Source organism: Variovorax paradoxus EPS (genome assembly GCF_000184745.1).
GTDB classification, from domain to species: Bacteria; Pseudomonadota; Gammaproteobacteria; order Burkholderiales; family Burkholderiaceae_C; genus Variovorax; species Variovorax paradoxus_C.
Map to the genome: position 1 here is coordinate 4,166,664 of NC_014931.1, position 55,963 is coordinate 4,222,626.

Annotated in this window: 50 protein-coding genes, 1 tRNA gene, 5 pseudogenes and 1 other annotated feature (2 of these 57 only partly in view); of the genes and pseudogenes, 29 read left to right on the plus strand and 27 right to left on the minus strand. The window is 66.0% G+C overall.

The genetic code is table 11. The features are described from left to right. Positions 1-685, minus strand: the 5' portion of a protein-coding gene (gene phaC / locus VARPA_RS19300; RefSeq protein WP_013542272.1) for a class I poly(R)-hydroxyalkanoic acid synthase. Its footprint begins 1,085 nt before the window's first position; the window shows 685 of its 1,770 coding nt (coding positions 1-685); the start codon lies at positions 683-685; the stop codon falls past the left edge of the window. Positions 686-798: 113 nt separating this feature from the next. Between phaC and VARPA_RS19305 the strand changes: the two genes are divergently transcribed. Further along, a complete protein-coding gene (locus tag VARPA_RS19305; RefSeq protein ID WP_041942961.1) occupies positions 799-1,116 on the plus strand; it encodes a hypothetical protein in 318 nt (105 codons plus the stop codon). On the opposite strand, the gene pgeF is transcribed toward VARPA_RS19305, so the two are convergent. From pgeF to VARPA_RS19320, 3 genes are read right to left on the minus strand one after another with little or no spacing between them, the layout of a single operon-like run. Continuing rightward, positions 1,048-1,845 carry a peptidoglycan editing factor PgeF gene (gene pgeF, locus VARPA_RS19310; RefSeq protein WP_013542274.1) on the minus strand — a complete coding sequence of 266 codons (798 nt, stop codon included), beginning with the start codon at positions 1,843-1,845 and terminating at the stop codon, positions 1,048-1,050. The two genes, VARPA_RS19305 and pgeF, sit on opposite strands and share 69 nt — an antisense overlap. Before the next feature lie 2 nt (positions 1,846-1,847). Beyond that, entirely contained in the window at positions 1,848-2,486 is a 639-nt protein-coding gene (maiA, locus tag VARPA_RS19315) for a maleylacetoacetate isomerase (RefSeq protein WP_013542275.1), read from the minus strand. Positions 2,487-2,508: 22 nt separating this feature from the next. Then, positions 2,509-3,426: a tetratricopeptide repeat protein gene (locus VARPA_RS19320; RefSeq protein WP_013542276.1), complete on the minus strand. Its 918-nt coding sequence runs from the start codon at positions 3,424-3,426 to the stop codon at positions 2,509-2,511. A gap of 159 nt (positions 3,427-3,585) precedes the next feature. Between VARPA_RS19320 and VARPA_RS19325 the strand changes: the two genes are divergently transcribed. The 4 genes from VARPA_RS19325 (at position 3,586) to VARPA_RS19340 (ending at position 5,988) form a co-directional block, all read left to right on the plus strand. Beyond that, a complete protein-coding gene (locus VARPA_RS19325; protein WP_013542277.1) occupies positions 3,586-4,287 on the plus strand; it encodes a fumarylacetoacetate hydrolase family protein in 702 nt (233 codons plus the stop codon). 17 nt (positions 4,288-4,304) lie between these two features. Next, positions 4,305-4,856, plus strand: coding sequence for an NUDIX hydrolase (locus VARPA_RS19330; RefSeq protein WP_013542278.1), 552 nt, complete (start codon positions 4,305-4,307; stop codon positions 4,854-4,856). 10 nt (positions 4,857-4,866) lie between these two features. Further along, positions 4,867-5,355 (plus strand): CreA family protein, encoded by a 489-nt coding sequence (locus tag VARPA_RS19335; RefSeq protein ID WP_013542279.1) that lies wholly within the window; start codon positions 4,867-4,869, stop codon positions 5,353-5,355. 132 nt (positions 5,356-5,487) lie between these two features. Further along, a complete protein-coding gene (locus VARPA_RS19340) occupies positions 5,488-5,988 on the plus strand; it encodes a murein hydrolase activator EnvC family protein (protein WP_013542280.1) in 501 nt (166 codons plus the stop codon). A 17-nt stretch (positions 5,989-6,005) separates the two neighbouring features. Here the strand turns inward: VARPA_RS19340 and VARPA_RS19345 are convergent, their stop codons facing one another. Next, positions 6,006-7,550: a phospholipase D family protein gene (locus tag VARPA_RS19345; protein WP_234974786.1), complete on the minus strand. Its 1,545-nt coding sequence runs from the start codon at positions 7,548-7,550 to the stop codon at positions 6,006-6,008. Between the two features lie 185 nt (positions 7,551-7,735). Continuing rightward, positions 7,736-8,008, minus strand: a complete 273-nt coding sequence (locus VARPA_RS19350) for a hypothetical protein (RefSeq protein ID WP_234974791.1) — start codon at positions 8,006-8,008, stop codon at positions 7,736-7,738. 299 nt (positions 8,009-8,307) lie between these two features. Here VARPA_RS19350 and VARPA_RS19355 point away from each other — a divergent pair, with 299 nt between their 5' ends. From VARPA_RS19355 to VARPA_RS19365, 3 genes are read left to right on the plus strand one after another with little or no spacing between them, the layout of a single operon-like run. Further along, positions 8,308-8,709, plus strand: a complete 402-nt coding sequence (locus tag VARPA_RS19355; RefSeq protein ID WP_013542283.1) for a hypothetical protein — start codon at positions 8,308-8,310, stop codon at positions 8,707-8,709. 37 nt (positions 8,710-8,746) lie between these two features. Further along, positions 8,747-9,394 (plus strand): DNA oxidative demethylase AlkB, encoded by a 648-nt coding sequence (gene alkB, locus VARPA_RS19360; RefSeq protein ID WP_013542284.1) that lies wholly within the window; start codon positions 8,747-8,749, stop codon positions 9,392-9,394. Between the two features lie 6 nt (positions 9,395-9,400). Continuing rightward, positions 9,401-11,206 carry an ABC transporter ATP-binding protein gene (locus VARPA_RS19365; RefSeq protein ID WP_013542285.1) on the plus strand — a complete coding sequence of 602 codons (1,806 nt, stop codon included), beginning with the start codon at positions 9,401-9,403 and terminating at the stop codon, positions 11,204-11,206. Positions 11,207-11,210: 4 nt separating this feature from the next. Here the strand turns inward: VARPA_RS19365 and VARPA_RS19370 are convergent, their stop codons facing one another. After that, positions 11,211-12,269 carry a LacI family DNA-binding transcriptional regulator gene (locus tag VARPA_RS19370; protein ID WP_013542286.1) on the minus strand — a complete coding sequence of 353 codons (1,059 nt, stop codon included), beginning with the start codon at positions 12,267-12,269 and terminating at the stop codon, positions 11,211-11,213. A 125-nt stretch (positions 12,270-12,394) separates the two neighbouring features. On the opposite strand from VARPA_RS19370, the gene VARPA_RS19375 reads away from it, so the two are divergent. The 5 genes from VARPA_RS19375 to VARPA_RS19395 are packed head-to-tail and all read left to right on the plus strand — an operon-like array spanning position 12,395 to position 18,497. After that, entirely contained in the window at positions 12,395-13,423 is a 1,029-nt protein-coding gene (locus VARPA_RS19375; protein WP_013542287.1) for a TRAP transporter substrate-binding protein, read from the plus strand. Between the two features lie 8 nt (positions 13,424-13,431). After that, positions 13,432-15,327, plus strand: coding sequence for a TRAP transporter large permease subunit (locus VARPA_RS19380; RefSeq protein WP_013542288.1), 1,896 nt, complete (start codon positions 13,432-13,434; stop codon positions 15,325-15,327). 37 nt (positions 15,328-15,364) lie between these two features. Further along, on the plus strand, positions 15,365-15,904 hold the full coding sequence (locus VARPA_RS19385; protein WP_013542289.1) for a VOC family protein: 540 nt from the start codon (positions 15,365-15,367) through the stop codon (positions 15,902-15,904). Between the two features lie 2 nt (positions 15,905-15,906). Next, a complete protein-coding gene (locus tag VARPA_RS19390; protein WP_013542290.1) occupies positions 15,907-17,175 on the plus strand; it encodes a ribulose-bisphosphate carboxylase large subunit family protein in 1,269 nt (422 codons plus the stop codon). After that, positions 17,172-18,497 carry a four-carbon acid sugar kinase family protein gene (locus tag VARPA_RS19395; protein WP_013542291.1) on the plus strand — a complete coding sequence of 442 codons (1,326 nt, stop codon included), beginning with the start codon at positions 17,172-17,174 and terminating at the stop codon, positions 18,495-18,497. Before VARPA_RS19390 ends, VARPA_RS19395 begins: the two co-directional genes overlap by 4 nt. A gap of 40 nt (positions 18,498-18,537) precedes the next feature. Here the strand turns inward: VARPA_RS19395 and VARPA_RS19400 are convergent, their stop codons facing one another. Then, positions 18,538-18,816: a hypothetical protein gene (locus VARPA_RS19400; protein WP_013542292.1), complete on the minus strand. Its 279-nt coding sequence runs from the start codon at positions 18,814-18,816 to the stop codon at positions 18,538-18,540. Positions 18,817-18,995: 179 nt separating this feature from the next. Between VARPA_RS19400 and VARPA_RS19405 the strand changes: the two genes are divergently transcribed. From VARPA_RS19405 to VARPA_RS19420, 4 genes are all read left to right on the plus strand, one after another. Next, a complete protein-coding gene (locus tag VARPA_RS19405; RefSeq protein WP_013542293.1) occupies positions 18,996-19,241 on the plus strand; it encodes a hypothetical protein in 246 nt (81 codons plus the stop codon). 132 nt (positions 19,242-19,373) lie between these two features. Further along, positions 19,374-19,868, plus strand: a complete 495-nt coding sequence (locus tag VARPA_RS19410) for a hemerythrin domain-containing protein (protein WP_013542294.1) — start codon at positions 19,374-19,376, stop codon at positions 19,866-19,868. A gap of 95 nt (positions 19,869-19,963) precedes the next feature. After that, the gene (locus VARPA_RS19415; protein WP_013542295.1) at positions 19,964-20,467 is read left to right on the plus strand and encodes a pyridoxamine 5'-phosphate oxidase family protein; all 504 of its coding nucleotides are present in this window, start codon (positions 19,964-19,966) and stop codon (positions 20,465-20,467) included. After that, positions 20,467-22,719: a hypothetical protein gene (locus VARPA_RS19420; protein ID WP_013542296.1), complete on the plus strand. Its 2,253-nt coding sequence runs from the start codon at positions 20,467-20,469 to the stop codon at positions 22,717-22,719. Before VARPA_RS19415 ends, VARPA_RS19420 begins: the two co-directional genes overlap by 1 nt. An 80-nt stretch (positions 22,720-22,799) precedes the next feature. On the opposite strand, the gene VARPA_RS19425 is transcribed toward VARPA_RS19420, so the two are convergent. Next, on the minus strand, positions 22,800-23,030 hold the full coding sequence (locus tag VARPA_RS19425; RefSeq protein WP_013542297.1) for a hypothetical protein: 231 nt from the start codon (positions 23,028-23,030) through the stop codon (positions 22,800-22,802). A gap of 233 nt (positions 23,031-23,263) precedes the next feature. Between VARPA_RS19425 and VARPA_RS19430 the strand changes: the two genes are divergently transcribed. Further along, entirely contained in the window at positions 23,264-24,952 is a 1,689-nt protein-coding gene (locus VARPA_RS19430) for a hypothetical protein (RefSeq protein WP_013542298.1), read from the plus strand. Further along, entirely contained in the window at positions 24,949-25,194 is a 246-nt protein-coding gene (locus tag VARPA_RS19435; RefSeq protein WP_013542299.1) for a DUF333 domain-containing protein, read from the plus strand. Before VARPA_RS19430 ends, VARPA_RS19435 begins: the two co-directional genes overlap by 4 nt. A gap of 12 nt (positions 25,195-25,206) precedes the next feature. Here VARPA_RS19435 and VARPA_RS19440 read toward each other — a convergent pair whose 3' ends face one another. Further along, a complete protein-coding gene (locus tag VARPA_RS19440; RefSeq protein ID WP_013542300.1) occupies positions 25,207-26,910 on the minus strand; it encodes a M14 family zinc carboxypeptidase in 1,704 nt (567 codons plus the stop codon). A gap of 79 nt (positions 26,911-26,989) precedes the next feature. Here VARPA_RS19440 and VARPA_RS19445 point away from each other — a divergent pair, with 79 nt between their 5' ends. Together VARPA_RS19445 and VARPA_RS19450 are read left to right on the plus strand one after the other, a co-directional pair. Continuing rightward, positions 26,990-27,886 carry an amidohydrolase family protein gene (locus VARPA_RS19445; protein WP_013542301.1) on the plus strand — a complete coding sequence of 299 codons (897 nt, stop codon included), beginning with the start codon at positions 26,990-26,992 and terminating at the stop codon, positions 27,884-27,886. Between the two features lie 130 nt (positions 27,887-28,016). After that, positions 28,017-29,162 (plus strand): ABC transporter substrate-binding protein, encoded by a 1,146-nt coding sequence (locus tag VARPA_RS19450; RefSeq protein ID WP_013542302.1) that lies wholly within the window; start codon positions 28,017-28,019, stop codon positions 29,160-29,162. A 287-nt stretch (positions 29,163-29,449) separates the two neighbouring features. On the opposite strand, the gene VARPA_RS30265 is transcribed toward VARPA_RS19450, so the two are convergent. Then, on the minus strand, positions 29,450-29,926 hold the full coding sequence (locus tag VARPA_RS30265) for a hypothetical protein (protein WP_144299015.1): 477 nt from the start codon (positions 29,924-29,926) through the stop codon (positions 29,450-29,452). Between VARPA_RS30265 and VARPA_RS19455 the strand changes: the two genes are divergently transcribed. Continuing rightward, positions 29,905-31,440 carry a histidine acid phosphatase gene (locus tag VARPA_RS19455; protein WP_013542303.1) on the plus strand — a complete coding sequence of 512 codons (1,536 nt, stop codon included), beginning with the start codon at positions 29,905-29,907 and terminating at the stop codon, positions 31,438-31,440. The two genes, VARPA_RS30265 and VARPA_RS19455, sit on opposite strands and share 22 nt — an antisense overlap. 28 nt (positions 31,441-31,468) lie before the next feature. On the opposite strand, the gene VARPA_RS19460 is transcribed toward VARPA_RS19455, so the two are convergent. Then, on the minus strand, positions 31,469-32,239 hold the full coding sequence (locus VARPA_RS19460) for an IclR family transcriptional regulator (protein WP_013542304.1): 771 nt from the start codon (positions 32,237-32,239) through the stop codon (positions 31,469-31,471). A 141-nt stretch (positions 32,240-32,380) separates the two neighbouring features. Between VARPA_RS19460 and VARPA_RS19465 the strand changes: the two genes are divergently transcribed. The 3 genes from VARPA_RS19465 to VARPA_RS19475 are packed head-to-tail and all read left to right on the plus strand — an operon-like array spanning position 32,381 to position 36,297. Next, on the plus strand, positions 32,381-33,349 hold the full coding sequence (locus tag VARPA_RS19465; protein ID WP_013542305.1) for a tripartite tricarboxylate transporter substrate binding protein: 969 nt from the start codon (positions 32,381-32,383) through the stop codon (positions 33,347-33,349). A 12-nt stretch (positions 33,350-33,361) separates the two neighbouring features. Further along, positions 33,362-34,180: an enoyl-CoA hydratase/isomerase family protein gene (locus VARPA_RS19470; protein ID WP_013542306.1), complete on the plus strand. Its 819-nt coding sequence runs from the start codon at positions 33,362-33,364 to the stop codon at positions 34,178-34,180. Then, on the plus strand, positions 34,177-36,297 hold the full coding sequence (locus tag VARPA_RS19475; protein ID WP_013542307.1) for an acetate--CoA ligase family protein: 2,121 nt from the start codon (positions 34,177-34,179) through the stop codon (positions 36,295-36,297). The genes VARPA_RS19470 and VARPA_RS19475 overlap by 4 nt, the downstream gene beginning before the upstream one ends. Before the next feature lie 21 nt (positions 36,298-36,318). Here VARPA_RS19475 and VARPA_RS19480 read toward each other — a convergent pair whose 3' ends face one another. Then, complete coding sequence (locus VARPA_RS19480) at positions 36,319-37,302, minus strand: D-2-hydroxyacid dehydrogenase family protein (protein WP_013542308.1); 984 nt, start codon at positions 37,300-37,302, stop codon at positions 36,319-36,321. Between the two features lie 20 nt (positions 37,303-37,322). Next, positions 37,323-38,318, minus strand: coding sequence for a Bug family tripartite tricarboxylate transporter substrate binding protein (locus VARPA_RS19485; RefSeq protein ID WP_013542309.1), 996 nt, complete (start codon positions 38,316-38,318; stop codon positions 37,323-37,325). A gap of 527 nt (positions 38,319-38,845) precedes the next feature. On the opposite strand from VARPA_RS19485, the pseudogene VARPA_RS31685 reads away from it, so the two are divergent. Beyond that, a pseudogene (locus tag VARPA_RS31685) lies at positions 38,846-38,917 on the plus strand (hypothetical protein); the annotation flags it as partial. A 126-nt stretch (positions 38,918-39,043) separates the two neighbouring features. Here VARPA_RS31685 and VARPA_RS19490 read toward each other — a convergent pair. From VARPA_RS19490 to VARPA_RS19525, 7 genes and pseudogenes are all read right to left on the minus strand, one after another. After that, a pseudogene (locus VARPA_RS19490) lies at positions 39,044-39,553 on the minus strand (glutathione S-transferase family protein); the annotation flags it as partial. A 20-nt stretch (positions 39,554-39,573) separates the two neighbouring features. Further along, positions 39,574-40,817 (minus strand): IS3 family transposase gene (locus VARPA_RS19495; RefSeq protein WP_086011091.1). Its coding sequence is split into 2 segments (ribosomal slippage): positions 39,574-40,520 and positions 40,520-40,817, totalling 1,245 coding nucleotides; the frame shifts between segments, so codons are not numbered across the junction. A gap of 102 nt (positions 40,818-40,919) precedes the next feature. After that, positions 40,920-41,102 (minus strand): annotated as a pseudogene (locus tag VARPA_RS19505) (glutathione S-transferase); the annotation flags it as partial. A 31-nt stretch (positions 41,103-41,133) separates the two neighbouring features. Further along, entirely contained in the window at positions 41,134-41,643 is a 510-nt protein-coding gene (locus VARPA_RS19510; protein ID WP_013542311.1) for a DUF1579 domain-containing protein, read from the minus strand. Positions 41,644-42,110: 467 nt separating this feature from the next. Next, positions 42,111-42,764 carry an SMI1/KNR4 family protein gene (locus VARPA_RS19515; RefSeq protein WP_234975104.1) on the minus strand — a complete coding sequence of 218 codons (654 nt, stop codon included), beginning with the start codon at positions 42,762-42,764 and terminating at the stop codon, positions 42,111-42,113. Positions 42,765-42,835: 71 nt separating this feature from the next. After that, positions 42,836-43,309, minus strand: a complete 474-nt coding sequence (locus VARPA_RS19520) for a hypothetical protein (protein WP_013542313.1) — start codon at positions 43,307-43,309, stop codon at positions 42,836-42,838. Between the two features lie 56 nt (positions 43,310-43,365). Then, on the minus strand, positions 43,366-44,085 hold the full coding sequence (locus VARPA_RS19525) for a hypothetical protein (protein WP_013542314.1): 720 nt from the start codon (positions 44,083-44,085) through the stop codon (positions 43,366-43,368). Positions 44,086-44,371: 286 nt separating this feature from the next. On the opposite strand from VARPA_RS19525, the pseudogene VARPA_RS31690 reads away from it, so the two are divergent. Together VARPA_RS31690 and VARPA_RS19535 are read left to right on the plus strand one after the other, a co-directional pair. Then, positions 44,372-44,761: pseudogene (locus VARPA_RS31690) on the plus strand (phosphohydrolase); the annotation flags it as partial. Positions 44,762-44,942: 181 nt separating this feature from the next. Beyond that, positions 44,943-45,161: a hypothetical protein gene (locus tag VARPA_RS19535; RefSeq protein ID WP_013542315.1), complete on the plus strand. Its 219-nt coding sequence runs from the start codon at positions 44,943-44,945 to the stop codon at positions 45,159-45,161. Between the two features lie 457 nt (positions 45,162-45,618). Here VARPA_RS19535 and VARPA_RS19540 read toward each other — a convergent pair. After that, a pseudogene (locus VARPA_RS19540) lies at positions 45,619-46,754 on the minus strand (IS3 family transposase); the annotation flags it as partial. A gap of 49 nt (positions 46,755-46,803) precedes the next feature. Between VARPA_RS19540 and VARPA_RS19555 the strand changes: the two are divergent. Beyond that, positions 46,804-48,035 (plus strand): IS3 family transposase gene (locus VARPA_RS19555; protein WP_416367497.1). Its coding sequence is split into 2 segments (ribosomal slippage): positions 46,804-47,095 and positions 47,095-48,035, totalling 1,233 coding nucleotides; the frame shifts between segments, so codons are not numbered across the junction. Next, positions 47,082-47,198, plus strand: a sequence feature (AL1L pseudoknot). It overlaps the preceding gene by 117 nt. Here the strand turns inward: VARPA_RS19555 and VARPA_RS19560 are convergent. From VARPA_RS19560 to VARPA_RS19580, 5 genes are all read right to left on the minus strand, one after another. After that, positions 48,011-50,125, minus strand: a complete 2,115-nt coding sequence (locus VARPA_RS19560; RefSeq protein ID WP_049794440.1) for a hypothetical protein — start codon at positions 50,123-50,125, stop codon at positions 48,011-48,013. The genes VARPA_RS19555 and VARPA_RS19560 overlap by 25 nt on opposite strands. 169 nt (positions 50,126-50,294) lie before the next feature. After that, positions 50,295-51,537, minus strand: a protein-coding gene (locus VARPA_RS19565; protein WP_086011063.1) for an IS3 family transposase whose coding sequence is annotated in 2 segments (ribosomal slippage) — positions 50,295-51,237 and positions 51,236-51,537 — 1,245 coding nt in all. Because the reading frame shifts where the segments join, the coding sequence is not laid out codon by codon here. 221 nt (positions 51,538-51,758) lie between these two features. Continuing rightward, positions 51,759-51,844, minus strand: a tRNA-Leu gene (locus VARPA_RS19570). Positions 51,845-52,286: 442 nt separating this feature from the next. Beyond that, entirely contained in the window at positions 52,287-54,971 is a 2,685-nt protein-coding gene (locus VARPA_RS19575; protein ID WP_013542318.1) for an ATP-binding domain-containing protein, read from the minus strand. 574 nt (positions 54,972-55,545) lie between these two features. Then, positions 55,546-55,963, minus strand: partial view of a helicase-related protein gene (locus VARPA_RS19580; protein WP_013542319.1) — the end only. 3,839 nt of this gene lie beyond the right edge of the window; 418 of the gene's 4,257 nt are visible here — the last part of the coding sequence; the start codon falls outside the window, past its right edge; its stop codon occupies positions 55,546-55,548.

The following is a 55,963-nucleotide window of genomic DNA, read 5'->3' on the forward strand; positions in this document are numbered from 1 at the left end:
CGAGCAACTGGAAGAACTCGTTCTCGAAGACCACCGCGCCCTCGGTGGTGGCGACGTTGCGCCCCACTTCGAAGGCGCTCTCGTCGGTCATGCTCATGTGCCCCTGCTTCACGTCGTTGAGCAGGTTCTGGATGCCCTTGGCGATGCTCTCGCCCTGCGAGTCGATGGCCTTCTTCTGGGCCTCGGCGTTGAAGGCGAGCGAGTTGCTGGGCGACGAAGCCGCCATCCATTGCTCGACTGCGAAGCGCAGGCGCGCCTTGGTCTTTTCGTCGGCGTCGATGGCCTCGGCCATGTTCAGCATGGTGCGGCCATTGAGCAGGTACACGGCGGCAGAGAAGGCGGCGAGCGGGTTGCTGCCCCAGGCATCGGAGGCGAAGCGCTTGTCGCCCTCGGGCTTGGCCTGGAAGCCCTGGCTCCAGAGCGCCGTGGCTTCCGCCACGTACTGCTGCTGGATGGACTGGAGCTTCTGGGGGTCGATGGCGATCTTCGGGAGATCGGGCATCTTTGCGCCCCCCGGCATCTGCGGCATCTGCGGCATTTGCCAAAGGGGACTGCCGCCGACATCGAAGGCCGAGGCCCCCTTCGCGGCGGACTGCTGGAACGATGCCAGTGCCTGGGTCCAGCCCTCGGAAAGTGCCTTCTGGAAGGGCGCGAATGCATCCGCCCCCGTCGCTTGTTGCTTCATCATGTCTCCTGGTCCTCGCCTGAGTCGAATCCGGATGGGTGCGTGTTTTGAGTATCCTGCATTCGCACGGCACGGACAACGCCGCTCTTTTCTCTTACCGACTGAAACTTCTCGTGTTCATTCATCTGATCGTGATCGGCTGGCTTTACGTCGTCGTGATGATGTCGGTGGCCGAAGCCACCAACACCACAGGCACCGTGCTGGGCGCCATCTTCACATTTCTTTTGTACGGATTGGCGCCGGTGGCACTGGTGGTTTACCTGATGGGGGCGCCGGGGCGGCGGCGCGCGATCAAGCAGCGCGAGGCCGAAGCACAGGAAGAAGCACGCCGCGCCGCAGCAGAGGCCGCAACGAAGGAAGACTCAAGCCTTCCAGACCAGCGCGGCAAAGCGCCCGCTGACGCCGTCCCGCCGGTGCGAAAAGAACCGTGACGGGTTGCTGACGGTGCACCAAGCATCGCCGCCGTCATTGCCGTACACCGCATCGACACCGGCCGCGCGCAACCGCTGACGCGCCAAGGCCGGCAGGTCCGCCAGCCATTTGCCGGGCGCGCCCGCAGGCTTGAAGCAGCTCGCCGCTTCCGGCGCATGGGCCTCGAACGCAGCCTTGACTTCCTCGCCGACCTCGAAGGCTTTCGGGCCGATGCACGGGCCGAGCCATGCGATGACCCTGCTGTCGCCGCGCGCCGGACCCGCCTGCGGCTCGGGCGCAAAGCATCGGGCCGCCTCCTCGAGCACGCCGCCGGCAAGGCCACGCCAACCTGCGTGCGCAGCGGCAACCCGCTGGCCCGACTCGTCGGTGAAAAGCACGGGCAAACAGTCCGCCACGATGATGGTGCAGGCCAGCCCGACCTCCGTGGCCGTACAGGCATCGGCCACCGTGGCGTCGCCGCGCACGGGTTCCGATTCGGCATCGAGCGTCACGACGCCGGTGCCGTGCACCTGCTGCAGAAAAACCGGCCGCGCGGCGATGGCTTGCCCGAGCCGGTGGCGGTTCTCGGCCACATCGGCGATCAGGTCGCCCACGTGATCGCCGAGGTTCAGGCTCTCGTAGCGGCCGTGCGAAACGCCACCCTCGCGCGTGGTGCACACGGCCCGCACGTTCGACGGTGCGGGCCAGTCCGGCACGAGCCAGCGCGGATCGATGACGGCGGCGTTCAACCTCAGGCTTCCGCGTCGGGTGCTTGCGAAGGCTGCGCGCGCTGGAAGGCTTCCAGTTGCATGCAGGCGTCGAAGGCGGCCATGCTGCGCGGCAGGCCGCTGAAGTCGCAGTCGAAACGACGGCCGTTGAAGATCTGCGGCACGAGGCAGCAATCGGCCAGCGTCGGCGTGTTGCCATAGCAGAAGGTGCCGCCCGGATGCAGCGCGAGCTGGCGCTCGAAAGCCTCCATCCCGTCGCGCACCCAGTGGCGGTACCAGGCGTTCTTGGCCTCGTCGTCGAGCTTCAGGTCTTTCACGAGGTACTTGAGTACGCGCAGGTTGTTGAGCGGATGGATCTCGCAGGCGATGGACTGCGCCAGCGCCCGCACATGGGCGCGGCCCACCGGGTCGCTCGGCAGCAGCGGCGGCTCGGGGTGCGTCTCGTCCAGGTATTCGATGATGGCCATCGATTGCGAAAAGCGCTCGCCCTCGTCTTCGAGCAGCGGCACAAGCTTGTCGGCCGAGAGGGCGGCGTAGGGGCCGGTGCGGTGTTCGCCGCGCGCGATGTGCACGGGAACGTACTCATAGTCGAGGCCCTTCAGGCTGAGGGCGATGCGCACGCGGAACGAGGAGGAGGAGCGGAAATAGTTATGCAGCTTCATGATTTTCCAAGGATAGCGCCCGCTAGGAGCGCGGGGTAGCCGGCAGCACGCAGCGGAAATCGTGCAGCACGGCCTCCGGCGATGTCGCGGCCTTCCATTCGTCGAGGATGCGGCGGGCGCCGGCCTCCTCGCGCGAGGCGATGCCAAGGCGCCACGGCCCGAGCGTGCCGGGCGCCTCGTCGGCGCCGTGGTTGTGCCGGCCCTCGCCGAAGGGCCGGCCTTCGGAGCAGGCGCGGCAGAGCATCTCCATGCTGTCGGTCCAGTTCTCGGCGAAGCCGTCCGCGGCCTTGAAGCGCTGCACCAGCGCCTCGATGTCCTCCGCGGCCGCGCCCTCCACCGAGACCTCGTAGGTCGAATGCGCCGACGGCGCGATCACTTCGAGCGCATCGAACACCGCCACCTCGCGCTCGCCGCGCAGCCGGTAGCCGTTGGGCGCGCCGTCGTGCAGCACGAGGTCGCCATAGCGATGGCCGCACGCGGGCGTGGGCACGTTGCGCAGGATGGCGCGCGCCGGGTCGATGCGGTCGGCCCACACCACCTCGGTGCCCTCGTCGCCGTGCACGCGGATCGGCGTGAGCCCGACGAAATAGTCGACCGGCCCTTCGCCCTCCGGAATATCGATGCCGTACTGCCGCCACGCACGCCGCGCCGTCGTCCAGTCGCCGAGCGCGGTGGCGGCGATGCCCAGGTTCCACAGCGCGCCCTCGTCGCCCGGCTCGCACTGCACGGCGCGGGCATTGGCCTGCAGCGAAGCGGCCCATTCGCCGCGGTACTTGTGGATGAGGCCGGCGTTGTACCAGGGCACCGACCAGCCGGGATGGATGGCGCTGGCCTGGGCGTAGGCCTCGAGGGCGCCGTCCTGGTCGCCCTCGTCGTCGCGTCGGCGGCCGAGTTCGTTGAGCGCCGTGGCTTTGCCGGCTTTGCCGATTCGGATGGGCATGGTGTGGCGGGAAAAATCGAAGAAAGAGCGTGACGAAAACGCAGGGCGCCTATTGTGAAGCGCCCGAAAATCCCCGGTCCGGCGCTGCGGCAACCCTGCGCCGCCTCTGGCACACTGCCGGTCTCCCCTCTCCGTTCCGCTGAAAAAGGACACCTCGCAATGGCTTCCGAGTTTGTTTTCGCCCCGCCCGCCACCGTTTCGGTTCCCGTGGCCGGACAGCCCGCCCGCTTTCCGGTGCACCGCATCTACTGCGTGGGCCGCAACTACGAAGATCACGCCAAGGAAATGGGTTTCACCGGCCGCGAACCGCCCTTCTTCTTCATGAAGCCCACAGACGCGCTGGTGGTGGTCGACGAAGGCCAGACCGGCACCATGGCCTACCCCTCGCTCACCAAGAACCTGCACCACGAGATCGAACTCGTCGTGGCCATCGGCACGGGCGGCAAGAACATCAAGGCCGCCGATGCGCACAAGCACATCTACGGCTACGCAGTCGGCCTCGACATGACGCGCCGCGACCTGCAGGGCGAGATGAAAAAGCAGGGCCGTCCCTGGGACATCGGCAAGGGCTTCGAGCAGAGCGCGCCCATCGGCCCGATCGTGCCGGTGGCCGCCGCCGGCGATGCCGAGAACGCAGAAATCTCGCTGCAGGTGAACGGCGTGGACCGCCAACGCAGCACCGTGAGCAAGCTGATCTGGAACGTGGCAGAAACCATCGAGCACCTCTCGGCAGCCTGGGAGCTGCAGCCCGGCGACCTGATCTACAGCGGCACGCCCGAAGGCGTCGCGGCCGTGGTCTCGGGCGACACGCTCGTGGGCAAGGTCGCCGGCCTGCCGACGCTCACCGTCAAGATCGCCTGAAGACGGCAGCACCGCCCATGCTCCTGCGCGTCCCCATCAAGCACTGCAAGAACTGCGGTACCGCGGTGGTCTACCGCATCCCGGACGACGGCGACACCAAGCCGCGCGCCGTCTGCCCGGCCTGCCACACGATCCACTACGAGAACCCGCTGAACGTGGTGGGCACCATCCCGGTCCTGGGCGACAAGGTGCTGCTGTGCAAGCGCAACATCGAGCCGCGCTGGGGCAAGTGGACGCTGCCGGCGGGCTTCATGGAACTCGAGGAATCGACCGCTCAGGGCGCCGCCCGCGAAACCGACGAAGAGGCCGGTGCGAACTTCGAGATGCAGGGCCTGTTCGCGGTGATCAGCGTCGTGCGCGTGGGCCAGGTGCACCTGTTCTACCGCGCCCGGCTGCTGGACGACAAGTTCGATCCGGGCCACGAAACCATCGAGGCGAAGCTCTTCACCGAGGAAGAGATTCCCTGGGACGAGATCGCCTTTCGCACCGTGCGCGAGGCGCTGGAACATTTCTTCGAAGACCGCCGCCGCGGCAGCTTCGACCGCGTGCACGAACTCAGCATCGTTTGACCCGAACCTCATGAACAAGCAACTTCGCGCCGTCCTCTTCTGCGGCGCCAGCCTCGGCTTTGCACTGGCGGCCTCGGCGGCCAAGGCGGAAACGGTGGGCGAAGTCGACACCGCCTTCAAGCTCATCGGCCCCGACCACAAGATCGTGATCGAGGCCTACGACGACCCGAAGGTGAACGGCGTGACCTGTTATGTCTCGCGCTCGAAGACCGGCGGCATTGCCGGCGCGTTCGGCGTGGCCGAGGACAAGGCCGAGGCCTCCATCGCCTGCCGCCAGGTCGGGCCGGTGAACATCACGCAGCCGCTGCCCAAGCGCGAAGAGGTGTACAGCGAGCGGCTTTCGGTGCTCTTCAAGCGCCTGCGCGTGGTGCGCATGGTCGATGCCAAGCGCAACACGCTGGTCTACCTCACCTACTCCGACTTGCTGATCGACGGCTCGCCGAAGAACAGCGTGACCGCGGTGCCCATCGACCGCGGCACGCCGATTCCGCTGAAGTAACGACAGCCATAGCCCTTCGTGCGTTCCGCCCTTCCGGGCGGTGCGTACGAGTTTGCTAGCATCGCCCGCGTGGCGCGCCCCGGCGTGCCAGAACGCAGGAACCCTCCGCAACGAACCCGTTCCAACAGCGCCATGCAAATCCAGACTCTTCTTTTCCGCACCGGTGTCGCAACACTGATGGCCGCAGCCCTTGCCGCCTGCGACACCGTCCCCCTGACGCCGGCACGGCCCGCCCAGACCGTCACGCCGCCCCCGGCGAAACAGGCGCTCTTCATCCGTCCCGCGAGCGGCACGACCATCGCCCGCTTCGACGGCGTGCGCAACAAGGGGCTGGACATCGCCGGCAATCTCGGCGACCCCATCGTCGCCTCGGCCGACGGACGCGTGGTGTACGTGGGCAGCGAACTGCGCTCCTACGGCAACATGGTCATCGTCAAGCACAACGAGACCTTCCTCACCGCCTACGCCCATGCGCAGACCATCCTCGTGAAGGAAAACGCGGTCGTGCGCCAGGGCGAGAAGATCGCCGAAATGGGCCGCGACAACGATCGCGTGAAGCTGCACTTCGAGATCCGCAAGAACGGCACCGCCGTCGACCCCGAGCCGTACCTCAACGGGCGGCTGCAGCAGTAGCCGCCGGGCTTCGCTGGCTAGAGCAGGCTCTCGGGCACCAGCGGTGCCAGCAGCTCCAGTTTCCAGCGCGCCCAGAAATGCGTTTCGGGCTCCGTGTGCAGGATGGTGTCGGCCGCGTCGCCCGACGCCGGGCTCACCCATTCGATGCCGCCCCGGGGCCCGAGCTGCAACTGGTAAGCGCCATCGAGCCGGATGAACCCGATCAGGCTGGTGAGCTGCTGCGCGATCTGCGGGCTGAAGATGAAGATGCCGATCTCGGTGTTGTGCAGCTCGGAGCGCGGATCGAAATTCATCGAGCCGATGAACACCGTCTTGCGGTCGATCACCGCCGACTTGCCATGCAGCCGGCCGCTGGCCGAGCCGTACATGCCGAAGCGCCTGGTCTCCTCCACCCGCTTGGGGCTGAGCTCGTAGAGCTCCACGCCCAGCCGCAGCATCTGGGCGCGGTAGCGGCGGTAGCCGATGTGCACCAGCGATTCGTCCGTGGCGGCCAGCGAGTTGGTCACGATGCTGTAGCTCACGCCGTTGCCGCGGATGATGCGGATCGACTCCATGCCGCCGCGCCCGGGAATCAGGTAGGGCGTGGTCTGCATGATCTCGCTCTGCGCGCCGCGCAGATACCGCCGCACGTTGAAGAGCACGCTCTCGCTCGCCTCGTCGGCCGGCAGGCCGCGCCCTTCCGGCGTGGGCGCGAGGGCCTTGGCCGGCGGATCGGCATACGCCTCGGCGCGCGCCCACACCAGCTTCAGCGTGCCCGCGTCCAGGTCCTTGGCCAGCGGGTTGTTGCCCAACAGGTCGGTGGAGCCGGGCTCCTCGGGGTGCAGCGTCTCGGGTCCGCTGGTGAGCCGGTCGAAAAGCGCGCGCAGTTCCTTCGGCGATCCGCTGCCCTTGGCCACCAGCGATTCGATCGGGTACACGTAGGGGCTGTTCCAGTACATGTCGAACAGCGACGACAGCCGGTGCACCACCGCGCCGGCCACCAGCGTGTCGATGTCGATGAAGTTCGAGCCGCCGTCGCGCAGGAAATACTCGTTGGCGATGTTGCGCCCGCCCATGACCGCCATCGTGTCGTCCACCACGTACAGCTTGTTGTGCATGCGGCGGTGCACCCGGTCGAAGTCGAACAGCGATGCGGCCCAGCGCGTGCCGAGGCGGTCGCGGCCCGCGGGGAACGGATTGAAGAGGCGCACCTCGACGTTCGGGTGCGAGGCAAAGCTGGTGAAGAGCGGGTCGGCGCCCGCGGTGTAGAGGTCGTCCACCAGAAGGCGCACCCGCACGCCGCGGTCTGCAGCGTCGCGCAGGGCGCGCAGCAGGTAGCGGCCGGTCTCGTCGTTCTGCACGAGGTAGTACTGCACGTCGATGGAGCGCTGGGCGCGGCGCGCGAGCTCGATGCGCGCATGCAGCGAGAACTGCGGCATCGGCAGCAGGCGGAATCCACTCAGCGGCTCGCCGGGCGGCGCAGCCGATTTCACGAGGCGTCCGAGCAGGGTGTCCGCGCCGTCGGCGATGGCCATCGAGGGCTTGCGCTGCACGTCGGCGGGCAGGCCCGCGCAACCGGCCATGCAGAGCGCAGCGACGCAGGCGAGTAGCCAGGCGAACCACGGGGCACACGGTTTTTCAGCCCGATCAGGGCGACCAGGGTTAGGAGGCATGGAAGCGAGAGAGGAGTGGCAAGCGCACGAAGCGCAACGGCGGACATCCGCGGCTCGCGGTTTCTACCATGAGCGCGGGCCGCCGCGCTCGCCGCTCAGGCGCTGCCGGGAACGGTGGTGGAGCCCGAGATGTCGGGGCCCGGGCTGCGTTGCGGCATCCATTGCCGGACGAAGTGCTCAGCGCGGGCGGTCGCACGACGCACCGCCGCGTCCGACGACAGCTGGCGGGTGATCACCAGTGCGCACCGCGCAATGCCCTGGTGGCTCAATTCCGCAAACCCGGCATAGGTGCCGTGGGGCGTGAGCGCGAGCGCGAACCAGCAGCTCCAGCCTTCCGGCACGCGAATGTCGAGACGAACGATGTCCATGTTCATCACCATAAGCGTTTGTCCGGATGCTTCAATAAGTGAATTCCTTAGACCTACTTCACTCGTTCATGTGAGGCGGATATGCGGATTTATGAGTACATCGGTTGCGCACCGCCGCAGGGCGAACAAGCCGATCCGCCCGCGTAGACCCGCGGCGGCGGTCGAGCGTTGAGCATGCAACGGCGCGGATGCAGGCTCCTTCGACCCTACGTGCGCGCAGGACGACAGGCTACATTCACCCCGGGGCAGACCTTTCACACTGCGCAGACAGACGGCAATCACAGAACAGGCCACTCATCATGAAAAAACTCGCTCTCCTGGCCTTCCTCGGCCTCATGACCTCCGTTCCCGCCATGGCCCAGGGCGACTACGTTTATGAAAACGACCGCCGCTACTGCGCCAGCGGCCGTTCGGGCATGGACTTCAACTCCTGCATGTGGCGCCTTCGGAACGACCGCGAACGGGAAGATCGCCGCGACTACGAGCGGCGTGAATACGAACAGCGCCGCGAATACGAGCGCCGCCAGCGCTGGCAGGAACCCGCACCGGTCTACGTGCCCGAATACCAGCGCCAACCCCAGTACCAGCAGGAACGCCCGAAGCTCAGCGACATGCAGGAACGCGCGCTCAACAACTGCAACCTGCTCGCCCCGCGCGACCAGCCGCGCTGCCGTGCGACGGTGATGTCGACGGTTCGCTAGGCGTTTCGCACCGGCCCCGAGCGGGCCGGCTTTCCGCATGACGCTCGATTTGTTCGACGATCCACCCCGTGAAGCGCGCGAAGCGATCGGTCCCGGCGCCTTCGTCCTCCCTGGTTTCGCCCTGCCCTTTGCCGACGAATTGCTCTCGGCGGTCGAGGCCATCTCGCAAGACGCGCCCTTCCGCCATCTCGTCACCCCCGGCGGCTTCACCATGTCGGTCGCCCTCACCAACTGCGGCGCGCTCGGCTGGACCAGCGACCGCCGCGGCTACCGCTACAGCCCCACCGACCCCGACACCGGCAAGTCGTGGCCAGCCATGCCCGCGTCGTTCGCGCGCCTCGCCCGCGAGGCCGCATCGGTCGCCGGCTTCGACGGCTTCGCGCCCGATGCCTGCCTGGTCAACCGCTACGCACCCGGCGCGCGGCTCTCGCTGCACCAGGACAAGGACGAGCACGACTACGGCGCGCCCATCGTCTCCGTATCGCTCGGCATGCCGGCGGTGTTCCTGTTCGGCGGCCGCGCGCGCGGCGACAAGGCCGTGCGCATTCCGCTCCAGCACGGCGATGTCGTGGTCTGGGGCGGCGAAGACCGGCTGCGCTACCACGGCGTGCTGCCGCTGAAGGACCAGCCGCGTCCGGCGCTGGGCAGCGTTCGCATCAACCTCACATTCCGCAAGGCCGGCTGACCACGCATGCAGAAGACGACCGAGACGAACGACCCCGGCAACGCGATCCGCGCGCTCTATGCCGCGCTGTGGCACTTCGCGGCCGGCGCACGCGGGCAGTTGCTCGGCGCCACCGCCTTGCTGGCTTCCTCGCAACTGATCCGCCTCACGCTGCCCTACCTCGCCGGCCAGGCCATCAACGCGCTGCAGCGCAGCGACTTCAGCGGCGCAGGCCGCTGGATCGGCACGCTGGCCGCGGTGTATGTCGGCGCCTGGGCGCTGCACGGGCCGGGCCGAATCCTGGAACGCAACGTCGGACTGAAGGTGCGGGAGCGCCTCGCCGATGAGCTGTATGCGCGCATCGCCGCCGCGCCGCTCGCCTGGCACGACGGCCACCATTCGGGCGAGCTGCAGCACCGCGTGCACCAGGCCAGCCGGGCGCTCGCTGACTTCGCGCAGAACCAGTTCATCTGGCTCACCAACGCGGTCAACTTCGTCGGGCCGCTGGTGGCGCTGGCGCTGCTGTCGCGCACCAGCGGCGCGACCGCCCTTGTGGGCTATGTGCTGATCGGCCTCGTGATCGTGCGCATCGACCGCGCGCTGATGAAGCTCGCGCGCGCCGAGAACGATGCCGACCGGCGCTACGTGTCGGCGCTGCTCGACTTCCTGGGCAACGCATCGACGGTGATCGGCCTGCGGCTGCAAGGTGCGTCGCGCCTGTTGCTGCGCCGTCGCATGGCGGCGATTTCGCTGCCGCTCAAGCGCACCGTGGTACTGAACGAGGGCAAATGGTTCGCGGTCGATTTGATGGGGCTCGCGCTGACCTGGGGGCTGGTCGTCATCTACGTGTGGCAGGCGCGCACGCCGGGGCAGGCGGTGATGCTGGGCGCGGTGTTCATGATCTACCAGTACGCGCAGCAGGCAGCAGGCGTGGTGACTTCGGTGGCGGCCAACTTCAGTTTCTTCGCGCGCATGCACACCGACTACTCGAGCGCCGAGCCGATCTGGCAGGCGCCCTCGGGCGACGTGCTCGCCACCGCGCCGGAACAAGTGCCCGAGCGCGAGCGCATCGATGCCGGTGCGACATGGGCGCAACTCGGCGTCGAGGCGCTCCAATGGAAGTACGCGTCGCGCGGCGAGCCCGTCGCGGATGCGGCCGAGCCGCCACGCAGCGGCCTGCACGACGTCGCCCTCACCCTGCGCCGCGGCCAGCGCGTGGCTCTTGTCGGCCCGAGCGGCGGCGGCAAGAGCACGCTGCTGCGCGTGCTCGCCGGGCTCTATGCACCGAATGCCGGCACGCTCACTCTCGACGGTCAGCCGGTCGATTGGCCACAACTGCGCCGGCTCGCCACGCTGATCCCGCAGGAGACCGAACTCTTCGAAGCCAGCGTGCGCGAGAACCTCGCCTTCGGCCAGCCGGCGGACGATGCGCGCCTGCTCGCCGCGCTGCACACCAGCACCTTCGACGAAGTGCTCAAGGCCAACCAAGGCAACCTCGACACGGCCGTGTCCGAGCGAGGCTTCAACCTCTCGGGCGGGCAGCGCCAGCGCCTCTGCCTCGCGCGCGGCGTGCTCGCGGCCGAAGGCAGCTCGCTGTTGCTGCTCGACGAGCCGACCAGCGCGCTCGACGCCAACACCGAAGCGCGCGTGCTCGAACGCATCGCCGCTGCATTCCCCAACGCCTGCGTGATCGCGTCGATCCATCGGCTGAGCCTGCTCGAGCGCTTCGACACCGTGCTGCTGATGGAGGCCGGCCGCGTGCTCGACCACGGGCCGCGCGACGAAGTGCTGGCGCGCCAGCCGCTGCTGCAGCGCATGACGGCGCCCGCCTGAAGGCTCAGGGCAAGTTCTCTCTGAAGATCACTTGGCTGCGCGTCGTCTCCACGCCGCTCAGCGCCTCGCGCTTGTCGCGCAGGTTGGTGAAGATGCGCACGCAACTCATGAGCGTGGTGTGCGGGCTCTGCGTGATGACTGCGTCCATGCTGCCGTCGATCAGCAGCGCACGCGTGTCGGGCGTGAGGCCGTGGCCGATGAAGACCACCTTCTGCTCCCGTCCCGCTTCCTTCAGCGCCCGCGCCACGCCATCTGACGCTCCGCCGATGTTGTAGATGCCGCCCATGTCCGGGTATTGCTCCAGCAGCGCGCGGGTCTGGCGGTAGTTCTTGCCTGCGTCGTCCTGCCCTTCGCGCAGGCCCACGACTTCGAGCTTCGGGAACATCTCGTCGATGACGTGCAGGAAGCCCGCCTCGCGCTCTTCGTGCGCCTTGTAGCTGAGGCTGCCCGCGATGAGCGCGGCCTTCGCGGCGCGCGCGCCGATGAAGCGGCCGATGAGATAGCCGGCCGTGCGCCCGGCCGCGCGGTTGTCCAGCCCCACGAACGCGGCGCGCTCGGAGTTCGACAGGTCCGAGATCAGCGTGACCACCGGCAACCCGCGCGCCGCCAGCGCGGCCACCGCCTCGCGCACCGCCGGATGCTCCAGCGCCATCATCGCGATGCCATCGCAGCGCTGGCCGTGCTTGCGCAACGCGTTCGCCAGCTCATGCGGATTGAAGCTCTCGATGAACACCGTGCGGCACTGCACATTGAACGGCGCCCAGTGCTCCTGCGAGTAACCCACCATGTCGCCCAGCATGCGGATGAAGCGGTTGGTGCCCGCCGGCAGCAGGAACACGAGCCTGAGCGGCGGCGGCGTCAGCGCCGCATAGAGCTCGGGCCCCGGCAGGTAGTCGAGCTCGCCCGCGGCCTTGAGCACGCGCTGCACCGTGGCGTCGCGCACGCCGGGCCGGCGGTTGAGCACGCGATCGACGGTGGCGGTCGACACCTGCGCCGCGCGTGCGATGTCGACCACGCGCGCGCGCCGTGCATCGGAAGGAGGAGGTGAAGGGTTATCCCGCATACATCAAAAACCATCAGGATCGAGTTTGACCCGGATGATGCATCCTTTTATCTTCGCTGTGGCCCAAATCCACTGATGCATCAGATTGCATCAACCGCATTCCGAAGATCCTGGAGACAAAAGACATGACATCGCTGACCCGCCTGAACCGCAGAGGTGCGCTGCGCACCCTTTCCGCCCTCCCCGCCGCCGGCATCGTGTCGGCCGTGCCGCGCATCGCGCGCGCCGCGGAGTTCTCGTACAAGTACGGCAACAACCTGCCGCTCAGCCACCCGCTGAACATCCGTGCGCAAGAGGCGGCCGACCGCATCGCCAAGGAAACCAAGGGCCGGGTCGAGATCAAGATCTTCCCGAACAACCAGCTCGGCGGCGACACCGACATGCTCGCGCAGGTGCGCTCGGGCGGCATCGAGTTCTTCACGCCCTCGGCACTCGTCATCGCCACGCTGGTGCCGGTGGCCGCCATCAACGCGGTGGGCTTCGCATTCAACGACTACGGCCAGGTGTGGGCCGCGATGGACGGCAAGGTCGGCGCCCATGTGCGCGGCGCCATCGCCAAGTCGCGCCTCTACGCCTTCGAGAAGATGTGGGACAACGGCTTTCGCCAGACCACCAGCAGCAAGGCCGCCGTCGCGAACGCAAAGGACATGGACGGCCTGAAGATCCGCGTGCCGGTGAGCCCGCTGTCGATCTCGATGTTCAAGGGCCTGGGCGCCGCGCCCGCGAGCCTGCAGTTCAGCGAGGTGTATTCCGCGCTGCAGACGAAGATCGTCGATGCGCAAGAAAATCCGCTGCCGATCATCCAGGTCGCCAAGCTCTTCGAGGTGCAGAAGTTCTGCTCGCTCACCAACCACATCTGGGACGGCTACTGGTTCATCGCCAACGGCCGCGCATGGGACGCCCTGCCCGACGACCTGAAGACCATCGTCGCGCGCGCCATCAACGACGCCGGCATGCAGCAACGCGAAGACATCAAGAAGCTCAACGAATCGGTGGTCGGCGACCTGCAGGCCAAGGGCCTCACCATCAACCGCCCCACGGCCGACAGCTTCCGCGCGAAGCTGCGCGAATCGGGCTTCTACGGCGAGTGGAAGGGCCGCTTCGGCCCCGAGGCCTGGGCGCTGCTCGAAGGCACCGTCGGCAAGCTGGCCTGAGCGGGCTCATGGTGCATGAATCCACTTTCGAGGCGGCCCCGTTCGTGGGTGCCGGGCCTTCGGCCAATGCGCTGAGCGGCATCGCCGGGCGCGCCGACCGCGTGATCGGCGGCGCCGTCGAGGCGGTGGCCGCGCTGCTGGTGCTGGCCGAGATCTGCGTGCTGTTCGCGGGCGTGGTGTCGCGCTACGTGTTCCATGCGCCGCTGGTTTGGTCGGACGAGCTCGCGTCGATCCTCTTTCTCTGGCTCTCGATGCTGGGCGCGGTCGTGGCGCTGCGGCGCGGCGAGCACATGCGCATGACGGCGCTGCTGCAGAAGGTGACGCCTTCGACGCGCGCCATGCTCGATGCTTTCGCCATCGCGGCGTCCATCGCGTTCCTGGTGCTCATCATCTGGCCCTCGATCGACTACGCGCATGAGGAGTCGTTCATCGTCACGCCCGCGCTGGAGATCAGCAACGCCTGGCGCGCGGCCGCCATTCCGGCTGGCATCGGCATCATGCTGGTGATGGCGCTGCTGCGGCTGGTGCGCGTGTGCACCGGCCGGCAGATCGCCGTCTCGGTGCTCGGCATGGCAGCGCTGGTCGCCGCCTTCTGGCTCGCCGCGCCGCTGTTCGCGACGCTCGGCAAGTTCAACCTCGTGATCTTCTTCGTGGTCGTGGTGGCTGCCACCGTGCTCTCTGGTGTGCCCATCGCGTTCTCGTTCGCGCTGGCCACCTTCGGGTATCTGGCGCTCACCACGCGAACGCCGCTGCTGGTGATGGTGGGGCGGCTCGATGAAGGCATGTCGCACCTCATCCTGCTCGCGGTGCCGCTCTTCATCTTCCTGGGCGCGCTGATCGAGATGACGGGCATGGCGCGCGCCATGATCCAGTTCCTCGCGAGCCTCTTGGGTCATGTGCGCGGCGGTCTCTCGTATGTGCTGATCGGCGCGATGTACCTGGTGTCGGGCATTTCGGGCTCCAAGATCGCCGACATGGCGGCCATTGCGCCCGTGCTGTTCCCCGAGATGGTCAAGCGCGGCGCCAAGCCCGGCGACCTCGTGGCGCTGCTCTCGGCCACTGGGGCGCAGACCGAGACCATTCCGCCGTCGATCGTGCTCATCACCATCGGCTCGGTCACGGGCATCTCGATTGCCGCGCTGTTCACGGGCGGGCTGCTGCCGGCCGTGGTGCTCGGCGTGGCGCTGTGCGTGGTCGTGTGGTGGCGCTACCGCCGCGAAGACCTCAGCGGCGTGCAGCGCTACAGCAAGGGCGAGATCGGCAAGCTGCTGATGGTCGCGCTGCCCGCGGTGCTGCTGCCCTTCGTGATCCGCGCCGCGGTGGTCGAGGGCGTGGCCACGGCCACCGAGGTGTCGACCATCGGCATCGTGTATTCGGCGCTGGTCGGGCTCTTCGTGTACCGGCAGTTCGACTGGAAGCGCCTGAAGCCGATGCTGATCGACACCGCCTCGCTCTCCGGCGCAATCATCTTCATCGTCGGCTGCGCCACGGCCATGGCCTGGGGCCTCACGCAGTCGGGCTTCTCGCAGGACCTGGCCCGCATCATGGGCGCGCTGCCGGGCGGCGCGTACGGGTTCCTGGCCGTGTCGATCGTCGCGTTCATCGTGCTGGGCAGCGTGCTCGAAGGCATTCCGGCCATCGTGCTGTTCGGACCGCTGCTGTTCCCCATCGCCAAGGCCGCGGGCGTGCACGAGGTGCACTACGCGATGGTCGTGATCTTCTCGATGGGCATCGGCCTCTTCGCACCGCCCTTCGGCGTCGGCTACTACGGCGCCTGCGCCGTGAGCAAGGTCAACCCCGACGAGGGCATCCGCCACATCTGGGGCTACCTCGCCGCGATGCTGGTGGGCCTCATCGTCGTGGCCGCCTTCCCGTGGTTCTCGACCGGCTTCCTCAAGTTCTGATCACAACAACACACTCACATCACCGGAGCCAATTGCAATGAGTCGATTCCTCGGCGAGATCCGCCAGCTGGGCTATGTCGTGCACGACATCGAAGCCGCCATGGACTACTGGAGCACCAAGCTGGGCGTAGGCCCGTGGTTCTACAACCCCAAGGTGCCGATCAAGAACTACCGCTACAACGGCGAGGCGCACGAGCCGCACAACTCGGTGGCGCTCGCGAACTCGGGCTACGTGCAGGTCGAGCTGATCCAGACGCGCAACGACGTGCCCTCGATGTACCGCGACTTCCTGCGGGCCGGCCGCACCGGCCTGCAGCACGTCGCCTACTGGACCGCCGACTACGACGCCGACCTCGCGCGCCTCACCGCGCAGGGCTTCAAGCCTGTGATGAGCGGCGAAGTGGGCGAGCGCGGCCGCTTCATCTACTTCGATACCGAGTACCACCCGGGCACGGTGATCGAACTCTCCGAAGTGGCGGGGCCCAAGGGCAAGATGTTCGACCTGATCCGCAGCGCCTCCGAAGGCTGGGACGGCAGCGAACCCGTGCGCCCCTTTCCCGACCTGAGCAAGCTGTGACGATGGCGGCCGAACGCATCCGCGCGCGCTACCTGATCGAGACGCCGGTGGACCCGGCGGCCGTGGCCGAGGTGATGGCCGGCGAGCAGTCGTGCGGCACCTTCACGCGGGTCGAAGGCGAGACCGATGCGCTGCGCGAACGTGCGCGGGCGACGGTCGAGGCGATCACCGAGCTGGAACCTGCGCCATCGCCGAGCCTGCCGAACGCGCTGCTCGAACGCAAGGGAACGCGCGGGCCTTGGCGGCGTGCGCACGTCGACATCTCGTTTCCCGTGGCGAACATCGGCGCCAACCTGCCGACGCTTGCTGCGACGGTGTCGGGCAACCTGTACGACCTCGGCGAAGTGACGGGCCTGCGACTCGAATCGCTGCACGTGCCTGCCGCCTACCGCGCGCAATTCGAGATGCCTCGCATTGGCATCGCGGGCACGCGTCGCGCCACGGGCGTGGCGAGCGGCGCGCTGGTCGGCACGATCATCAAGCCGAACGTGGGCCTCTCGGCGGCGGAGACCGCCACGCTGGTCGCAAGGCTCTGCGCCGCGGGCGTCGATTTCATCAAGGACGACGAGGTCTGCGCTGATCCCGCGCATGCCCCGCTGGCAGAACGCGTGCCGGCCGTGATGGCGGTCGTGCGCGCCCACCAGGAGCGCACCGGCAAGCATGTGATGGTGGCCTTCAACATCACAGACGAGACGGATGCGATGAAGCGGCATGCCGATCTCGTGGAGCGCGAAGGCGGCTCCTGCGTGATGGCCAGCCTCAACTGGTGCGGCCACTCGGGCATCCAGACGCTGCGGCGCCACACGGGCTTGGCGCTGCACGGCCACCGCAACGGCTATGGCGCGCTGTCGCGGCATCCGCTGCTGGGCATCTCGTTCCAGGCGTACCAGACGCTCTGGCGCCTCGCGGGGGTGGACCACATGCACGTGCACGGCCTGCAGGGCAAGTTCTCGCAGCCCGACAGCGAAGTCATCGAGTCGGCGCGCGACTGCTTCACGCCGCTCACCGATGCGGCGGACGACCGCGTGATGCCCGCGTTCTCCTCGGGCCAGTGGGCCGGCACGGTGCCCGCCACCTGGGCCGCCATCGGCAGCGACGACCTGCTCTTCATGGCCGGCGGCGGCATCCTCGCGCACCCCGACGGCGCGGAGGCCGGCGTGACCAGCATCCGCCAGGCCTGGTCGGCCGCGCGCGCGGGCACGGCGCTGCAGGACGCCGCGAAGCACGCGTCCGAACTTGCGCGCGCCCTCGCCTTCTTCGGCAAGCCATGACGCCGGCCCCGGCCGTCGTCTACTACGGCGACGATTTCACCGGCGCGACCGACACGCTCGGAACCGCGGCCCGCGCGGGCTTGCGCGCGCTGCTGTTCCTCGAGACGCCCGATGCCGCGCGCATCGAACGCGCCGGACCGCTCGACGTGCTGGGCATCGCGGGCGCGGCGCGCGCCATGACACCGGAAGCGATGCAAGCCGAGCTGGCGCCCGTCGCCGCGCTGTTCCGCTCGCTCGGCGCGCGCGTGCTGCACTACAAGACCTGCTCGACCTTCGACAGCGCGCCGCACATCGGCTCCATTGGCGCCGCAGTGCGCGCATTGCGCGGCGCGGTCGAGCAACCCTGGACAGCCATCGTCGGCGGGCAGCCGAATCTCGGGCGCCATTGCCTCTTCGGCCATCTGTTTGCCGCAGCGGGCGCCGGTGGCGAGGTGTTTCGCATCGACCGCCATCCGACGATGAGCCGGCACCCGGTCACGCCGATGCACGAGTCGGACCTGCGGCTGCACCTCGCCGGGCAAGGCCTGGCCGACGTGCGCTCCATTCCTTTCACGGCGGCATCGAGTGGCAGCCACGCGCTCCGCGAGGCACTGCAACGAACTCTGCACCCGCCTTCACCCGCCAAGCCGCCCGAGGCCGTGCTGTTCGACGTGACCGACGCGGCGCAACTGGCAGCTATCGGCGAGGTACTGTGGGCGCAAGCCCGACGCGACACATTGCTGGCCGTGGGACCGAGCAGCGTGGTCGATGCGCTGGCCACGGCGTTCGGCCCGCGCGCCGATGCGCAAACCGCCGCCGCCGTGACACCGGCGACGGGCCCCGTGCTCGTTCTTGCAGGCAGCCTCTCTCCCGTCACCGCGCGCCAAGTCGCGGCGGCGCAGTCGTTCGACATCGTGTGGCTCGACGCGCCGCGACTCGCCCAACGCGATGCGCCGACCTTGCAGCGCCACGCCCGCGACATCGCGCAGGCGCTCGCCCGTGGCCGGCACGTGCTGGCTTGCACCCGCCCGCCCGAGCAGGCATCGCCCTCGCCGGACATCGATGCCCAAGCCCTCGCACGCGCCGGTGGAGATTTGCTGGTTCAAGTGCTGGCGCACGTACCGCTGCGGCGCGTGGGTGTGGCCGGTGGCGACACCTCGAGCCACGGCGTCCAGGCGCTCGATGCCTGGGGCCTCTCCTACGTGGCCGACATGGGTGCGGGCGCCTCGCTGTGCCGCGTGCACAGCGACGACACGCGGCTCGATGGCATGGAGATCATGCTCAAAGGTGGACAGATGGGCACCGACGACGTGTTCGAGCGGCTGGTGCACGGCGCGGGCTGAGCCACCGCGCGGCAACGCGCGCGGCGGCCATCGCCGGTGTTCAGAACTGTCCCTGCCCGTCGCCCGAGCGGTCATGGACCCAGCGCATCGCCTGCTGCTCCGCATGGCGCAGCGCTTCGGCCTCGGTGGCGTAGGCGATCTCGTCGGTGTCGTTGGGCAACTCGATCTCTTCTTCCTTGTCACCCTTTCGTATGCGGCAGCGCACGACGGGCCTGTAGGTCTGGCTCTCGTCCTGCCGCTCGGCGCGGCAGAGAAAGAACCAGCCGCGGTAGGTGAACGTGGCCACGCGTTCTTCGTAGGGTGTCGGTGTTGCTTGCATGAGGGGGCGTGCCTTTCGTTTGCGGTTGGCTTCAATCTGCGACGCATGCAGGCGGCACCGTGTGAGAACCGGCCCACGCTGCGCGTCGGCAAGATGCACCTAATCGACCCGGCGCAGCGGGTTAGGGTGGCTTAGCCCCCTTTGATCACCATCCTCCGATCACCATCGATTCCCTCACCATGGAAATGCTTTCTCTCGTTCAATGGCCTGCTTTCGCCGCATCGGTCGCAGCCGCCTGGCTGGTGGCTTCGAACTCGAAGACGCGGCGCAACGCCGGCTTCTGGGTCTTCCTGCTCAGCAATGTGCTCTGGACGGTCTGGGGCGTGCACACGAGCGCCTGGGCGCTCATTGCGCTGCAGGTGTGCCTGGCCGCGCTCAATATCCGCGGTCTCTTCAAGACCGAAGACAAGGCGGACGGCCAGTGATGCAGGGGCCGGTGCGCCCCGGCCTCCTTGTCCTCTTGCATCGCCCTGCATGCGCATGCGGAAAAATCCTACGCACCGGCGCGGGTGCGCTCTGCAACCTGAGGTTTTCCACCAACCACATGGAGCCCCACGATGCCCACCACCAAGCGCGCCGAACCCGATGCATGCAGCCTTCTGGACACGGACCACAAGAACGTCAAGAAGATGTTCACTGCCTACGAGGAACTGGCGAACTCCAAGGCCGCCAGCGCGGCCGACAAGAAGCGCGAGCTGGCCAGCCAGATCTGCGCGGAACTGACGGTCCACACGCAGATCGAGGAAGAAATCTTCTACCCCGCCGTGCGCGAAGCGATCAAGGAGACCGACCTGCTCGATGAAGCCGAGGTCGAACACGCGAGCGCCAAGGACCTGATCGCGCAGATCCAGGAAGCCACCGAGATCGACGACATGTTCGATGCCAAGGTGAAGGTCCTGGGCGAGTACATCGACCATCACGTGAAGGAAGAGCGCAACGAGATGTTCCCCAAGGCGCGCGCCGCCCGCGGCCTCGACCTCGTGGCCATGCGCGAGCAACTCATGGCGCGCAAGGAAGAGCTGATGGGCGAACTGATGGGCGAGCCGGCGTAAGACGCTCCGCCCCAATACGCCTCCCTCCAGCCCGCCCCCCGCGTCCGGCACCGGCACCCCGGTGCCGGACGCTTCAACCTACGGAAACCCCCGCCATGACCGCCACCACCGGAAACACCAGCAAGCTCTGGGAACTGATCAAGGACACGCGCTTCGGCATGCTCACGCATCGCCATGCCGATGGGCAACTGCACAGCCACCCGCTGACCACGCAGAACAAGGAAGTGGACGAAAACGCGACCCTCTACTTCTTCGTGCCCAAGGACGGAGAAATTGCACGGCACGTTGCGACCGACCCGACCGTGAACGTCTCCTACGCCAACACCGACGACGACAGCTACGTCTCCGTCTCGGGCCATGCGGCGCTGCTGGAAGACCCCGCGAAGAAGGAAGCGCTGTTCACCAAGATGGCCAAGGCCTGGTTCCCTGAGGGCCCGACCGACCCGAACCTGGGCTTGCTCGCGGTGAGCGTGCTGCGCGCGGAGTACTGGGACGTGGACGACAGCAAGATGGTGCAGCTGTTCAAGATGGCCAAGGCCGCCATGACCGGCGAGACGCCCAAGAACCTGGGGGAACACAAGAAGGTCGCCGTTTCCTGATGAGTGCGGTGCCAACGCAATCGCAATCACCATCGCCCACGACGGCGCCGCACCGCTGGCAGTTCATCCGGGTCGGGGGTGCCGACCAGGTCATCTTCCGCACGGGCGAAGACATCGCCCGCCTCGGCGAGCTGGACCAGAAGCTGTGGGTCGCCCTCGCCTGCCCGACACGCGGCATCGACTTCGATGCGCGCACGCTGGACCTCATCGATGCCGATGGCGATGGCCGCGTGCGCCCGCCCGAAGTGGTCGCGGCCTGCGAATGGGTGTGTGCGCGGCTGCGCAATCCCGACGTGTTGCTGCAAGGCAGCGACGCGCTGGCGCTGGACGACCTGGATGCCGGCAACGCCGATGGCGCGCGCCTGATCGAGGAAGCGCGCCGCCTGTTGCAGATCCAGGGCAAGCCCGATTCGGCCACGCTCACGCTGGCCGACATCGCCGACCGCGGCGAGTTGCTGGCGGCCATGCGTTTCAACGGCGACGGCGTCATCACGCCCGAGACGGCCGAAGACGACACTGTGCGCGCCACGGTTGCCGAGATCATTCGCATCCACGGCAGCGTGCCCGACCGGCACAAGGCCACGCCGGGCGTCGACCGGCCGCGCATCGAAGCCTTCTTCGCCGAGGTGCAGGCCGCGCGCGACTGGCATGCCAAGGCCGATGCGAACGACAAGGCACTGATGCCGCTGGGCGAGCCCACGCTGGCCGCCGCCGACGCCACGCGCAAGGTGCAGGCCAAGCTGGACGATTACTTCGCGCGATGCCGCGTCGCCGCGTTCGATGCGCAGGCCGTGGCGGCGCTGAACCCTTCGCCCGAGGCCTATGACGCGTTGGGCGCAAACAGGCTCGACCTGAGCGCCGACCCGATTGCCGACCTGCCGCTCGCGCCCGTCACGCCACGCTGCGTGCTGCCGCTGCATGGCAACCGCATCAACCCCGCGTGGACCGGAGACATCGCCGCGTTCGCCGAACGCGCCGTCACGCCGCTGCTGGGCGCGCGCGACGAACTCGCGGAAACGGAATGGCTGGCCATCAAGCAGCAGCTCGCGCCGCTGCAAGCGCTGATGGCCAAGCGGCCCGTCAACGCTGCCGCCGCGCTGTCGCTCGCGCAGCTCGACGCCTTCCTGCAGACGCGCGAGCCGCTGCTCGCGCTGCTTCACGACGACGAAGCCGCCGAGACGCACAACAACCTGCTGGTCGACCTGGAGAAGCTGATCCGGCTGCAGCGCGACCTCGTGGTGCTGCTCAACAACTTCGTGTCGTTCAAGGCCTTCTACCGGCGCGAGGGCGCGATCTTCCAGGCCGGCACGCTCTACCTGGACGGCCGCAGCTGCGAGCTCACGGTGCAGGTGCAGGACACGGCCAAGCACGCCGTGCTGGCGGGCCTCGCGAAGACCTGCCTCGCGTACTGCGACTGCACGCGCCAAGGGCAGAAGATGAGCATCGTCGCGGCCTTCACCGCGGGCGACATCGACTTTCTGTTCGTGGGCCGCAACGGCGTCTTCTACGACCGCCAGGGCCGCGACTGGGACGCCACCATCACCAAGCTGATCGAGAACCCGACCAGCGTGGCGCAAGCCTTCTTCGCGCCCTACAAGAAGTTCGTGCGGGTGATCGAGGAGCAAGTCGCCAAGCGCGCGGCCGCGAGCGAGGCGGCAGGCCAGGGCACGCTGACGAGCTTTGCGACCAAGCTCACGACCGCCGACCAGGCCACAGCAGCGGGCGCGGCCAAGACGCCGGCTGCACCCGCTGCTGCGCCCCGCACGGCGGGCCGCGTGGATGTCGGCACCGTGGCCGCCATCGGCGTCGCCCTCGGGAGCATCAGCGCGGTGCTGGTTGCCATCTTCGGCAAATTCGTCGATCTGGGGCAATGGATACCGGTGGCGCTCATCGGCATCGTCGCGGCGATCTCCGGGCCGAGCATGCTGATCGCCTGGCTCAAGCTGCGGCAGCGCAGCCTGGGGCCGATCCTGGACGCGAGCGGATGGGCCATCAACGGGCGCATGAAGGTCAACGTGCGGCTGGGCGGCATGCTGTCGCAGACCGCGCATGTGCCGCCGGGCGCGCGGCGGGTGGCGCGCGATCCGTACCGCGAGCGGCACGGCGCGGCCGGTGTCGCCGCCGCGGCGGTGCTGGCGCTGGCGCTCGTGGTGCTGGCTTGGCGCATGGACTGGCTGGACAACCGGCTGCCCACCGCGCTGCAGCACTCGCCGACCGCCGCGGCCACGGTGCCGCCCGCGCCGTCGTCGTAACGGCGGAGATCAGCCCAGACGGATAGATACAGGGGCTATGAAACTTCCGGGCCGCATTGCACAGGCTCGGGGATTGAACGTCAGGCGCCGGGCCTCGCGTTCCGCTCGCGGACGAAATGACCGACCCGGAGCCTGACGCGCTCCATGGCGGCGTCCAGGCTGAGTTGCGGGGTGATCACGAGCACCCATCGGGGATCGCCGCCGAAGCTCAGGCTGGCCATGCCGACATAGCTGCCGGCGGGTGTCTGCGTGAGCTTGAAGGAGCCGGTCCAGTGCTCCGGCAGGTCGATGGCAAAGGGGGTTGCTTCCATATGAGGGGGTCGAGGGTAGTGGCTCGTGCTCGCCCGGCCCAAGGAACTATTACCAGAGCGGCAATAAATTCCGCAGACCTGCTTTATTGCCGGTCCGACTGAAATCGCGTTCCACTGAATAGCCCGGCTCCCACGGTAGGAAGCCTCCCGCATCACAAAGCGCCATTGGCCCCCGCCTTCCGTCACGGACGGCGCACACAATTACCTGCCTCCCTGCACGAGCCCTCGCCCGCATGATCCTCAACGACCTGTCGCCCCGTCTCGAACGAAGTCTCTGCGCACTGGGCCTCGGTGCCCTGCTCGCGCTGTCGGCCTGCACGGGCAGCACCGAAGCCAAGCGACAGGCTGACAACAGCACGCCGCCGCCCACCGACTGCACCGCCTGGGTCGGCACCGACCGCAACGCGATGCTGCCCGGCTACCTGCTGCACCAAGGGCCCAAGGGCACGGGCAACACGGTGTGCGTGCCGCTGCTGCTCACGGCCAACCCCACACCGGCGAGCTACGCAGGCGGCGACTATCACATCAGCGAATTCACCGACGACAAGCTCAAGGCCCGCTGGCGCGCCTGCAAGGAAGATGCGGCCTGCTTCAAGCGCATCAACGCGCAGATGCAGCGCTGGCTGCCGCCGAACAAGGAGCGCGCCACGCGCTCCACCGGTGTGGTCGATCCGTCCGGAAAGATCGATCCCGACGGGCAGGTCGACCTGAAGCAGATCCGCCGGCCCGCCTTCTTCGCGAAGGCGCCCTACCGCGAAGGCATCGCCGAGGCCGAGGGCCGCACGTACACAGTCGAGTTCACCGTGCCGCCCGATGCCTTCGAGCGCATCGACCTGAAGAAGACCGCCGACATCAAACTGCGCGGCTGGTACATCGAAGGCGCCGGCGTGGACGACGGCAAGGGCCGCAAGGTGCGCGCGCTCGCGATCATGGCGCCGGGCGGCGGCGGGCAGCTCACGGCGATCCAGCATCCGGATGAAGTGTCTTACCGCACCGACGAGAAGACGGGAAAGACCACGCCCGTGCAGTTCCCCAACGCCACCACCGAGACCATGGGCCAGCGCTGGTGGCGCGAGAACCTGCATGCGCTGAACCAGGCGGGCTTCGACGTGCTGGCCTACGACCGGCGCGGCGAAGGCATCTCGGGCGGCTTCAGCGACACCAACACGCTGGAGCAAGGCGAGGACGTGTTCCGCACGCTCGGGCAGCTCGAAGACGGCCGGGGCCTGCGCATGCTCACGCCCTCGGGCGAGGTGCTCGAGGGCACCGCCGCGCGCGGCCGGCTGCTGGCGGGCATGAAGGCCAACGAGATACCGCTGGTGCTGGGCGGCTACTCGCGCGGCTCGATGTCGACCGCCTGGGCGATGACCACCAACTACGTCGCCTCCTGCAGCTTCGATCTGCCGGAAGTGAACTGCGCCAAGCCCCGGGGCCTGCGAAACATCCGCGGTGCGATCTTGCTGTCGTCGTTCGCGAGCGGCGCGGGCTATGTGGGCGACGCGCCCGATCTCGCGGACCGCAACCTGTTCCTGGGCGGCATGGCGGCGGACCACCACATCCTTTTCTATCCGAACTCCGCTCCGCTCGCGGGCATGGACCGCTGGCCCGCGGCCTTCTTCGGCAAGGGCCTGTGGGACCGCGCTGAAACGCTGGAGGGCACCGTCGCGGCCTACAACCGCATCCGCGGCGTGAAGGAGATCGTGCTCGCGCGCGGGCCCCATTCGATCGAGACTTGGCCCGAGTCCGATCGGCGCTACTTGCGCGAGCGCATGGTGGCGTATGCGAAGGTGGTGGTGATCGGCGGGCGCACCGTGCCGGGCGCGCGGCCGTGGAAGGACTTCAAGGGACTGGTCGCGACCACGCCCGATTCGTGGGAGCCGTCGTCGAAGCCGAAGACCACGACGCCTGCACTGGCCCGATGACCCACAAGTACCTGCTGCTGGCCTTCTGCGCACTCGTTCTCACGGCCTGCGCGCAACCCCAACCTCAGTCCGAACCGCCTCGGGTCGGCATGGCGAACCCGGCATCGGTCTATTGCCAGAAGCTCGGCGGCAAGACGCTCATGAAGTCGAACGACAAGGGGCAGTACGGCATCTGCCAGTTGCCCGATGGCAAAGAGATCGAGGAGTGGGCGCTCTATCGGCGGGATCACCCCGCGAAGTAGAACGGTGCTTCGTCAGCTCAATCCCACCACCGGGTAGCGCCGCCACCCGGCCTCCGCATGGCGCTGGCCGTGCGCAAAGATAAAGCCCAGTACCGCCTGCGGGTCGCCGAGCTTGTCGGGATTGTTTTTCTTCCATGCCTCGAAGCCGGCCTTCAGCGCCGGCTCTTCTTCCAGCATCCGGTGCGCCGTTTCTTCGAACACGTAGGCCGAGAAGCTCTCCTTCTTTTCGAGCACGCCGTTGAAGAAGCCCCAGCGGAAGAAGCTGTCGTGGGCTTCGGGCTCCAGCGTTTCGACGATGTAGCGGGCCTTGGGCTGGTCGAGCGAAATCCACACGTCGCTGGCGCGCGCCTGAACGGTCTCGGTGCGCGGAACGAGCGTCACCTCGTCATGGAACATGTGCCCTTCGTACGGCCCGGGGCGCGGGGCCACGTGCTCGATGCGGTACACGCGGGCGTTCCCGAAGACCTCGTCTTCTTCCAGCCTGCGCAGCGCCACGCCATTCCACTCCAGCCGCTCGATCACTTCGCGCCAGGCCTGCGGAACGAGATAGGCCTTGGGCGCGGCAAGGGCCACCTCTTCCACGAAGCGGTCGAAGTACGGGATGTCTTTTTCCCAAGGCTGGTTGCGGTCGTAAGACAGGCGCTGGTAGTTGCCCAGGCTGCTCGGCGCGTAGACCGCCTCGTACCCCTTGAAGCGAAAGCTGTTCGGCCGGCTCTGGTCCGAACGCCACAACAGCGGCCATTGCGCCTGCTGCGCGGCACCGACCTTGGCCTCGCGGCGCAGCGCTTGAATTTCCGCCGCATGCGCGACAGTGAAATCCAGCACCACCTCGACCAGCGTCCGCATCGCCGCGACACGGTCGGCGTACGGCTTGAGCATGTGCGTCTCGGGCATGAAGCCGATGGTGTGGTGCAGCGCCGCGTAGCCGGTCGAGAAGCGCGGCGAATCGAGGAAGTCCGCGATGCCGTCGTCGGGCGTCTCGGCCACGCAGTTCACGTAGGGGCAAGTGGGCCATCCGCGCTCGCCCATGTCGCCGTAGATCGCCGGCAGCATGCGGCTGCGCAGGAACTGGCCGAGGCCGCCGCCGAGCTTGTCGGGCTGGGTCGGGATCAGCGTCATCGTGTAGGCGTAGTCGGCACCGTTCGAGGTGTGGGTGTCGACCATCACGTCCGGGTCCCACGCGGTGAAGAAGCGGTTGAACACCTGCGCGGCGAGGCTGTCGCACTTGATGAAGTCGCGGTTCAGGTCCAGGTGCCGCGCGTTGCCGCGAAAGCCGAACGATTCCGGGCCCAGTTGGTTCACGCGGGAGGTGCTCTGCCTGTTGAGGCAGCCGTCCACGTTGTAGACCGGAATGAAGAGGAAGACCGTGTCGCCCAGTGCAGCGAGCCGCGCGGGCTCGGTGCAGAAATCGCGCACCAGCGCCATGCAGGTGTCGATGCCCTCGGGCTCGCCGGGGTGGATGCCGTTGTTGTTGAAGAACACCGGACGCCCATCGCGCTTGAGCGTCTCGCGGTCGAACTTCGCATCGGCGGTGACGATGCCCGCGTGCATCGGAATGCCGTTGTCCGAAGTGCCGATCCGATGCCATCGCAGCACCGAGGGGAAGTCCTTCGCGAGCCGTTCGTAGAAGGCGACGCATTCGGCCCAGGTGGTGGTCTGGTTGCGGTTGCCGTTTTCGTACGGCGTGAGGTACTGGCGGTCTTGTTCGGCAGGCATCGGGAAAGGCTCCGTTGATCGAAACCGATTCTGCATCGACGATCGCGTGTCTTTCACGGGCATCTCGCAAGGAACATCCATGGCTCCCTTCTCTTCCTCCCTCTTTCATGCGGCGCTGCTGGCCTGTAGCGCAGCCTTCGCCCTCTCGGCCCAGGCAGCCGACTACACCGGCCCGATCTTCGACGCCCACCTCCACTACAACGAGGAAGCCTGGAACGGCAGCAGCGGCCCGTTTCCGCCGGCCGAGGCGCTCGCGCGCATGCAGCGCAACGGCGTGCGCGCCATCGTCGGCAACTCGCGGCCCAACGAAGGCACGCGCACGCTCGCGGCTCTGCGCGAGACGCGCGAAGCCGGCGTCACGGTCGTGCCCTTCGTGCGCCTCTACCGCAACCGCGCCGACTACACCAACTGGTTCCGCGACGAGACCATCCACGAGATGGTGCAGACCGAACTCGCACGCGGCACCGCGAGCGGCCCCTACCGAGGCATCGGCGAATTCCACCTGTACGAGAGCGCCAACGCCAACGGCCCGGTCGCAAAGAAGCTGATGCTGCTGGCCGAGCAACGCCAACTCGCCGTGCTCGCGCACGTGGACGATGAGGCGGTCGACCTGCTGATGGCGCACTCGCCCACGCAAGGCCGCGAGCTGCGGCTGATCTGGGCGCACACCGGCATCGGCGGCGCGCCGGTCGCGCGAGTGCGGCAGATGCTGGAGCGCTATCCGAAACTGATGGGCGAGCTCTCGTACCGCCCAGGCCTTACCTGCGAAGGCGGCAAGCTGTGCGCGCCGTGGCGCGAGCTGATCCTGGCGTTTCCCGACCGCTTCCTCGTCGGCTCCGACACCTGGGTCAACCAGCGCTGGAGTTCCTACGACGAGACCATGCAGGGCTACCGCAACTGGCTCGGCGACCTGCCGCCGGCCGTCGCGCAGCGCGTGGCGTGGGGGAATGCAGCGGGGCTGTTCGGGGTGCGATAGCCCGTAGGGCGAATAGGCCCTCGCCAAGGGTTTACCCGAACCCACGGTTACACTGCGCATCACCTTATTACATGAGCAGCGAGGGTCCTGTCAGGTTCTGCAGAGGCTTCGACTGCTCTATACCTGTCCAATGTCCTCCCTCAAAACCTCCCTTCACCGCAGAGACGCGATCAAGTACGTTGCCGCTGCCGGCGCCGCGCTCGCACTCCCCGCCCTCGCCCAACCCGCACGCATCGTGCTCGGCCAATCCGCCGCATTCAGCGGCCCCGCGGAACAACTGGGCCTGCAGATGAACCAGGGCGCGCGCATCTACTTCGACGCGCTCAACGCCACCGGCGGCGTCAACGGCCGCACCATCGAACTGCGCACGCTCGACGACGGCTACGAGCCCGAGCGCTGCAAGGCCAACACCGACAAGCTCATCAAGGACGACGTCTTCGCCCTCTTCGGCTACGTCGGCACGCCCACCTGCATGGCCGCCATGCCGCTGGTCGATGCCGCGAAGATCCCGTTCTTCGGCCCCTTCACCGGCGCCGAGGCATTGCGCGATCCGTTCCGCAAGTCCGTGTTCCACGTACGCGCCTCGTACGACGACGAGACCGCGCTCATCGTCAAGCAGCTCACCTCGCTCGGCATCCAGAAGATCGCGGTGTTCCACCAGAACGACGCCTACGGACAGGCCGGACTCTCGGGCGTCCTCAGCGCGCTCAAGCCCATCGGCCTGGCGCCGGTTGCCATCGGCACCGTCGAGCGCAACTCGGTCAACGTGAGCAAGGCGGTGAAGGACATCATGGCCGCCCAGCCCGCCGCCGTGATCCAGGTGGGTGCCTACAAGGCGTGCGCCGCGTTCATCCGCGAAGCGCGCAAGGCCGGCTACGGCGGCACCTTCTTCAACGTGTCGTTCGTCGGCACGCAGGCCCTGGCCGACGAGCTCGGCAAGGAAGCCCGCGGCGTGGTGATCAGCCAAGTGATGCCCTCCCCGTTCTCCACGAGCACCGCGATCTCGCGCGAGTACGTGGAGGCCGTGCGCAAGGCCGGCGGCGACGCCAAGCCGAACTACTCGAGCATGGAAGGCTACGTGGCGGCCAAGGTGTTCACCGAAGGCCTGAAGCGCGCCGGCAAGCCGGCCACGCGTGACTCGCTCGTCGCCGGGCTCGAATCGATGCAGAACACCGACTTCGGCGGCTTCCACGTCGACTTCAGCGCGCGCGACCACAAGGCGTCGAACTACGTCGAGCTGTCGATGCTCACGGAAGACGGCAAGGTCCGCCGCTGAACCCGGGGGCGGGGGGCCGCCCGTCACAGCCTTGTCACGCGCGCGGAGAAAGATTCGCCCCTTTTGCGCTTCGCTCCCTCCATGCTGCCGACCTTTCCGCTTCGCCGTGTCCTGACCCGTGCACCCCTCTCCTGTTGCCTGCTCGGCCTCTCGGCACTCCTGCTGACCGCTTGTGGCGGTGACAGCGGCGGCAACGGCGCCTTCTTCATCCCGCCTGCAGCCACGGGAACCGCGCCCGCCACGGGCAGCCCGGCGGGTGCCACCACCAGCGGGGTGGTGGTCGGCAGTTACTTCGTCAACGCCAAGGTCTGCCTGGACATCAACGCCAACGGGCGCTGCGACGCCAGCGAGCCCACCACGCGATCGGACAGGCAAGGCGGCTTCACGCTCGCCGGTACCGGCGCAGGCATCGTGGCCGAGATCGGCACCGATGCCACCGAGCTCGATCCCTCCATTCCCTCTTCGAAACCGGTGGCTTCGCCGCTCGTGCTGCGTGCGCCGAAAGAGGCGCCCGGTGTGGTCGACTTCCAGTCGACGGCAGTGGTCGCCGAAATGGAAGCCAACGGGCTCGACTTCAAGACCGCCGCGGGCAAGGTGGCGATCTCGGTGGGCGTGGTCGCCTCGAAGCTGCTCGGCGACATCAACACCGAGAGCGATCCGGTCGCCAGGGCCGCGCTCAAGGCCGCCTCCGACGAGGGCCTGCAGCGCATCCGCGATGCGCTGGCATCGGCGGCGAGCGGCGATGACGTCAAGGCGGTGGTCACGGCCGCGGCGCTTACGGACCGCTACTACCAGACCAAGGCGCCCCTACCGGCCGCAGCAGGACGTCAGCACCTACGAGGCGGCGCCCGCGGGCTTCTCGCCGGTCTACACCGAGGTGGTTGCGCGCCACGGCTCGCGCGGACTCTCCGGCCTCAAGTACGACCTGGCGGTCTACAACATGTGGAAGAAGGCACAGGACGACGGCGCGCTCACGCCGCTGGGCGAAAAGCTCGGACCCGACGTGCTGAAGATCATGAAGGCCAACTTCCTGCTGGGCTATGGCGTGTCGGGCATCAGCACGCCCGGCTACGGCAACGAGACGCAGGTCGGCATCAACGAGCACACGCAGCTGGCGGCGCGGCTGGTGCAGCGCCTGCCGGCCTACTGGAAGCAGATCGGCGACAGCGCCGGCAGCGCCCCGCGCCAGATCGTGACGGTGACTTCGGGCGTGGACCGCGCGGTCGACAGCGGCAACTTCTTCGTGCAGTCGCTCAAGACGGCACAGCCCGCGCTGGCACCGCTCCTGACCTATCCGCCGGCACCGGCGCCCTACCCCGACAACGGCTCGCCGACCGCCAAGCCCGACGGCACCAACCGCTTTCTGCTGTACTTCCACAAGCTGGTGAAGGCGCTTGACCTGGTGACGAACACGGCCGATCCGATGTACGCGACCTACCAGGTCAGCCAGGCGTACCAGGACTACAAGGCCAACGATGCGGACCTGCTCGCCAAGCAGAGCGGCCTCACCGTCACCCCCGAGGCCACGGCCGCCGGGCGCTTGCTGCTGGAGCGCCTGTTTGCCAAGAGCTTCGTCGACAAGATCGCCAACGGCACGTACAGCTTTGCCAATGCCGGCACCTTCAGCTACACCAGCGAAGACGGCAAGTTCGCGCCCAGCCTGAGCGGCGACGGCAAGACATCGATCAAGTCCCCCGGCGACGCCGGTGCGCTGCTGTACGAGCTGTACGTGATCGCACCCGCGATGCGCAGCGAAGCCGGTGTCGATTTCACGGCCTACATGCCCGCGGCGCAGGCGAAGTTCTTCGCCGCGCTCAACGACGGCTCCGACTTCTACGACAAGGGCCCGGGCATGACCGAGAAGGGCGACATCACCTCGCGCATGGCCCAGATCCTGGTGGACGACATGTTCAACGAGGTCGACGCGATTGCCCGGGGCGACCGCTCGCATGCGGCCAAGCTGCGCTTCACGCACGCCGAAATCATGATGCCCTTCGCGGTGCGCATGGGCCTGAAGGGCGTGGACCAGAGCGTGCCCAAGGCCTCCGGCTTCAGCTACGACAGCAACGCGTGGCGCGGCGAATACGTCTCGCCGATGGCGGCCAACATGCAGTGGGACGTGTTTGCCGACGGCGGCGGCAAGCTCGTCGTGCGCATGCTCTACAACGAGAAGGAAACCGACTTCAAGGCGGCCTGCGACAGCGCCAAGGCACTCGGCACGGCTCACTTCTACGACTACACGGCCCTGAAGAGCTGCTACGGGCACGTGGCGAAGTAGCAAGTGCCGAAATTCAACAGCGCACCAGCTAGCGCATCGCGCCGACGGGCTCCCGCGTGTCCACCGCGCGGGTGATTTTCTGGCTCAAAGCCAGCAGCGGCGCGCTCAGTTCCGTCGACACATCGCTCGATGATTCCGTGGAAGACACGCTCACGTTCAACACGTAGCCCCACGCGGATTCCAGCTTCAGCGGCGCGGCGAGCGCCACCACCTCCGGCTGCCACGATGCGGCGCACCAGCCCTGGCGTTCGACGCTCTCGATGGCCTTGTCGATCTCCTTGCGCAGCTGGGGCCAGTCGGTTCTTCGCGCGGCGAATTCAGCGAACAGCGCCTCGCGCGCGTCGGCCGGCGCAACCGCCAGCCAGGCGCGTCCCAGCGAGGTCAGCTCGATCGGCACGCGCTGCCCGCTCACCACATTGCGCAGCGACGCGCGGCGGTTGTAGCGGATCGACTCCAGATAGACCATCTCCGAGCGGTCGGCCACCGCCAGCCCGACATTGATGCGCAGCTTTTCGGCCACCGCCCGCATCAGCGGCGCGGCGGCCTGCAGCACGACCGAGCCGGTGCGCATGGCATGCGCCAGGCTCAACACCGGCGCGGCCAACCGGTAGGCGCGCGCGCTCCGGTCATGCGCAAGCATGCCGGCCACCACCAGCGTCTGCGTAAGGCGGCTCACCGTCGCGGGTGAAAGACCGGTGCGCTCGGCGATCTCGCTGTTGCCGAGCAACGTGGAGCCAGGCCGGAAGGCGCGAAGAATTTCCATGCCCCGTTCGAGCGATCGATTGAGCGTGCTTGCCATGTTGTCTCCTTGATTCCCAGAGGGGCGGGCCGTCCGCTATTTCCATTCAGTGGAATTGGACCGGTGCGCGGCCGGAGTATGCGACCTAAGCTGAAGGCTCGCTTCACCCCCTAGCTTCCCCCTACAAAGAGAGACACAGGCATGCCGACATTCACACCGTTTCGCGCGGTCGCGCTATCGCTGATCGCCATTGCGCCGCTCGCCACCTGGGCCGCCTTTCCCGACAAGCCGCTGCGCATCGTGGTGCCCTTCGCGCCCGGCGGCGGCACCGATGCAATCACGCGCACGCTCGGCGTCGGTATGTCGGAGGCGCTGGGCCAGCCCGTCATCGTCGACAACAAGCCGGGCGCCGGCACGATCATCGGCAGCGACTTCGTCGCCAAGAGCGCGCCCGATGGCTACACGCTCGTCATGGCCACGTTCGCGCATGCGGTGAACCCGGCGCTGCAGGCCAAGCTGCCCTACGACACCGACAAGGCCTTCGCGCCCGTGGCGCTGATCGGCGTCTCGCCCAACGTGCTGGTGGTGCGCACCGACAGCCCTTACAAGACCGTCGCCGACCTCATCGCTGCAGCCAAGGCGAAGCCGGGCAAGCTGACCTTCGCGTCGCAGGGCAACGGCACCTCGGCGCACTTGGCCGGCGAGCTCTTCAGGAACCTCGCCAAGGTCGATCTCTCCCACATTCCCTACCGCGGCGCGGGCCCCGCCATGACCGACCTGCTGGGCGGCCAGGTGGACATGATGTTCGCCACCGCATCGGCCGTGCGCCCCTTCGTGGACAGCGGAAAGATGCGCGCACTCGGCGTGACCACCGCGCGCCGCTCTCCTGCCTACGCCAGCGTGCCGACGCTCGCCGAAACCGGCGTGCCGGGGTACGCGGCCGAGAGCTGGTACGGCCTCTATGTGGCGGCAAAGACGCCCAAGGACGTGATCGACCAGCTCAACGCCGCGGTCAAGAAAGCCGTCAAGACACCGGCCTTCGCCAAGCAGACCGAATCGGAAGGCCTCGCCGTCGACGTCGGCGCGCCCGCGCAACTCGACACCTACGTGCGCGCCGAAGAAGTGCGCTGGCGCAAGGTCGTCAAGGACAACCACATCACCACAGACTGAGGAACATTCCCCATGAGCACCACCACCACACCCGACACGGCACCGTCGCTGATCGAGCTGGAAATCCGCGCCGGCATCGCGACCCTGAGGCTGAACCGCCCCGAGAAACGCAACGCCATCACCGACGGCATGCGCAGCGACTTCATCGCCGCGCTGGAGAAGATCGGCGCCGACAACAGCGTGCGCGCGCTGGTGCTGACCGGCGCCGGCAAGGGCTTCTGTGCCGGCGGCGACGTGGCCGGCATGCAGCGGCGCATGGATGCGCCCGCGGGCGAAGTCGGCTTCAACGGCTGGAGCCGGCAGCAGCGCGTGCACCACTCGGTGTCGCTGCTGCACACGATGCCCAAGCCGGTGATCGCGGCCGTCAACGGCGGCGCCAACGGGCTGGGCGCCGACATGGCGATGGCCTGCGACTTCGTGCTGGCCTCCGACGCCGCCAGCTTCGCGTGGAGCTACATCAAGCGCGGGCTGATTCCGGATGGCGGCGGCATGTATTTCCTGCCACGTCGCGTGGGCCTTTCGCGTGCCAAGGAACTGATCTTCACCGGCCGCAAGGTCGAGCCCGACGAAGCGCTGCGGCTAGGCATTGCCGACCGCGTGACCAGCGCGCAGAACCTGCTCGCCGATGCGCACGCATGGGCGACCGAGCTGTCGCAAGGCTCGGCGGCGGCGATCGCGCTGGGCAAGTCGATCCTGAACCAGAGCTTCGAATCGCCGGCCGAACAGGTGTTCGCCAAGGGCAGCCAAGCACAGGGCATCTGCTACACCACGCAGCAGCATCGCGATGCAGTGCTCGCGTTCCTGAGTGCGGGCAAGGAGAAGGCGGCATGAGCGCCCTCTTGCCTGACATGCCGGACAACGCGATCGCGCGGCTGATGAAGCCACGCAGCGTGGCCGTGATCGGTGCCTCGGCCGACCCCACGAAGACCGCGGGCCGCCCCGTCGCCTACCTGACGAAGCACGGCTTCGCCGGCGCGATCTATCCGGTGAACCCGCGCGCCGATGTGATCGGCGGGCTCAAGAGCTACCCCGACGTGCAGTCGCTGCCCGAGGCGCCCGATGTCGGCATCGTGCTGCTGGGCGCCGAGCGCGCGCACGAGGCGGTGCGCGAGCTGGCCGCGCGCGGCACGGCGGCGGCCATCGTGCTGGCCAGCGGCTACACAGAAGTAGGCGCCGAAGGCGCGAGGCGCCAGCAGCAGTTGCTGGAGGCCGCGGGCGGCATGCGCATCCTGGGGCCCAACACCATCGGCCTGGTCAATCTCACGGACCGCATCACCCTTTCGGCCACGGGCGCGCTGGAGATGCAGGACTTCGAGGCCGGCAGCATCGGCGTCGTGTCGCAGAGCGGCGGCATCCTCGGCGCGTTGCTGTCGCGCGCGGCGGCGCGCGGCATCGGGTTGTCGAAGCTGATTTCCACGAGCAACGAGGCCGACCTGGACATGGCCGACTTCATCGACCACCTGGCGGACGACGAAGCAACCTCGGTGATCGCGCTCTACATGGAAGGCGTGCGCAACCCCGCGAAGTTCAAGGCCGCGGCGCTCAAGGCTGCGCGCAAGGGCAAGCCGGTCGTCGTGTTCAAGGTCGGGCGTTCCGAATCAGGCGCGGCGGCAGCCGTGTCGCACACCGGCGCGCTCGCGGGTGCGGACCGCATGTACGACGCGCTGTTCCGCGAGGTCGGCATCGTCCGCGCGCAGACCTTTTCCGACCTGCTCGACCTGCCCGCCGCACTGGTCACCGGGCGGCGGCTTGCGGGCCGCCGCGCCGCGGTGCTCACATCGACCGGCGGCGCGGGAACGCTGGTGGCCGACAGCCTCGGCACCGCGGGCTTCGAGACGCCAGCACCTGACGAAGCGACGGCCGCCGCGCTGCGGGCGCTGCAGTCCGGCGACCACGCGGTGCTCGACCGCAACCCGATCGACGTCACGCTGGCCGGCCTGCAGCCTGCCCTGCTGCGCGGCGCGATCACCTCGCTGCTGGCGAGCCCGAGCTACGACGCGGTGGTGGTGATCGTCGGCTCTTCGGGCCTCGCGATGCCCGACCTGATGGCCAGCGCCATCCACGACAGCCTGCCGGGCAGCGACAAGCCGCTCGTTGTGTTCGTGAGCCCGCATGCGCCCGGCATCGCGAGCCTGTTGAACCAACGCGGTGTGCCCGCTTTCATGGCGCCCGAAAGCTGCACGAGCGCGCTCGCGGCGATGCTGGAAACGGCCCAGTGGAAAGAGCCTGCGGTGCGGGGCGACGACGCGGCTGTCACTGTCCGCATCGACGACGTCCCCGATGGCCCGTTGAACGAAGCAGAAGCGAAGAACCTGTTCGCCCGCTTCGGCGTGCCGTGTGTGCGCGAGCGCATCGTTGGCAATGCCGAAGAGGCGGTCGCGGCGGCGCGCGAACTGGGCACAGGCAAGGTCGTGCTCAAGATCCTGTCGTCGGAAATCACGCACAAGAGCGACGTCGGCGGCGTGGCGGTCGGCATCGCGGCGGACCGCGTCGGCGAACGGCTCGAGCGCATGGCCGCCGAGGTGAGCGAGCGTGCCGGCGTGCGGCCGGCGCAGTTCCTGGTGCAGGAGATGGTCGAGGGCGGCGTGGAACTGATCCTCGGCTGCCATCGCGATCCGCTGGGTTCGGCCGTGCTTCTGGGCATGGGCGGCGTCACGGCCGAACTGCTCAAGGACACGGCGTTGCGCATGGTGCCGCCCGGCGGTTTGAGCCGCGACGAAGCGCTGTCGCTCGTGCGCGAGCTGCGCACATGGCCGCTGCTCGATGGGTTCCGGGGGCGCAAGCTGGCCGATGTGGATGCGCTGGTGTCGGCGATCGTCGCGTTCTCGCGAATGATCGATGCGCTCGGCGAGCGGCTCGTCGAGGCGGAGATCAACCCGGTGTTCGTGCTGCCGAAGGGAGAAGGCGTGCGAGCGGCAGACGGCGTGGCGGTGCTCGCACGCGGGTGACCTGGTGGGCACGCCGCCGGATCAGCTCCCGCAGCGCGCTGCCTCCAGCGCCTCGGGGTTCACGACATCGGTGAGCCGCCCTTCGGCGAACGCGTTGATGTTGTCGAAGGCGATGCCGAAATAGCGCTCGTAGTTGTCCTTCTCGACATAGCCGATGTGCGGCGTGCACAGCACGTTGGGCAATGCGAGGAGCGGATGGTCCTGCGTCATGACCGGTTCCTGCTCGTAGACATCGACTGCGGCGAACCCGGGATGGCCCGCGCGCAGCGCCCGCTCGAGCGCGCCTTCGGCGACCAGCTCGGCGCGGCTGGTGTTGACCAGCAGCGCCGTGCGCTTCATGCGGGCCAGGTCGCCGGCCGTGACCAATCCTTGCGTCTCCGCCGTGAGCCGCACGTGCAGGCTGATCACATCGCTCTCGGCGAAGAAGGCTTCGCGCGACGGCGCCACCTCGAACCCGTCGGCGCGCGCCGCGGCGGTCGAGGCCTCGCGGCCCCACACCCAGACCTTCATGCCGAACACGCGGCCGTAGGCGGCCACCTGCCGACCGATGCGGCCGTAGCTCCAGATACCGAGGCGCTGCCCACCCAGTTGCTGGCCGAGGTGCCCCTGCCAGAGCCCCTGGCGCATGCGGTTGGCCTCATCGACAAGGTGCCGGCGGCTCGCGAGCGCGAGCGCCCAGCTCAGCTCCGCCGTGGCGGACCCCGCCCCGCTGCCCTCGGCCACGAGCACGCCGCGGGCGGTGCAAGCCGCCAGGTCGACGTGCCCCGCGAGCTTGCCGGTCTGGCTGATCAGACGGAGCCTGGGCAGGCGGTCGAGCAGCGCGGCGTCGATGCGCGTGCGCTCGCGCGTCAGCACGATGGCGTCGGCATCGGCAAAGCGCTCGGCGAGCGCGTCGGTGCCCTTGACCGTGTCGTTGAAGATGCGCGTCTCGTGGGCGTCGAGCTTCGAGAAGCAGTCGAGGCCGCGGACGCAGTCCTGGTAGTCGTCGGGGATGGCGATGCGCATGCGCGGGGGCTCCTTGGCTTTCATTGCAGCGTGATGTGAAGTTCCTCGACCGTGCGCTTCCACATCGCCAGGTCGTTGCGCACGAGCGTGGTGAACTGCTCGGGCGGCATGCCGCCGGGGGTGATGCCCTGGGCCTTGAAGAGATCGCGCACTTCCTTGGTGTCGAGGGCGCGTTTCACTTCGGTGTAAAGGCGCTGCGTCACAGCCGCCGGCGTGCCGGCCTTGAGCAGCAGGCCGTACCAGCCGTGTACCTCGAAGCCGGGGTAGCCCTGCTCGGCCACGGTCCGCACGGCGGACAGCCCCTCGAAGCGGGTGGCCGTCGCGACGGCCAGGGCGCGCAGCTTGCCGGCCTGGATGAACGGCAGGGCGCTGCTCATGTCGAGGAACATGAACTGGATCTGCCCGCCCAGGAGGTCTTGCACCGCGGGGCCCGCGCCTCTGTAGGGCACGTGCGTCGCGCGAATGTCGGCACGCTTGGCGAACAGCGCCGCGCCCAGGTGCGCCGAAGTGCCGTTGCCAGACGAGCCGTAAGACAAGCCGTCGGGCTTGGCCTTTGCGCTCGCCACCAGCGCCTGCAAGTCGGCTGCAGGGAAATCGGTGCGCACCACGACGGCATGGGGCACGAAACCCACCACGGTCAACGGAGCGAAATCGCGCAGGGTGTCGAAGGGATAGCCGGGCATCAGCGCCGGATTGGTCACCGCCAGGATCGACGGGAACACCAGCGTGTAGCCGTCGGCCGGCTGGTGCTTCACCTCGCTCATGCCGATGACGCCGCCGCCGCCCGGCTTGTTGTCGATGATCACGGGCTGGCCCAGGTTCGTCGACATGATCTTGCCGATCGCGCGCGCCATCAGGTCGGTGGGACCGCCGGGCGAGAACGGCACTACGATGCGGATCTGCTTCGAGGGAAAGGTGTTGTTGTCGGCCCAGGCGCGCGGGGCCAGCGCCGTGAGCGCGAGCGCGCCTCCCATGGCGTTGAAGTGGCGCCGGGAAGGGGCGAAGGTTGAGGGCACGCGTGTCTCCTTGGCTTGTGGATGCACCGCTGCATGCGATGAGCATCCTTGGCTTTTCTTTCGATACACCAGCTTAGGCCGGAGGTGCCTTGGCCGCATCCCACTGATTCCACTCCTTGGAATTGAAAAACCTGCTTTCAAACCAGTTCGAACGCGACGCACCACAACGCCAATTAGTACGTTAGACTTCAATTCGGTAGCCCCTTGTTTTCTCCCTCCTCCCCTTCTCAGGGCTACCCTTGCCCGCCTCGTGCGGGCTTTTTCTTGCCCGATCGGTGCGGTCTCTCGCGCGACGGATGATCGATGCGCTGAGGTATCGCGGACCCGAGCGCCTTGCCGCTATCGCGGCGCGCTGAACTGCAACGCCTTCACCACCAGAGAGAAGCCGGCGAAGGCTGCCGCTTGCTTGGGTAGTACAAGCCACGCGCAAAGATCTCCGCCACGCAACGGCAACGAAAAAAAGCTCGACTTGCCGAAAGCGTCCTGCGCATCCCAGTCGACCGGGAACGATCCGCAATGGCGACCTCATGCTGTATCAAGCGAACACCGTGGTTCTCTTCTATCCGACCTTCGACTCTCCGTATTCGTACACGCGAATTGGTCGGGTGGAAAAACCGAACGATCTGGCGCAAGCGCTCGGGCAGCGCGGTGTACGGGTCGGTTTTCAAGGGACTGAGGGCTGGCGTGGAAATGGCGCGAGCCGAGAGGCGCAGCGCCTGCGTCCTTCAAGGACGATCGGGCCTGATGTCCGGTGCGGGCGTCGAGGACACCCCTTGGGCCTTGGCGGCGCCCGCCTGCGCAGCCATCGCGGCCTTGAAGCCGGGACGCGCCTGCAGACGCGCCCAATAAGCCGACACCGACGGCGTGAAGCGCTCGGCCAAACCCAGATGCTCAGCCAGCAGCAATGCATAGCCGACCGACACGTCTGCCGCAGTGAAGCGGCCCGCGCAAAGGTACTCGCGCTCGGCGAGCAGCGGCTCCTGCGTCCGAAGGCGCGCCAGGAACCACTTGGCGTAGTCGTCGGCGACCTGCGGCTGCTTTCGCTCCGCAATCTCGAAGTGCGCATACCGCAACACGAGCGTCTGCGGAAAGGTCAAGGTCGCCTCGCCGAAATGGAGGTAGTTGAGGTAAGGCCCGTAGTCCGGTTCGTCGCAACCCACATCCAGTTGCCCCGCCGAGAATCGCGCGGCCAAGTATTGGCAGATCGCCGCCGATTCGGTCATTCTGATCTTGCCCCCGTATTTCAGGACACGGGCTATTCGCAATGTAGCGTCTGCTCGATCTGAGCAAGACGCTGGTTGGCAGCGCGAAGCTGCCTGAACTCCCTGGGTGATTTCATCTTCAATGCCGAGTGCGGATGCACCTCATTGAAGTGCTCGAAGGCTGCGGCCATCTGCGCCATCACCGTTCTCGCATCGGCAAGGTCCATGCGGCTGACGTAGTCGCGCTTGAACGTGTTCACGAAGCTCTCGGCGATGCCGTTGCTCTGGGGGCTGCACACGGGCGTGTTGACTGGGCTCAGGCCCAGTTGTCGAGCGATCTGCCGGGTCTCGGCAGCGATGTAGGCGCCCCCGTTGTCCGAGAGGAACTCCAAGACGTGGGTACTGGGAACACCCTCGACGCCGCCGAAGCGCTTCTCCACGGCCTCGATGAGCATTTCGCGCACCGGCTCGCCCGGCAGCCCTTTGCCCTCCCATGCCCGATAGGCCAGGATCTCACGGTCGCAGCAGTCCTTGGTGAAGGTCGCGGTCACGGTCTGCCCCGAATCACACTTGATCTCGAAGCCGTCCGAGCACCAGCGCATGTCGCTGTGCGCGACGGCCACCTTGCCCTCATGGGGCCGGCTGGACTGGCGCCGTCTCGGCGCCTTCGGTAGCAGCAATGCATGAGCCGCCATCACGCGGTAGATGCGCTTGGCGTTCACTCGCGTCGCACCGGTGGTGGCTCGATGCCGGTTCACCAACGCGCAGGCACGCCGGTAGCCATAGGTCGGCAACTCGGTGATCTGGGCCTTGATCTCGTCGAGCAAGGCCACGTCGCTTGCAGGCGCCGTGCGTCGTGTCCGGGCGTCGATCCAGGACTCGGAGCGAGCTTGCAAGCGATGAATGTTCGAGCGCGCCAACCCAAGGGCCTGGCAGACGGCCTTCACTGGCCGTCCCCATCCAGCAAGGGCGAGCGCGCAATCCACTTTTTTTCTGCGGCGTACTCCACAGCTTCCTTGAGGATCTCGTTCTCCAGCGTCTTCTTGCCAAGCACGCGCTGTAGCTTGGCGATCTCGGCACGAGCGGCTGCCAGTTCCGAAGCCGGCACCACAGCCTCGCCCGCCGATACAGCCGTCAGCGCCCCTTGCCGCTCCAGCTTGCGCCACTGGAACAGCAGGCTGGCGGCAACGCCTTCCTGACGTGCGACGAGCGACACGCTCATGCCAGGTTCGTAGCTTCGACGAACCAGCGCGGCCTTCTCTGCAAGGGACCAGCGCCTGCGGCGCTGGTCCCTCATGATCACTTCGACGGTATCCGTATTCCTAGTCGTACTCACAGTCCTACTCCTATCTTTAAAGATAAGCGATAGACCGTGTCCTGTCATTCAAGGGGCCAGCTCAATTCGCATGGCGCCGTCGGACAGCATCGGTACCGTGCCGAGCGCATTGATCTCCAGATACGACCGGGACAGCACGCGCGGCGGAAAGGGCAGCATCTTGAGGTCGTACGAAAGCCCGATCTCTTCGAACATCCAGAGAGGACGGAACGAGCGTGCGCTGACGCAGTGATGAAGGGTGATCATGTGTTGGTGTCTGGTGTGCCGCAGCGCCTGGTCAAGTTGTGCGGGGTTGCATGCGGCGGTAATTCACTTCGACCGCCAGAGCCTCGTCGCCGGAGAGCGTGATGTTGTACATGCGCAGGTCGAGCGTGTCATCGTCAGGCTGCTCGATGACCGTGCGCCAGCCCCAGCGCGAACCGTCTTGTCCATCGCCGTAACTGCCCAGCATCGACAGGCGCGGATCGCCACCTTCACCCGTGCTGAACATGATGGAAGTGCCGGTGCCGAAACTCTCGGCCCAGGCCGATTCGTACCGGCGCTCGTCCAGGTGGTGGGCGATCAGTGCGACACCTTCCATCGGCTCGCCTGCACAGCTGCCGGTGTATTCGTGCAACAGCACCCGACCGCCCAACAGCACGCGGATGCTGCCTCGCTGCACCGATTCTTCGGCCGGCTTGCCGGGCTCGAACCAGAGGCGGAAGCGGCCCTCCCACTGCCCCGCCATGCGCGCCAGTTGCGCGTGCACGCCGTTGGCCAGCGACGCTTCGAATTCCTTGCGACCCATGCGTTCTCCTTCAAGGCAGTGATATGTGCGAGGGACGAACTCTGCCACGCAGAGAGAGCTCGTCAACTCGGAACACCACTGCGAATCGGGGTGGATTCGAGCTTGCTATCCAGGGTGAGCCTGCGTGCCGTAGGTCATTGGATTCATCTCGCCTTGCCTTGTGTCAAGCTCGATTCCTCAGCGTGGCTGCTCTTCGACGCCGCCGCGCCAGGCAATCCAAATGCCCGGTTGCCTCACTCAAATTTCAAACGCATCGACGCGGAATAAGGAATTCACTTGAACCTCGATTTCATCAATCCGACCGTTCTGGGCTGGCTTGTCGGCTTGTGCGTGCTTGGGCTGATCCGCTATTGGCTGAATCGGCGCAAGTAGCCGGCCTCAGGCCTGACTGCGGTCTGGCCGCTTGCGTGAGTGGACTCACAACTGAAAGCTTCCGCTGAAGACAGAACCCCGGCGTGCGCTCCGATTCAATACAGCCACTTCCGCACAAGAGACTCGCCGAAACGATGTGCCAGCAGCGCTTCCCCGCCCTCCTCGTCATCGCAAATTTCCGCCAGGCAGCGAATCATCAAAGCGTCGAGATAGTCTGAGACGGAAGAGAAGAACCGCGTCAACGGCTCGCCATCGTCGTGATCGAAGTAGTAGACCTCGCCCCTCTGCCGGTGAAAGCAGAACATGTTGCCGTTGCCGAGATAGTCGCCGAAGGCCACCATCTCGTCGGCCAGCGCGAGAAGGACATCGCCATCGGGCAGATCTTCGGCAATGTCGACGATGCCAGGGTAGGCCTCGCGCAAGGCCTGAATCGGCGTGTCGCCCATCTCGACGCCGCACAGGGTCTCAGCCAAAGACAGCGCACCGAACTGGCGATGGTATTCGCGCAGTGGCGCGGGCAAGCGGCAGCCCAGACGTGCTTCCAGCGCATCCAGATCGGCATCGCTCGAGGGATTGATCGATGCCTGGCTCACATGGCCTTGCCACAGGGCGGCGTATGCACCGATCACGTCGGCGTACCAGCGGCCGCGAGCCATTGGATCGGACAGTTCCGGCCACATCAGTGGCGGACAGCCGTCGGGCGGCCACGGCGGGGATGATTCGGATGGTTCGGTTGACTCAATCATCATCGTCAAGCTTGAATTGTTCGCCCGGCATCCATGCGTGGCGAGACATGGCATTCATCGTTCTGCGCGCTACCTCACCGATAGGCGTCGCACAGCGCCAGATACTCGTCGCCTGAAATCTCCAGCCCCATGGCCCGGCGCAGCACGCGCGCCCGCGGCTTGGGTAGGTCGGTCTTGATCTGGATCTGCTTGCCGATGGGAATGCCCATGTAGTTCTGGTTGACCCAGGTGTTCTCGACGATGTTGTCCCACGGCAGCAGCATGCCGTTCTCGAAGGTCAGGCCCTGGTGGCCGATGACGAACGCGGGCTGGTCGATGTTGCGCAGCGTGTTGAGGCACTTGAACGTGAGCCATGCCGTGAGCAACCCGAAGCAGGCAGCGATGAGGATGCCGATGTTCTTGTCCTGCGCGCGGATGCACAGCGCCGCCAGCACCACGGTCACCACCGCCCAGAGCGCGGTGCCGGCGACGAGCCGCGTGCGGGAATAGAACACGGGGCGGTCTTGGCGGGTCTTCTCTTGCTGGGCGGCGGAGCTGTAGATTTCCATTTTTGTCTGATGCGCTGTGCGCGTGTTGGAGTGAAAAAAAGTAAGAGGGAGAAAACTCAGTGCGCGGGCAGGCGCTGCATCAGGCAGGCCATCAGCACGGGCTCGTTGTCGATCTTGGAGCGGTCGATCTTTCGGGACTTGCCGTGCGCGACGATGACCAGGTGTTCGTCCACCTCCATGCCTTCTTCGTCGGACTGCGTGCGGATGGTGTCGATGCTCGACCACGCAATCAACTGGCCCTTGTGCACCAGGCCTTCGGCCTGCAAGCCGAGCGCGCCGAACTTCACCGTCTCGCCGGCATGCAGGCGGCGCTCGACATCGTGCGCCATCGTGGCACCGACAGCCTCTTCCACTTCGGCGAGCAAGGCATCCGGTGCGTCCCACAGGTTCAGGCGCAGGCGCAGTGTCCTGCCGTCGCGGGTGCCGAGCAGCACATGGTTGCGGTTGTGGCGGTGGCGAAAGCGCGTGACGTCCACGAAGGCGAGCGTGCGGTCGCCGAGCCGAAGGCCTTGCCCGCCCACGGACAGTTGCCCCGGCGCGCGCAGCCATGCGAAGAAGTCGCTGCCCTGCCAGCAGATCAGGTAGATCGCGGCGGGTACGGCCAGGAAGAGAACGACGATCGCGCCCCTGTGATGAATGAAGTCCGGCGTGATGAGGTACGGAAGGATGTAGACCTTGGCCGGCACCAGCATCATGGCGCTGAAGACGTAGAGGGCGGCAATGCCGGCGAGCACGCAATAGAAGGAATGGCGGGGAAAGACTTTGGCGTGGCTCATGGGGATGTCGTACCCGGCGCAGGGACGACGGGCAGTGCGGGCAATGGAAACAGCCCGCGCACCATAGCAGCGCAATGCGCGTTTCATGACGCTCGATGCGGCTCTGTGTGTCTCATTCTGAGAGTAAAAAAATAGACGCCATACGAAAGGTTTAACTCCGCTTGCCTCAACGGCCGAGCGGCGTCGCAGCGCGGCGGCAAGCTCCGGTCACACCGAAGCCAGGATCGCGGCCCGTCCTTTCGGGTGACCCAACAGAGGATTCATCACGCAAAAAGACATCGCCGGCATGCGTCTCTGCAACAGCCAACTCGCCCGCGAGATGACCGAGTTCATCCGCGACACCGAAAGCGATCTGCTCTTTCACCACTCCGCTCGAGTCTATTGCTGGGGCGCCTTGACCGGCGCACGCACTGGATCGACGTTCGATCCCGAGTTGCTGTACGCGGCCTCCACGTTTCAGGACATCGGCCTCACTGCGCGCTGAACAGATCCAGCTTCGCTTCGAGGCGGACGGCGCGAACGCCGCGCGCGATTTTCTTCGGGGACATGGCATCTCGGAGCGCGACATCGAGACGGTCTGGAACGCCGTTGCGCTCCACACGACGCCCGACATCCCGCAATTCATGCGTCCCGAATTGCGCTGGTGCTGACGGACGCCAGCATGGACGTGGCCGGCCCCAACCCGGCACGCGCACCCGTTGCCGAGGGTGCGCGTCGAGTAAGGCGATCGACCACAGCCGCACGCGCAGTGCCTGCAGAACGCGGCGCTGGAAGACACCACGGTTCAGCGCCGTCCGACACGGCGCCCGGCCGCCGGCCCCGAGACTCCCTCATCCCCAAAAAAATCCGGAGGTGAGATGAATCAAAGCGCTTGCAAAAGCAGGCAGCCGTCGCAACGCCCCAGCGGCGAGTTCCTGCTCCTGATCGTGGTTGCAGTCTTGGTCACCACCATTGCGCTCCTGCATCTTGCGGTCGAACGCGAACGTGCCGTGGGGCCGCTGGATCTGCAGCTGGTTTCCAGCATGGGGTTTGATGCGCCTGCCGCTGGTAGCCGAGGCGATTCGAAGGGACAGTGAGGTGCGGGCCGTTGGCCCGCCGCATGAGTCTCAACACACAGAGCAGCGCAGCTCAAGTGCTCAATGCCGCGATGAGCTGCCTAAGGTAATGAAAAACGAAGTCGAACTCGGCTTGAAGGAGCAACCGAGCTGAACTGGCGCATAAAAAAAGCCGGCTAGCAAACGCTAACCGGCTTTCTCTTACTGTCGTGTGAAACCGATCGAATGATCGCCCAGAAGGCGCATAAAACCTAGACCATGAGGACGCTGAAAACTCACCGTACCCCCGTTTGTACCCCCACCTGCTAGCCCATAGTTTCTGTGGCGTACGCGCATCGTTCAGTTGGAGTCTCATCAGCCGTTCACGCCCGCCCCGTCGCGTGCACGCAGTACCGCAATCTGCCGAACTCGTCACGGGCAATTCACTGGCACTCGTGATGCTGTTGACTGATCTTGCCCCCGTATTTCAGGACACGGGCTATTCGCAATGTAGCGTCTGCTCGATCTGAGCAAGACCCTGGTTGGCAGCGCGATGCTGCCTGAACTCCCTGGGTGATTTCATCTTCAATGCCGAGTGCGGATGCACCTCATTGAAGTGCTCGAAGGCTGCGGCCATCTGCGCCATCACCGTTCTCGCATCGGCAAGGTCCATGCGGCTGACGTAGTCGCGCTTGAACGTGTTCACGAAGCTCTCGGCGATGCCGTTGCTCTGGGGGCTGCACACGGGCGTGTTGACTGGGCTCAGGCCCAGTTGTCGAGCGATCTGCCGGGTCTCGGCAGCGATGTAGGCGCCCCCGTTGTCCGAGAGGAACTCCAAGACGTGGGTACTGGGAACACCCTCGACGCCGCCGAAGCGCTTCTCCACGGCCTCGATGAGCATTTCGCGCACCGGCTCGCCCGGCAGCCCTTTGCCCTCCCATGCCCGATAGGCCAGGATCTCACGGTCGCAGCAGTCCTTGGTGAAGGTCGCGGTCACGGTCTGCCCCGAATCACACTTGATCTCGAAGCCGTCCGAGCACCAGCGCATGTCGCTGTGCGCGACGGCCACCTTGCCCTCATGGGGCCGGCTGGACTGGCGCCGTCTCGGCGCCTTCGGTAGCAGCAATGCATGAGCCGCCATCACGCGGTAGATGCGCTTGGCGTTCACTCGCGTCGCACCGGTGGTGGCTCGATGCCGGTTCACCAACGCGCAGGCACGCCGGTAGCCATAGGTCGGCAACTCGGTGATCTGGGCCTTGATCTCGTCGAGCAAGGCCACGTCGCTTGCAGGCGCCGTGCGTCGTGTCCGGGCGTCGATCCAGGACTCGGAGCGAGCTTGCAAGCGATGAATGTTCGAGCGCGCCAACCCAAGGGCCTGGCAGACGGCCTTCACTGGCCGTCCCCGTCCAGCAAGGGCGAGCGCGCAATCCATTTTTTTTCCGCGGCGTACTCCACAGCTTCCTTGAGGATCTCGTTCTCCAGCGTCTTCTTGCCAAGCACGCGCTGAAGCTTGGCGATCTCGGCACGAGCGGCTGCCAGTTCCGAAGCCGGCACCACAGCCTCGCCCGCCGATACAGCCGTCAGCGCCCCTTGCCGCTCCAGCTTGCGCCACTGGAACAGCAGGCTGGCGGCAATGAATCGCCCCGGCTTTTGTGGAGGCTCAACACTCTGAGAGGATTGAGCCATGAAGAAGTCGAACAAGTTTTCACCCGAGGTGCGTGAGCGCGCGGTGAGGATGGTGCAGGAGCACCGCGGGGAGTACCCGTCGCTGTGGGCGGCAGTCGAGTCGATCGCACCGAAGATCGGCTGTGTGCCGCAGACGCTGAACGAATGGGTCAAGCGCGACGAGGTCGACAACGGCGTTCGAGAAGGCGTGACGACCAGCGAGGCCCAGCGGATGAAGGAGCTCGAACGCGAGGTCAAGGAGCTGCGCCGAGCCAACGAGATCCTGAAGCTGGCGAGCGCGTTTTTCGCCCAGGCGGAGCTCGACCGCCGGCTGAAGTCCTGAGGGATTTCATCGACAAGCATCGCGGCACCTTCGGGGTCGAGCCGATCTGCAAGGTCTTGCAGGTCGCCCCGTCGGGCTACCGGCGGCACGCGGCGCTGCTGCGTGAGCCGCACAAGCGCTGCGCCAGAGCACACCGCGACGATGTCCTCATGCCGGCGATACAGCGCGTCTGGCAGGCCAACATGCAGGTCTATGGCGCCGACAAGGTCTGGAGGCAACTGGCACGCGAAGGCACGGCTGTGGCCCGCTGCACAGTCGAGCGTCTGATGCGGCGCCTGGGGCTGAGAGGCGTAATGCGCGGCAAGGTGGTGAAGACCACGATCAGCGATGCCAGAGCACCATGCCCGCTGGATCGTGTCAACCGGCAGTTCCGAGCACAGCGCCCGAACCAGCTATGGGTCTCGGATTTCACGTACGTGTCGACATGGCAGGGCTGGCTGTACGTCGCCTTCGTGATCGATGTGTTCGCCCGACGCATCGTGGGCTGGCGGGTCAGCAACTCGATGCGCACGGACTTCGTGCTCGATGCTTTGGAGCAAGCGCTGTACGACCGTCAACCCGAACGCGACGGCAGCTTGATTTGTCACTCCGATCGCGGGTCGCAATACGTCAGCATCCGATACACCGAACGGCTTGCAGAGGCTGGCATCGAGCCATCAGTGGGAAGCAAAGGCGACTCCTATGACAACGCCCTGGCCGAGACGATCAACGGCCTCTATAAGGCCGAGTTGATCCATCGCCGAGCACCGTGGAAGACCAAGGAGGCGGTGGAGTTCGCGACGCTCGAGTGGGTGGCCTGGTTCAACCACCATCGCCTGCTCGAACCCATCGGCTACATCCCGCCTGCAGAAGCTGAGGCAAACTATTACCGGCAACTCGCCAGTCAGACCGCCAAGATGGCGGCTTGACTTAAACCAATCGGCCTCCATGAAAGCCGGGGCGATTCACTGTCATCTCTCAGCGCTATCAAAAGCTCCTCCAGCGACAGCTTGAGAAATCCCGAGAATCTCTCGTGATCCCGTTCGATCGAGGTATCGACGATCCAACCATGAATCGGCGGTACGCTTCCAGTTAGTTCCAGCCCGAGGCAACCCGCCAACTCGCCCCCTCGCGCCAGCGCCTCAAGCACGGCGGCCACCTTGCGCTGCAACTGCTGTCCCGCGCGTCTCAGTGTCGTTGTGGCGTGCAGCCATGCGTCGCGCTGCGACTTGCGGACGAACGTGGACTTCACCTCGATAACGAAGACAGTGCCATCCCTGGCGCAGATCAGGTCGACCTCGCCAGCGTTTCCATGCGTTTCCGTCGGCGGATGCCAGTTCAGCATCACCTTGAACCCGCGCGCCTCCAACGCCGTCCCAAGGCGCGTTTCGATGCGCTGCGTCTCCTCTCGCGCCTCACCCCTTCGCGCGCCAAGCCGGCGCAGGTTGTTGATCGCAGCGGTGCTGTTGTTCTGCATGCCGACCAGCCAAGGCAGCTGCACCAGGCGCTGCCCGAACTTCAAAATCGGTCGTTCAAACAGTTCGGGCCGCAAGCCAGCTTGAGAGTTGCGGACCTGCGCCGCCAGCAAAGCCCAGTCGCTCGTCCAAAAATCCAGAATGCGGGCCGCCATGCGAGGACTGCCTTGCGGTGTCTTGGAACTCACCGTCCACCCGGTGATGCGCGAGATCTTGGCTTCACGATCCGACCACGTGAGCGGCAGGCGGTTCTCCAGAGTCTGGCCGAAACCGCCGACGATGAGCTTTTCGAGCGCGGTCACCCAATCCGCAGAGTCATCAAGGTGTTTGACGTACTCGCCAATGAAATCGTGAAGGAAAAATGCCGACATCAGCTCCAGCGAGAGCAGCGCCTGGAACAAGTCGACCGAATCGCCCGCGTCCGTGGTCACGGTGTCTGCCACGCCGTAGACTTCAGTGAGTTGTAGCCGGGTGCGCATCGCGCGGATGTAGGCCAACCGGTTCGCCTCGTGGTTCTCCGGTCGTCCGATCGTGTGCGTCGCGATCTCCGAGCCAGCGAATTCGTCCAGCGCCCTGTAGAACCAGTACTCGTGCAATCGCGCCAGCTTGCGGCCGTCCCGTGACCACGGGGCACGTGCAACAGGCTCCATTTCCTCGATTTCCAACACCGCTCCGTTGCGGACAAACCGGATGCCGTCGTCGTAGCTGAACGCATCAGCGGATAGGGAGACGAATTCGTTCAGTTCGATCTGTGCTTCCAGGAGCGCACCGAACGCGGCTCGCATTTCATGCGCAACAACTGACTGCGCCGTCGAAGACGGAGACAAGAGCGGGGCGAGGTGCTCGCCCAGCGAGCGGCCGATATCTGCCTCGTGCAGTTTCAGCGCGCTCTCTGGCGCGGTGGCGAGCTTCCACAGCAGGATGTCGTTGATAGCATGCCAAGTGACCTCATCGGCGGAGGCTGCACCGTCCGACCGGGGCGACGGTGCAAGGCTGTGGGGCAGGATGTGCTCGAAGGCATGCAGGCTGGCATGAATCAGGAGATCGAATGGTGTCAGTTCCCTCAATGCGCTCCGCGCGTGCTCCAACGCCGTGAGCCGGTCACGGTGCGCCAACTCGAAGACGTCGAGAACCTTGCAAAGCTCGGCAACTTCGGGATGAGCTCCCGCGATCTGGTCGAAATCCGTCCGGCGGGGGGAATGCTGGCAAAGGACCAGTCCGGAGTAGCGCACCGCGTTGCGCAAGGCGCTGGGTGAGTCTGTGGCGATGCGCGCCAGGAGATCCACATTGGCCACGCGTTCCTGCGCAAAATACCGTGCCAGCGCCAACACCATCAGGTCCGATCCCCAGACCTCCGAGGGCAACTCCTCGAAAAATCGACTCGACCAGAAATCAATGTCGCGCTCTGCCGACGTGACCTTGTACTTTCCGCGAAGCTTGGGCTTTCCATCCAGATAGGCGCTGGCCGTTGCTTCTGCTGCGGCATGCAGGGAAGCCTGCGCTGTCAACTGCTGCCGGAAGTATGGGTCGTAGAAGTTGAGCACTGGGCACAAGACAAAGTCGCTCGCTGTATCGGCACGCCAATGTAGCCAGCTACAGTCAACACGAGCACATAGGCGGGAGGATACCGAAAATGCCCTGGGAGGATTTTGCAATCACGCGTCAGATCCGTACCCCATACCGTGATCTTGCCCCCGTATTTCAGGACACGGGCTATTCGCAATGTAGCGTCTGCTCGATCTGAGCAAGACGCTGGTTGGCAGCGCGATGCTGCCTGAACTCCCTGGGTGATTTCATCTTCAATGCCGAGTGCGGATGCACCTCATTGAAGTGCTCGAAGGCTGCGGCCATCTGCGCCATCACCGTTCTCGCATCGGCAAGGTCCATGCGGCTGACGTAGTCGCGCTTGAACGTGTTCACGAAGCTCTCGGCGATGCCGTTGCTCTGGGGGCTGCACACGGGCGTGTTGACTGGGCTCAGGCCCAGTTGTCGAGCGATCTGCCGGGTCTCGGCAGCGATGTAGGCGCCCCCGTTGTCCGAGAGGAACTCCAAGACGTGGGTACTGGGAACACCCTCGACGCCGCCGAAGCGCTTCTCCACGGCCTCGATGAGCATTTCGCGCACCGGCTCGCCCGGCAGCCCTTTGCCCTCCCATGCCCGATAGGCCAGGATCTCACGGTCGCAGCAGTCCTTGGTGAAGGTCGCGGTCACGGTCTGCCCCGAATCACACTTGATCTCGAAGCCGTCCGAGCACCAGCGCATGTCGCTGTGCGCGACGGCCACCTTGCCCTCATGGGGCCGGCTGGACTGGCGCCGTCTCGGCGCCTTCGGTAGCAGCAATGCATGAGCCGCCATCACGCGGTAGATGCGCTTGGCGTTCACTCGCGTCGCACCGGTGGTGGCTCGATGCCGGTTCACCAACGCGCAGGCACGCCGGTAGCCATAGGTCGGCAACTCGGTGATCTGGGCCTTGATCTCGTCGAGCAAGGCCACGTCGCTTGCAGGCGCCGTGCGTCGTGTCCGGGCGTCGATCCAGGACTCGGAGCGAGCTTGCAAGCGATGAATGTTCGAGCGCGCCAACCCAAGGGCCTGGCAGACGGCCTTCACTGGCCGTCCCCGTCCAGCAAGGGCGAGCGCGCAATCCATTTTTTTCCGCGGCGTACTCCACAGCTTCCTTGAGGATCTCGTTCTCCAGCGTCTTCTTGCCAAGCACGCGCTGTAGCTTGGCGATCTCGGCACGAGCGGCTGCCAGTTCCGAAGCCGGCACCACAGCCTCGCCCGCCGATACAGCCGTCAGCGCCCCTTGCCGCTCCAGCTTGCGCCACTGGAACAGCAGGCTGGCGGCAACGCCTTCCTGACGTGCGACGAGCGACACGCTCATGCCAGGTTCGTAGCTTCGACGAACCAGTGCGGCCTTCTCTGCAAGGGACCAGCGCCTGCGGCGCTGGTCCCTCATGATCACTTCGACGGTATCCGTATTCCTAGTCGTACTCACAGTCCTACTCCTATCTTTAAAGATAAGCGATAGACCGTGTCCTGTCATTCAAGGGGCCAGCTCAACCGGAAGTACCGACATGGGATGCGATGGGTTGAGATGGCTTGAGGCAAAGAAAAACCCGCTGCGCCTATCAAGCGAGCGGGTTTCGATATTGTTTGAGACGGCGTGATGTTGTCCCATGGTGCCCGGGGCCGGAATCGAACCGGCGCACCTTTCGGTGGGGGATTTTTGAGTCCCCTGCGTCTACCAATTTCACCACCCGGGCGCGTCCAGAAGCATGCCAAAAATTATGGCACGGCGACTGGCACGTATTACCGGACTATTTCCCCCTTTGCAGCCGACCCGCAGCAATTTGCATGGCAACGCCAAAGGCTTAACGCCCCAGTTCCAACCGCAGGAGAAAGAGAAACCGGTTCCCTCGAATCAAGGCGCAGCCTTCTTGGCTGCGCCTTGATCTCGATGCGGTCGATGATCCACTGATTGAGAGATTCGCCCCTCGACGAAAGCGGCCCGGCGCCAGCGCCCCTTGACCAAGAGCGAAACACGTGCAGGGATTGTTGTACCGCGCGTAGTGCTGAGCGACGAGCTCAAACTCATCAATTTCGTCCTCTGGAAGCTGTTTGATGTTTTTCATTGGTGTATCACGATCCTCCCTGAACACTCAAAATCACCGGGTGGGCACAAATCCTCGGCGCCTTCACCTCATCTCACTTCGCCCATTTTTTCCCGAACATCGATCGAAGCGATTCGAGCGCCGGCGGCAATTCAGCTTCGCACGTCATCCCGAGATAGGTGGCAGCCCGGGTCGTTCCGACATACAGGTACTTGTCGAACAGTTCAGGCTGGACGGCAGCAAGCCGGTCGATGCCAACAAAGAATACTGCTTCGAACTCCAACCCTTTGATGTGCTGGATGTCGAACACCCGAACGTCGTTCTCCTTGCCCATTGTCTGTCCATCCCGGCAAGCCACGGCACGGATGTTGTTGTCGGCCAGTCGATCGCTCAGGCTTTCCGCCAATGGCTGCACCTCGGCTTCGTTCATCACCAGCACCGCGATGGAAGGCAATCTCTTGACGAAGGCTTCGATCTCCCTGATGCGCATCGCCAACCACGAGGCAGCATCACCGTCCTGCACCGACAAGTGCTCGACGAGCACCGGTGGCACGCCGTCATTGTTCACCCCTTGCGGCAACGTGATCATGTCGGCGCTCCCTCCTCCCGCTCGAGCGATGCCCTTGGCCAATTCGTTCAACTGAGTGCTCTGGCGATAGGAGGTCGTGATTGTCTGATGGGTCAGACCTGGACTGGCCCAAGTGATGTCGGCCAGTGTCCGGCTGCCCCAGGGGGTTAGACGCTGATTGAAGTCGCCGCACGCGAAAAAGGAGTGCGCCACCGGGTCGGCTAGGGCGGCCATGCAGGCCAACTGGATGGGCGAAAAATCTGTCGCCTCATCCACAAGGATCTGCTGACGAAGGCTAGTTTGCACGATGTGCAGTGATGCCCACTCGGGCTCGTCACGAGCCCGGCGCACCGAAGGTCGCCGCAGCAGACTGCCCCCGTTGCGCAACATGCCCAGCAGCACAACATCAAGCTCCAATGGATTCAAGTCAGTAACCGCATAGCCGGATGCTTGATACCAACTGTTCTCAGTCTGACGGGTGCGTCTGAAAAGCCTGTATCTCCTGGCGATGCCATTGATGAACGACGCGGCGGGATTGGTCAACCGACGTGCCTGGGATTGCCGTACCAGGCTACTGCCCACTTCGGCGAGATCCCGCACGAGGAGTCCCCTGTCACCCAACCACTCTGCAATGCGGGCATTGCGCGAGTTCTTACCCATCGATCGCTTGCGCGCATGCGCGCGTGCCTGAGCGCGCACGCAGCGCTGGTAAGCCTGCATCGCCATAGCGCGTCCCGCCCTTCCCCCTGCAACTTCTTCGTCATCGCTCTCGCTGTCGTCGTCCTCGTCCTCGTCGCCATCACTGGTATCTCGCAACGTGTCGATGAACTTGGCCAACTCATCGAGAAATTCTCGGTTGATATTCACCTGCAAGGTCAATGCTTCCTTCACCTTGCGATCTGTGAATAGCTTCATCTCGGAAATCCGCGCCTGGATCAGGCGCGACTCACGACTGAGTCCGTCGATCACTTCGTCGATGTCGTCCGGACTCGCATTGGTCAGCAGTTCCATGGGTGCACGCGCCAATGCGGCCACCGTTGCGTCGGGGTCCGCTTGCAATTCCTCAGCCGCCTGCCTGACCGCATCTAGCCAGGCAACCTTCTGCCAGCGGTCGAAATCGGCATACCAGTCAGTCAGGCGTTCATGAGCAGCCACGGCCAATGTTGGCGCCGCGTCCTTCAGCACAAAGATTCCCCCGCCAGCGGCCGAGCGCAAGATGCCGAATCGATTCCGAGCTAGATCCAGACGAAAGTCGGTCCACGTCCTGATGCGCTGCTCGGGCGGCGGGATGCCCTCCAACGCAAACGCCTCTTTCACATACTGGCGAAGGAGATCGGTCGGCGTGAACATCAGCCAACTCTGTGCATGAGGGACCTCGGCAGCTTCATCCATGCGCCGCACCAATTCTCGTTCTCCGTCGTCGAGGAACTCAGGATCGAGTTTCAGACCCAACCGGCGAATGAGTGTCGTGGTCTTGCCTGTACCCGGTGGCCCCAAGATGAGCAATTGACTGTTCAGGGGCAACCGGAAGATGGCATCCTGATACCGGTCCAGAGTCGGCTGGTCACGCAACCCCATCTTTGTGATGACGCTGCGACGAAGGCCATCGATCACGTTCTCCGAAGCGCTGTCCTCAGCCAACAACTCGGCCAGCAATTCGTCATCGAGCGCGGCGCTTGCCGGCGCAAGCAGTTCACGCAACGATTGCACGGTTACGGTGCCGAAATCGCCCTCGAGGATGCTGTCACGCGAGTCCCACGTACCCTGCTTGTAGGGGCGCAGCCGTGCACGCTGCCGCAGCACCACGACGTTGCCGTTTGGCAATGTGAACCTGTCCCCGACTTCGCGCGAGGCCATGGCGCCGACGGGCGAACGGTACGAAATGAGCGGCACACGGAGTCCCGTCGGAGGACTTGTGCGGCACACGTAGTACGTGCGCTCCTCGCCAGAGTTATCGACAACGACCACGCGTGCAACCGCCGGCTCTCGACTGAGCAGCGTGAATCCGTTGAATTTTTCGGCGTTCAATTGCACCAGGGCCTGCATCGCCTTCTCAGCACGAACAGGATTAGCTATGCCGATCGAATCTGGCGTCAGATACGCGTCTCCGCGCAGGCCTTCAATAGCACTGCATTCGACGGCATCGAACGTCTCAAGCACGTCCTCGGCAATTGCCGCCACCGGATCAGCCTTCGTGACGGATGCATTCATGACTTGCTCCTCCTCGTTCTTTAGTACGGTTTCACGGCAATCGTCCCAGCCAGCCCTAGCCGGATAGTCGGTCACTAACTACGAGCACATTCTCGCTCCGCCGAGCAGCCATCGCGTCACCCATGGTGCGCTTTCAGAGGCGCTCATCCGCATCCCCCACACCTCATGGACCACGACTTCACATCCACCGCTTTCAACGATGAAACTTTTCAACACCACGAGACATTCGCGGCGTCACCGGACCTTGCCTGCCCGGCCTGCCAATCACCGCGCATTAATCCACTCGACACCGGCAAGAAGGCCGTTGTCGCCATCGGCAGACCCCCGGCACGAAGGGCAACCAGTTGCCTCCCAAGCAACCCCTCGAAGTCTGGGCTCGACAGGCCGGTATGGACTGGCGCATCTGCGAGACACCCGTGCGCTACATGGCCGAGCAGGCCGGGGCACTGGGCTCTATCATGACCTTCGAGGACCAAAAGGTACTTTCACCAAGGCCTACTGCAAAAAATGCGATCAAGGTGGCACACGAGAGAGCTTCATTTTTGACTATTGGTTGATGGGAGGATCTCCGTCGTCATTCAAAAAACGACTGCCGCAATGCTTGCCTCTGAAAATTGGTGCCCTGCATCCGCGGCAACGCCTCAGTCCATGCGGCTAATAGCGCGGAACGGTGAACATCCCAAGCTGTCGGACGGTGATAGACCGCTAGATAGCGATACCGTTCGTCCTGGCTGACATAGACACGACGATTCTCTTTCTGCTCACCATGCCATCCTTCGCTCGACGGAAAGTGGGGCATATAGTGCCAAGGCGTGTGAGGCAAGGTGGGCTTCGCGCCCAAGGTCGACGTGCTAGCCACAAGTTCCCACACGATCCAGGGGCCCTCGATGACTCCGTCCGGGTCGGACACCACGTTCCCCGGCTGCACGAACGCCTGCAGGCTAAATCGTTCCGGCCCTTGAGTTGCAAGGTGTAGCACGCCGCCCTTGGCG

Excerpts from the sequence above, each read along its gene's own strand:
- VARPA_RS19405 (WP_013542293.1), top strand. The coding sequence starts at position 18,996 with ATGGAAATGCTTTCTCTCGTTCAATGGCCTGCTTTCGCCGCATCGGTC.
- VARPA_RS19410 (WP_013542294.1), top strand. The coding sequence starts at position 19,374 with ATGCCCACCACCAAGCGCGCCGAACCCGATGCATGCAGCCTTCTGGAC.
- VARPA_RS19380 (WP_013542288.1), top strand. The coding sequence starts at position 13,432 with ATGGTGCATGAATCCACTTTCGAGGCGGCCCCGTTCGTGGGTGCCGGG.
- VARPA_RS19420 (WP_013542296.1), top strand. The coding sequence starts at position 20,467 with ATGAGTGCGGTGCCAACGCAATCGCAATCACCATCGCCCACGACGGCG.
- VARPA_RS19450 (WP_013542302.1), top strand. The coding sequence starts at position 28,017 with ATGTCCTCCCTCAAAACCTCCCTTCACCGCAGAGACGCGATCAAGTAC.
- VARPA_RS19365 (WP_013542285.1), top strand. The coding sequence starts at position 9,401 with ATGCAGAAGACGACCGAGACGAACGACCCCGGCAACGCGATCCGCGCG.
- VARPA_RS19460 (WP_013542304.1), bottom strand. The coding sequence starts at position 32,239 with ATGGCAAGCACGCTCAATCGATCGCTCGAACGGGGCATGGAAATTCTT.
- VARPA_RS19345 (WP_234974786.1), bottom strand. The coding sequence starts at position 7,550 with ATGGCCGGTTGCGCGGGCCTGCCCGCCGACGTGCAGCGCAAGCCCTCG.
- VARPA_RS19325 (WP_013542277.1), top strand. The coding sequence starts at position 3,586 with ATGGCTTCCGAGTTTGTTTTCGCCCCGCCCGCCACCGTTTCGGTTCCC.
- VARPA_RS19445 (WP_013542301.1), top strand. The coding sequence starts at position 26,990 with ATGGCTCCCTTCTCTTCCTCCCTCTTTCATGCGGCGCTGCTGGCCTGT.
- maiA (WP_013542275.1), bottom strand. The coding sequence starts at position 2,486 with ATGAAGCTGCATAACTATTTCCGCTCCTCCTCCTCGTTCCGCGTGCGC.
- VARPA_RS19440 (WP_013542300.1), bottom strand. The coding sequence starts at position 26,910 with ATGCCTGCCGAACAAGACCGCCAGTACCTCACGCCGTACGAAAACGGC.
- VARPA_RS19320 (WP_013542276.1), bottom strand. The coding sequence starts at position 3,426 with ATGCCCATCCGAATCGGCAAAGCCGGCAAAGCCACGGCGCTCAACGAA.
- VARPA_RS19470 (WP_013542306.1), top strand. The coding sequence starts at position 33,362 with ATGAGCACCACCACCACACCCGACACGGCACCGTCGCTGATCGAGCTG.
- VARPA_RS19520 (WP_013542313.1), bottom strand. The coding sequence starts at position 43,309 with ATGGAAATCTACAGCTCCGCCGCCCAGCAAGAGAAGACCCGCCAAGAC.
- VARPA_RS19330 (WP_013542278.1), top strand. The coding sequence starts at position 4,305 with ATGCTCCTGCGCGTCCCCATCAAGCACTGCAAGAACTGCGGTACCGCG.
- VARPA_RS19355 (WP_013542283.1), top strand. The coding sequence starts at position 8,308 with ATGAAAAAACTCGCTCTCCTGGCCTTCCTCGGCCTCATGACCTCCGTT.
- VARPA_RS19375 (WP_013542287.1), top strand. The coding sequence starts at position 12,395 with ATGACATCGCTGACCCGCCTGAACCGCAGAGGTGCGCTGCGCACCCTT.
- VARPA_RS19415 (WP_013542295.1), top strand. The coding sequence starts at position 19,964 with ATGACCGCCACCACCGGAAACACCAGCAAGCTCTGGGAACTGATCAAG.
- VARPA_RS19575 (WP_013542318.1), bottom strand. The coding sequence starts at position 54,971 with ATGAATGCATCCGTCACGAAGGCTGATCCGGTGGCGGCAATTGCCGAG.
- VARPA_RS19425 (WP_013542297.1), bottom strand. The coding sequence starts at position 23,030 with ATGGAAGCAACCCCCTTTGCCATCGACCTGCCGGAGCACTGGACCGGC.
- VARPA_RS19525 (WP_013542314.1), bottom strand. The coding sequence starts at position 44,085 with ATGAGCCACGCCAAAGTCTTTCCCCGCCATTCCTTCTATTGCGTGCTC.
- VARPA_RS19510 (WP_013542311.1), bottom strand. The coding sequence starts at position 41,643 with ATGGGTCGCAAGGAATTCGAAGCGTCGCTGGCCAACGGCGTGCACGCG.
- VARPA_RS19390 (WP_013542290.1), top strand. The coding sequence starts at position 15,907 with ATGGCGGCCGAACGCATCCGCGCGCGCTACCTGATCGAGACGCCGGTG.
- VARPA_RS19340 (WP_013542280.1), top strand. The coding sequence starts at position 5,488 with ATGCAAATCCAGACTCTTCTTTTCCGCACCGGTGTCGCAACACTGATG.
- VARPA_RS19370 (WP_013542286.1), bottom strand. The coding sequence starts at position 12,269 with ATGCGGGATAACCCTTCACCTCCTCCTTCCGATGCACGGCGCGCGCGC.
- VARPA_RS19335 (WP_013542279.1), top strand. The coding sequence starts at position 4,867 with ATGAACAAGCAACTTCGCGCCGTCCTCTTCTGCGGCGCCAGCCTCGGC.
- VARPA_RS19535 (WP_013542315.1), top strand. The coding sequence starts at position 44,943 with ATGAATCAAAGCGCTTGCAAAAGCAGGCAGCCGTCGCAACGCCCCAGC.
- VARPA_RS19430 (WP_013542298.1), top strand. The coding sequence starts at position 23,264 with ATGATCCTCAACGACCTGTCGCCCCGTCTCGAACGAAGTCTCTGCGCA.
- VARPA_RS19350 (WP_234974791.1), bottom strand. The coding sequence starts at position 8,008 with ATGGACATCGTTCGTCTCGACATTCGCGTGCCGGAAGGCTGGAGCTGC.
- VARPA_RS19435 (WP_013542299.1), top strand. The coding sequence starts at position 24,949 with ATGACCCACAAGTACCTGCTGCTGGCCTTCTGCGCACTCGTTCTCACG.
- VARPA_RS19395 (WP_013542291.1), top strand. The coding sequence starts at position 17,172 with ATGACGCCGGCCCCGGCCGTCGTCTACTACGGCGACGATTTCACCGGC.
- VARPA_RS19400 (WP_013542292.1), bottom strand. The coding sequence starts at position 18,816 with ATGCAAGCAACACCGACACCCTACGAAGAACGCGTGGCCACGTTCACC.
- VARPA_RS19475 (WP_013542307.1), top strand. The coding sequence starts at position 34,177 with ATGAGCGCCCTCTTGCCTGACATGCCGGACAACGCGATCGCGCGGCTG.
- VARPA_RS19455 (WP_013542303.1), top strand. The coding sequence starts at position 29,905 with ATGACGTCAAGGCGGTGGTCACGGCCGCGGCGCTTACGGACCGCTACT.
- VARPA_RS19385 (WP_013542289.1), top strand. The coding sequence starts at position 15,365 with ATGAGTCGATTCCTCGGCGAGATCCGCCAGCTGGGCTATGTCGTGCAC.
- VARPA_RS19480 (WP_013542308.1), bottom strand. The coding sequence starts at position 37,302 with ATGCGCATCGCCATCCCCGACGACTACCAGGACTGCGTCCGCGGCCTC.
- VARPA_RS19515 (WP_234975104.1), bottom strand. The coding sequence starts at position 42,764 with ATGATGATTGAGTCAACCGAACCATCCGAATCATCCCCGCCGTGGCCG.
- alkB (WP_013542284.1), top strand. The coding sequence starts at position 8,747 with ATGACGCTCGATTTGTTCGACGATCCACCCCGTGAAGCGCGCGAAGCG.
- VARPA_RS19465 (WP_013542305.1), top strand. The coding sequence starts at position 32,381 with ATGCCGACATTCACACCGTTTCGCGCGGTCGCGCTATCGCTGATCGCC.